The organism is Stenotrophomonas sp. LARHCG68, assembly GCF_052871705.1.
Map to the genome: position 1 here is coordinate 681105 of NZ_JBIXJV010000001.1, position 57071 is coordinate 738175.

At 66.0% G+C, this 57071-nt stretch carries 50 protein-coding genes and 1 tRNA gene (1 of these 51 only partly in view); 28 read left to right on the top strand and 23 right to left on the bottom strand.

Features of this window, described 5'->3' with window-relative positions:
• Window positions 1–1179: the 5' portion of a siroheme synthase CysG gene (gene cysG / locus ACIPR8_RS02935; protein ID WP_446540105.1), read on the bottom strand. The gene continues 285 nt to the left of window position 1, outside the view; only the first 1179 of its 1464 coding nucleotides appear in the window; it begins with the start codon at window positions 1177–1179; its stop codon lies beyond the left edge, outside the window.
• A gap of 165 nt (window positions 1180–1344) precedes the next feature.
• Here cysG and ACIPR8_RS02940 point away from each other — a divergent pair, with 165 nt between their 5' ends.
• The 6 genes from ACIPR8_RS02940 (at window position 1345) to ACIPR8_RS02965 (ending at window position 6764) form a co-directional block, all read left to right on the top strand.
• Window positions 1345–2328, top strand: coding sequence for a LysR family transcriptional regulator (locus ACIPR8_RS02940; RefSeq protein ID WP_446540106.1), 984 nt, complete (start codon window positions 1345–1347; stop codon window positions 2326–2328).
• Window positions 2329–2551: 223 nt separating this feature from the next.
• The gene (locus tag ACIPR8_RS02945; RefSeq protein ID WP_132865421.1) at window positions 2552–2833 is read left to right on the top strand and encodes a hypothetical protein; all 282 of its coding nucleotides are present in this window, start codon (window positions 2552–2554) and stop codon (window positions 2831–2833) included.
• A gap of 20 nt (window positions 2834–2853) precedes the next feature.
• Window positions 2854–3594 carry an alpha/beta fold hydrolase gene (locus tag ACIPR8_RS02950; RefSeq protein WP_446540107.1) on the top strand — a complete coding sequence of 247 codons (741 nt, stop codon included), beginning with the start codon at window positions 2854–2856 and terminating at the stop codon, window positions 3592–3594.
• An 87-nt stretch (window positions 3595–3681) separates the two neighbouring features.
• The gene (locus tag ACIPR8_RS02955) at window positions 3682–4107 is read left to right on the top strand and encodes a DUF2946 family protein (RefSeq protein WP_446540108.1); all 426 of its coding nucleotides are present in this window, start codon (window positions 3682–3684) and stop codon (window positions 4105–4107) included.
• Window positions 4108–4179: 72 nt separating this feature from the next.
• Window positions 4180–6240: a TonB-dependent copper receptor gene (locus ACIPR8_RS02960; protein ID WP_446540109.1), complete on the top strand. Its 2061-nt coding sequence runs from the start codon at window positions 4180–4182 to the stop codon at window positions 6238–6240.
• An 83-nt stretch (window positions 6241–6323) separates the two neighbouring features.
• Entirely contained in the window at window positions 6324–6764 is a 441-nt protein-coding gene (locus ACIPR8_RS02965) for a BLUF domain-containing protein (RefSeq protein ID WP_165931199.1), read from the top strand.
• A 144-nt stretch (window positions 6765–6908) separates the two neighbouring features.
• Here the strand turns inward: ACIPR8_RS02965 and ACIPR8_RS02970 are convergent, their stop codons facing one another.
• The 3 genes from ACIPR8_RS02970 to ACIPR8_RS02980 all read right to left on the bottom strand — a co-directional run bounded on the left by ACIPR8_RS02970 (window position 6909) and on the right by ACIPR8_RS02980 (window position 11267).
• A complete protein-coding gene (locus ACIPR8_RS02970) occupies window positions 6909–7646 on the bottom strand; it encodes a phosphoadenylyl-sulfate reductase (RefSeq protein ID WP_446540110.1) in 738 nt (245 codons plus the stop codon).
• Window positions 7643–9349, bottom strand: coding sequence for an assimilatory sulfite reductase (NADPH) hemoprotein subunit (gene cysI / locus ACIPR8_RS02975; protein ID WP_446540111.1), 1707 nt, complete (start codon window positions 9347–9349; stop codon window positions 7643–7645). The genes ACIPR8_RS02970 and cysI overlap by 4 nt, the downstream gene beginning before the upstream one ends.
• 79 nt (window positions 9350–9428) lie before the next feature.
• Window positions 9429–11267 (bottom strand): assimilatory sulfite reductase (NADPH) flavoprotein subunit, encoded by a 1839-nt coding sequence (locus ACIPR8_RS02980; protein ID WP_446540112.1) that lies wholly within the window; start codon window positions 11265–11267, stop codon window positions 9429–9431.
• 197 nt (window positions 11268–11464) lie between these two features.
• On the opposite strand from ACIPR8_RS02980, the gene cysD reads away from it, so the two are divergent.
• Window positions 11465–12376, top strand: a complete 912-nt coding sequence (gene cysD / locus ACIPR8_RS02985) for a sulfate adenylyltransferase subunit CysD (RefSeq protein ID WP_446540113.1) — start codon at window positions 11465–11467, stop codon at window positions 12374–12376.
• Window positions 12376–14259 (top strand): sulfate adenylyltransferase subunit CysN, encoded by a 1884-nt coding sequence (cysN, locus tag ACIPR8_RS02990; RefSeq protein ID WP_446540114.1) that lies wholly within the window; start codon window positions 12376–12378, stop codon window positions 14257–14259. Before cysD ends, cysN begins: the two co-directional genes overlap by 1 nt.
• Before the next feature lie 136 nt (window positions 14260–14395).
• On the opposite strand, the gene ACIPR8_RS02995 is transcribed toward cysN, so the two are convergent.
• Entirely contained in the window at window positions 14396–14641 is a 246-nt protein-coding gene (locus ACIPR8_RS02995; protein WP_446540115.1) for a hypothetical protein, read from the bottom strand.
• An 84-nt stretch (window positions 14642–14725) separates the two neighbouring features.
• Here ACIPR8_RS02995 and ACIPR8_RS03000 point away from each other — a divergent pair, with 84 nt between their 5' ends.
• From ACIPR8_RS03000 to ACIPR8_RS03015, 4 genes are all read left to right on the top strand, one after another.
• Complete coding sequence (locus tag ACIPR8_RS03000; RefSeq protein ID WP_192287478.1) at window positions 14726–15814, top strand: efflux RND transporter periplasmic adaptor subunit; 1089 nt, start codon at window positions 14726–14728, stop codon at window positions 15812–15814.
• Window positions 15811–18936, top strand: a complete 3126-nt coding sequence (locus tag ACIPR8_RS03005) for an efflux RND transporter permease subunit (protein ID WP_132865409.1) — start codon at window positions 15811–15813, stop codon at window positions 18934–18936. The genes ACIPR8_RS03000 and ACIPR8_RS03005 overlap by 4 nt, the downstream gene beginning before the upstream one ends.
• A gap of 354 nt (window positions 18937–19290) precedes the next feature.
• On the top strand, window positions 19291–20736 hold the full coding sequence (locus ACIPR8_RS03010; RefSeq protein WP_425603738.1) for an alanine/glycine:cation symporter family protein: 1446 nt from the start codon (window positions 19291–19293) through the stop codon (window positions 20734–20736).
• Between the two features lie 15 nt (window positions 20737–20751).
• On the top strand, window positions 20752–21597 hold the full coding sequence (locus ACIPR8_RS03015; RefSeq protein WP_192287475.1) for a TrmH family RNA methyltransferase: 846 nt from the start codon (window positions 20752–20754) through the stop codon (window positions 21595–21597).
• A gap of 173 nt (window positions 21598–21770) precedes the next feature.
• Here the strand turns inward: ACIPR8_RS03015 and ACIPR8_RS03020 are convergent, their stop codons facing one another.
• Window positions 21771–23198 carry a M28 family peptidase gene (locus ACIPR8_RS03020; RefSeq protein ID WP_132865406.1) on the bottom strand — a complete coding sequence of 476 codons (1428 nt, stop codon included), beginning with the start codon at window positions 23196–23198 and terminating at the stop codon, window positions 21771–21773.
• A gap of 250 nt (window positions 23199–23448) precedes the next feature.
• Between ACIPR8_RS03020 and ACIPR8_RS03025 the strand changes: the two genes are divergently transcribed.
• Window positions 23449–24441 (top strand): hypothetical protein, encoded by a 993-nt coding sequence (locus ACIPR8_RS03025; protein ID WP_446540116.1) that lies wholly within the window; start codon window positions 23449–23451, stop codon window positions 24439–24441.
• A gap of 65 nt (window positions 24442–24506) precedes the next feature.
• On the opposite strand, the gene mscL is transcribed toward ACIPR8_RS03025, so the two are convergent.
• The 3 genes from mscL to ACIPR8_RS03040 form a co-directional block, all read right to left on the bottom strand.
• Window positions 24507–24923 carry a large-conductance mechanosensitive channel protein MscL gene (gene mscL / locus ACIPR8_RS03030; protein ID WP_132865404.1) on the bottom strand — a complete coding sequence of 139 codons (417 nt, stop codon included), beginning with the start codon at window positions 24921–24923 and terminating at the stop codon, window positions 24507–24509.
• Window positions 24924–24981: 58 nt separating this feature from the next.
• Window positions 24982–25683, bottom strand: coding sequence for a fumarylacetoacetate hydrolase family protein (locus ACIPR8_RS03035; RefSeq protein ID WP_446540117.1), 702 nt, complete (start codon window positions 25681–25683; stop codon window positions 24982–24984).
• 77 nt (window positions 25684–25760) lie between these two features.
• A complete protein-coding gene (locus tag ACIPR8_RS03040) occupies window positions 25761–26048 on the bottom strand; it encodes a hypothetical protein (protein ID WP_132865402.1) in 288 nt (95 codons plus the stop codon).
• 176 nt (window positions 26049–26224) lie between these two features.
• Here ACIPR8_RS03040 and ACIPR8_RS03045 point away from each other — a divergent pair, with 176 nt between their 5' ends.
• Window positions 26225–26578 carry a Rieske (2Fe-2S) protein gene (locus tag ACIPR8_RS03045; protein ID WP_192287471.1) on the top strand — a complete coding sequence of 118 codons (354 nt, stop codon included), beginning with the start codon at window positions 26225–26227 and terminating at the stop codon, window positions 26576–26578.
• 184 nt (window positions 26579–26762) lie between these two features.
• On the opposite strand, the gene ACIPR8_RS03050 is transcribed toward ACIPR8_RS03045, so the two are convergent.
• The 4 genes from ACIPR8_RS03050 to thiS form a co-directional block, all read right to left on the bottom strand.
• A complete protein-coding gene (locus ACIPR8_RS03050) occupies window positions 26763–28613 on the bottom strand; it encodes an SLC13 family permease (RefSeq protein ID WP_313251922.1) in 1851 nt (616 codons plus the stop codon).
• A 28-nt stretch (window positions 28614–28641) separates the two neighbouring features.
• Complete coding sequence (gene trmB, locus ACIPR8_RS03055; RefSeq protein ID WP_132865399.1) at window positions 28642–29376, bottom strand: tRNA (guanosine(46)-N7)-methyltransferase TrmB; 735 nt, start codon at window positions 29374–29376, stop codon at window positions 28642–28644.
• Window positions 29376–30170, bottom strand: coding sequence for a thiazole synthase (locus tag ACIPR8_RS03060; RefSeq protein ID WP_132865398.1), 795 nt, complete (start codon window positions 30168–30170; stop codon window positions 29376–29378). The genes trmB and ACIPR8_RS03060 overlap by 1 nt, the downstream gene beginning before the upstream one ends.
• A 160-nt stretch (window positions 30171–30330) precedes the next feature.
• Window positions 30331–30531 (bottom strand): sulfur carrier protein ThiS, encoded by a 201-nt coding sequence (gene thiS / locus ACIPR8_RS03065; RefSeq protein ID WP_192287470.1) that lies wholly within the window; start codon window positions 30529–30531, stop codon window positions 30331–30333.
• Window positions 30532–30698: 167 nt separating this feature from the next.
• On the opposite strand from thiS, the gene ACIPR8_RS03070 reads away from it, so the two are divergent.
• From ACIPR8_RS03070 to ACIPR8_RS03095, 6 genes are all read left to right on the top strand, one after another.
• On the top strand, window positions 30699–32504 hold the full coding sequence (locus ACIPR8_RS03070; protein ID WP_446540622.1) for an autotransporter outer membrane beta-barrel domain-containing protein: 1806 nt from the start codon (window positions 30699–30701) through the stop codon (window positions 32502–32504).
• Between the two features lie 128 nt (window positions 32505–32632).
• Window positions 32633–32706: transfer RNA gene (locus tag ACIPR8_RS03075), tRNA-Gly, on the top strand.
• A 79-nt stretch (window positions 32707–32785) separates the two neighbouring features.
• Window positions 32786–33661, top strand: coding sequence for a 30S ribosomal protein S6--L-glutamate ligase (gene rimK / locus ACIPR8_RS03080; protein WP_132865395.1), 876 nt, complete (start codon window positions 32786–32788; stop codon window positions 33659–33661).
• A 218-nt stretch (window positions 33662–33879) separates the two neighbouring features.
• Window positions 33880–34344, top strand: coding sequence for a hypothetical protein (locus ACIPR8_RS03085; RefSeq protein ID WP_192287469.1), 465 nt, complete (start codon window positions 33880–33882; stop codon window positions 34342–34344).
• A 131-nt stretch (window positions 34345–34475) separates the two neighbouring features.
• Window positions 34476–35153 (top strand): response regulator transcription factor, encoded by a 678-nt coding sequence (locus tag ACIPR8_RS03090; protein ID WP_132865393.1) that lies wholly within the window; start codon window positions 34476–34478, stop codon window positions 35151–35153.
• Window positions 35116–36480, top strand: a complete 1365-nt coding sequence (locus ACIPR8_RS03095) for a sensor histidine kinase (protein ID WP_446540118.1) — start codon at window positions 35116–35118, stop codon at window positions 36478–36480. Before ACIPR8_RS03090 ends, ACIPR8_RS03095 begins: the two co-directional genes overlap by 38 nt.
• A gap of 18 nt (window positions 36481–36498) precedes the next feature.
• Here ACIPR8_RS03095 and coaE read toward each other — a convergent pair whose 3' ends face one another.
• The 3 genes from coaE to ACIPR8_RS03110 form a co-directional block, all read right to left on the bottom strand.
• Window positions 36499–37113: a dephospho-CoA kinase gene (coaE, locus tag ACIPR8_RS03100; RefSeq protein ID WP_446540119.1), complete on the bottom strand. Its 615-nt coding sequence runs from the start codon at window positions 37111–37113 to the stop codon at window positions 36499–36501.
• A 67-nt stretch (window positions 37114–37180) separates the two neighbouring features.
• Window positions 37181–38047 (bottom strand): prepilin peptidase, encoded by an 867-nt coding sequence (locus tag ACIPR8_RS03105; protein ID WP_132865390.1) that lies wholly within the window; start codon window positions 38045–38047, stop codon window positions 37181–37183.
• 3 nt (window positions 38048–38050) lie between these two features.
• Entirely contained in the window at window positions 38051–39307 is a 1257-nt protein-coding gene (locus ACIPR8_RS03110) for a type II secretion system F family protein (protein WP_446540120.1), read from the bottom strand.
• Between the two features lie 341 nt (window positions 39308–39648).
• On the opposite strand from ACIPR8_RS03110, the gene ACIPR8_RS03115 reads away from it, so the two are divergent.
• The 3 genes from ACIPR8_RS03115 (at window position 39649) to ACIPR8_RS03125 (ending at window position 42457) form a co-directional block, all read left to right on the top strand.
• Complete coding sequence (locus ACIPR8_RS03115) at window positions 39649–40068, top strand: pilin (protein WP_446540121.1); 420 nt, start codon at window positions 39649–39651, stop codon at window positions 40066–40068.
• A gap of 75 nt (window positions 40069–40143) precedes the next feature.
• Window positions 40144–40548, top strand: coding sequence for a pilin (locus tag ACIPR8_RS03120; protein WP_446540122.1), 405 nt, complete (start codon window positions 40144–40146; stop codon window positions 40546–40548).
• Window positions 40549–40714: 166 nt separating this feature from the next.
• Entirely contained in the window at window positions 40715–42457 is a 1743-nt protein-coding gene (locus tag ACIPR8_RS03125; RefSeq protein ID WP_446540123.1) for a hypothetical protein, read from the top strand.
• Window positions 42458–42461: 4 nt separating this feature from the next.
• Here ACIPR8_RS03125 and ACIPR8_RS03130 read toward each other — a convergent pair whose 3' ends face one another.
• Genes ACIPR8_RS03130 through ACIPR8_RS03150 form a run of 5 tightly spaced genes read right to left on the bottom strand, consistent with a single transcriptional unit; the run spans window position 42462 to window position 47076 of the window.
• A complete protein-coding gene (locus tag ACIPR8_RS03130; protein WP_446540124.1) occupies window positions 42462–43622 on the bottom strand; it encodes a glycosyltransferase in 1161 nt (386 codons plus the stop codon).
• Window positions 43603–44439 (bottom strand): class I SAM-dependent methyltransferase, encoded by an 837-nt coding sequence (locus ACIPR8_RS03135; protein ID WP_446540125.1) that lies wholly within the window; start codon window positions 44437–44439, stop codon window positions 43603–43605. The genes ACIPR8_RS03130 and ACIPR8_RS03135 overlap by 20 nt, the downstream gene beginning before the upstream one ends.
• The gene (locus ACIPR8_RS03140) at window positions 44436–45341 is read right to left on the bottom strand and encodes a lysylphosphatidylglycerol synthase domain-containing protein (protein ID WP_446540126.1); all 906 of its coding nucleotides are present in this window, start codon (window positions 45339–45341) and stop codon (window positions 44436–44438) included. Before ACIPR8_RS03140 ends, ACIPR8_RS03135 begins: the two co-directional genes overlap by 4 nt.
• A 35-nt stretch (window positions 45342–45376) precedes the next feature.
• Window positions 45377–46192 carry a class I SAM-dependent methyltransferase gene (locus tag ACIPR8_RS03145; protein WP_446540127.1) on the bottom strand — a complete coding sequence of 272 codons (816 nt, stop codon included), beginning with the start codon at window positions 46190–46192 and terminating at the stop codon, window positions 45377–45379.
• Window positions 46193–46218: 26 nt separating this feature from the next.
• Entirely contained in the window at window positions 46219–47076 is an 858-nt protein-coding gene (locus tag ACIPR8_RS03150; protein WP_446540128.1) for a glycosyltransferase family 2 protein, read from the bottom strand.
• A gap of 167 nt (window positions 47077–47243) precedes the next feature.
• Here ACIPR8_RS03150 and pilB point away from each other — a divergent pair, with 167 nt between their 5' ends.
• A complete protein-coding gene (pilB, locus tag ACIPR8_RS03155; protein ID WP_446540129.1) occupies window positions 47244–48977 on the top strand; it encodes a type IV-A pilus assembly ATPase PilB in 1734 nt (577 codons plus the stop codon).
• A 97-nt stretch (window positions 48978–49074) separates the two neighbouring features.
• Here the strand turns inward: pilB and ACIPR8_RS03160 are convergent, their stop codons facing one another.
• Complete coding sequence (locus ACIPR8_RS03160) at window positions 49075–50472, bottom strand: sigma-54-dependent transcriptional regulator (RefSeq protein WP_323439216.1); 1398 nt, start codon at window positions 50470–50472, stop codon at window positions 49075–49077.
• A gap of 63 nt (window positions 50473–50535) precedes the next feature.
• Window positions 50536–52158, bottom strand: a complete 1623-nt coding sequence (locus ACIPR8_RS03165) for a sensor histidine kinase (protein ID WP_323439217.1) — start codon at window positions 52156–52158, stop codon at window positions 50536–50538.
• A 261-nt stretch (window positions 52159–52419) separates the two neighbouring features.
• Here ACIPR8_RS03165 and sucC point away from each other — a divergent pair, with 261 nt between their 5' ends.
• The 4 genes from sucC to ACIPR8_RS03185 all read left to right on the top strand — a co-directional run bounded on the left by sucC (window position 52420) and on the right by ACIPR8_RS03185 (window position 56915).
• A complete protein-coding gene (gene sucC / locus ACIPR8_RS03170; protein WP_132865375.1) occupies window positions 52420–53589 on the top strand; it encodes an ADP-forming succinate--CoA ligase subunit beta in 1170 nt (389 codons plus the stop codon).
• Between the two features lie 21 nt (window positions 53590–53610).
• Window positions 53611–54486: a succinate--CoA ligase subunit alpha gene (gene sucD / locus ACIPR8_RS03175; RefSeq protein WP_132865374.1), complete on the top strand. Its 876-nt coding sequence runs from the start codon at window positions 53611–53613 to the stop codon at window positions 54484–54486.
• Window positions 54487–54895: 409 nt separating this feature from the next.
• Window positions 54896–55276, top strand: a complete 381-nt coding sequence (locus tag ACIPR8_RS03180) for an endonuclease domain-containing protein (protein ID WP_446540130.1) — start codon at window positions 54896–54898, stop codon at window positions 55274–55276.
• Between the two features lies 1 nt (window position 55277).
• Window positions 55278–56915, top strand: coding sequence for an NAD+ synthase (locus tag ACIPR8_RS03185; protein WP_446540131.1), 1638 nt, complete (start codon window positions 55278–55280; stop codon window positions 56913–56915).
• The last annotated feature ends 156 nt before the right edge of the window (window positions 56916–57071 follow it).

A 57071-nucleotide genomic window follows, 5' to 3' on the forward strand; every position in this document is an offset into this window, starting at 1 on the left:
CTGTTCCAGCGCCCCGACGCCCATGTAGAACACCAGGGTCTGCCGGGCCTTGGCCAGTTCCGGCCAATCCAGCGTGTCCATCGAGTCCTTGCAGTGCGCGGTGACCAGGCGCAGCTGCTGGGCGTGGTCGCGGTGGGTCAACGGAATGCCGGCGTACGCGGCGCAGGCCAGGGCGGCGGTGATGCCGGGCACGACCTCATAAGGCACGCCATGCGCACGCAGGAACTGCAGTTCCTCGCCGCCGCGGCCGAACACGAAGGCGTCCCCGCCCTTGAGGCGCACCACGCGGCGGCCGGCGCGGGTGTGCTCCAACATCAGCGCATGGATGTCCTGCTGCGCGGTGCTGTGGCCCTTGGCCGACTTGCCGACCTCGATGTACTCGGCATCGCGACGTGCCAACTGCAGTACTTCGATGCTGACCAGGCGGTCGTAGAGGATCACGTCGGCCTGGTTGAGCGCGCGCAGTGCCCCCAGCGTGAGCAGCCCGGGGTCGCCCGAGCCCGCGCCGACCAGCACTACCGAGCCCTGGGCCGGAGCGACCGTGCCGGCGATGGCCTCGGACAGCAGGGCATCGGCCGCGCCGTCCTGGCGACGCCGCAGCAGGCCGAGCAGGGGGCTCTCGATCAGCCGGTCGAAGAACTGGCGGCGTGCGCCCAGCTCCGGGAAACGGCTGCGGATGCTGCGCCGGTGGCGGCCAACCAGCTCCACCAGCTGGCCCCAGGCACCGTCGAACAACTGCTCCAGCTGGCGGCGCACGTGGCGGGCCACCATCGGTGCGGCACCGCCGCTGGAAATGGCGATCTGCAGTGGCCCGCGCTCGACCACCGCCGGCACGTGGAAACTGGACAGGCGGGCATCGTCGACCACGTTCACGAACAGTCGCTGTGCCCCTGCGGCGGCGGCGACGGCGCGGTTGGTCGGGATATCGTCGGTGGCCGCCACGACCAGCCAGATGTCCTTGCCCAGCCAGGCGTCCTCGAAGCTGCCCTGCAGCCACTGCAGGCGGCCGGCATCGGCCAGCTCCCGCAGGCGCGGCGTCAGTTCCGGGGCACCCACCCGCGGGCGGGCACCGGCATGCAGCAGCGCCAACACCTTGCGTTCGGCCACCGCGCCGCCGCCCACCACCAACACGGCGCGACCGGAGAGGTCGGCAAACAGCGGGAACAGGGGGGCGTCCAAGGCAGTGGCGCGGTATCGTAGGGAGAGGCCGCTGACCGTAGCGTTGCCCTCGATGGGCCGGAAATGACTTGCGTCGCCTTGCTTATCTCTTTTGGTTATAAAGCTGTTCGTGGGATTTAACCTACAGTCGGTTGCCTCACCTTCGCCTCTCCCTGTCCTGCTGCGATGACCCTGACCCAACTGCGCTACCTCGTCGCCATTGCCGACGCCGAGCTCAACATCACGCTCGCGGCCACGCGCGTGCATGCCACGCAGCCGGGCTTGTCCAAGCAGCTCAAGCAGCTGGAGGACGAGCTGGGTTTCCTGTTGTTCGTGCGCAAGGGGCGCAGCCTGGAATCGGTGACCCCGGCCGGCGAGGAAGTGATCAGCCGTTCGCGTGCGGTGCTGGCCGAGGCCAACAACATCCGCACCTACGCGGCCAACCAGCGTCGCGAGAGCCATGGCCAGTTGATCCTGACCACCACCCACACGCAGGCGCGCTTCGTGTTGCCGCCGGCGGTGGCGCGCATCAAGCAGGCCTACCCGCAGGTCAGCGTGCACCTGCAGCAGGCGGCCGAAAGCGATGCGCTGGACCTGCTCAGCCAGGGCGATGCCGACATCGCGGTAATCAGCACCGCCGGCAGCGAGCCCACCACCGGCATCGCGGTGCCGCTGTACCGCTGGCGTCGCCTGGTGCTGGTGCCCAAGGGCCATCCGCTGGACCGGGCCGGCACGGTGCCGGACCTGACGGCATTGGCCGACTACCCGTTGATCAGCTATGAATCCTCCAAACGGCCGAGTTCGTCGTTGCGACGCGCCTTTGCCTCGCGCGAGCTGGAGCCGGACCTGGCGCTGACTGCGCTGGATGCGGACCTGATCAAGACTTACGTACGTGCAGGCCTGGGCGTTGGCCTGCTGGCGGAAATGGCGGTCAGCGGCAACGACACTGACCTGCGCGCCTGGCCGGCACCGGCCGCGATCCCCGAGTGCATTGCCTGGGCAGTGTTGCCGCGCGACCGCGTGCTGCGCGACTACGCACTGGAACTGATGCACGTGCTCGCCCCGCAGATCGACAAGCGCGACCTGCGTCGCGTGCTGGACGGCAACCAGGAGGCCAACTGGCCCAAGCCGCCGACCTGGGAATCGTTGACCCAGACGATCACCAGCTGAGCTGGCGGCAGGCGCGGCTTCCGCCGCGAAGGCGGGACGGTGCCTGTTCCGGATCTTCTCCCTGTTTGCGCCAAAGCAAGGGGCGCAAACGGGCTGCGGTCCGTCCACGCCGTTGGCCTACCTTCATGAAGGGCGTCCTTCCGGTCCCTGTCGTTGGCTTATCTGGAACCATTGCCGGAGAAGTGATGCAGTGCTTCCCCTTTCAGCAAGGAGCCGAACCCACATGGACGAGAACGAACCCCTCATGGTGAACTGCGGCCCGCATGGGCAGCGGGTGTCGGCGGTGGTCTGCCAGCACATGCTGCGGGCCGAAGGGGCACCCACCGGTTTCATCGAGAACAGCAGCGACCCCAACAACCTGCAGGCCTGGTGCCATCGCTGCGAGGAAAAGTTCCAGCAGGAACGCGGCCTGACCGAGGCCTTCGCCGCATTCAACGACATGGCCATCGTCTGCGACCTCTGCTACGGCGCCCTCAAGGTGCGGCATGCGATCGCGGTGAACTGATCGGCGTCCCCGGCACCTGCATGCAGCGTATCCTCCTCGAAACTCCCATCGAGGTGCGCGTGACCCGGCTTGTGATCCTTCCCGGCCTGGACGGTACGGGAACAATGCACGAGGACTTCATCGCAGCGCTGGGCACCACCTTTGCCACGGTGCAGGTGATGGCCTATCCCGCCGACGCCGTGTTGGATTACCCATCACTGGAACGGTGGGTCCGTGCGGCTCTGCCCGACCAAGCGCCGTTCGTGTTGCTGGGGGAATCCTTCTCCGGCCCGTTGGCGATCGCCATCGCCGCCGATCCGCCCGCCAACCTGCGCGGGCTGGTCCTGTCGACCACGTTCGCGCGTGCGCCGGTGCCGTTGTCGCGGCTGTTGGCCCCGATCACCCGTGTTGCACCGGTGCACGGCGTGCCATTGGCGGTACTGCGCTGGTGGTTGCTGGGACGCTGGAGTTCGCCTGCGCTGGACCGTGCGTTGCGGCGGGCATTGCGGCAGGTCAGCCCGCAGGTCCTGCGCCATCGTGCCGGGCTGGCGATGCGGGTGGATGTGGTCGGGCTGCTGCAACGCATCCCGGTGCCGGTGGTCTACCTGCGGGCGAGCGGTGACCGCCTGCTCGCCGCGGGCGCAGGGCGGTTGATCACACGCAACGTGGCGGATTGCACCTGCCTGGACATGCAGGGCCCGCACCTGCTGCTGCAGGCGGCGGCACCGGCTTGTGCGGCGGCGGTGAAAGCACAAGCCATGCGGCTGGGATGGGTGCGGTGAGGCCGGCGCAGGTGGCGCTCGTGCGGCAAACGGTCGCACCTGCGCTGAACCGGTAATCCTGGCCTGCGCCGATAGAATGCCCGGGTCATGCGCACGGCCCGTTTTCAAACCCTGCTGCTGTATCTGGCCCTGGCCGCCACGCTGTTGATGGCGTTGGCGCCGGTGGTCAGTCGCTGGGTGCAGGCCGGACACGCCCAGCACACCCGTGCGATGACCCTGCCGGGGGCGCAGGCTGGCCATGCGGCGATGACCGATGCAGCGCATGCGCATCACCTGGCCGGGCATGCGCCGGCCGCAACGCCGGCCAAGGCGCCGCCCGATCCGCATGCCGCGCACGGCGAGGCATGCGACTACTGCACCATGGCCTCGCGGTTGCTGCCATGGTTGGCGGTGCTGCTGGTACTGGCCCCGTTGTTGTACCGGCTTGCGCCGGCCTCACCACGCAGCATCCAACTGCCGCCCAGCCTGCGCTGGCCCGCGCACCCGGTGCGTGGCCCGCCGCTGTTCTCCTGAACGACATCCCCTCTTTCCTTCGTCGCGCGCTGCCATCGGGCAGGGCGCGGCTGTGTCGTATTGGAGAACTGCATGATTTCCCTTTCCCGTATGCCGGGTGCACCGGCGTGCCTGTCTGCCTGCATCTGCATGGCGCTGTTTTCACCGCCGGGATACGCCCAGGCGCGTGACCCGGACAAGACCCTGGATACGCTGGTGGTCACCGCCGCCGCGCCGTCCTCGCCGCTGCAATGGGTGACCGACCCGCGCCGGCCGCGGCAACCGGTGCCGGCCAGTGACGGTGCCGACTACCTCAAGACCGTTCCGGGCTTTTCGGCGATCCGCAACGGCGGCACCAATGGCGACCCGGTGCTGCGCGGCATGGGCGGCTCGCGGCTGAACATCCTCAGCAACGACGGCAACCTGATCGGCGCGTGTCCCTCGCGCATGGACAACCCGCTGTCCTACATCGCCCCGGAAACCTACGACCTGCTGACCGTGATCAAGGGCCCACAGAGCGTGCGCTGGGGGGCCGGGGCTTCGGCCGGCACGGTGCGCTTCGAGCGTGAAACCCCGCGCTTCGATGCGCCGGGCATGGCGTTGAAGGCCAGCGCGCTGGGCGGCTCCAACAACCGCAATGACCAGATGCTCGACGCCACCTTTGGCAGCACGCCGGGCTATGTGCGCATCAACGGCAACCGCTCCGAATCGGACGACTACCGCGACGGCAACGGCGCGTTGGTGCCGTCGCGCTGGCGCAAGTGGAATGCCGATGCCGCCATCGGCTGGACGCCCGATGCCGACACCGTGGTCGAACTCAGTGCCGGCACCGGCGATGCGGTCGCCCGCTATGCCGGCCGCGGCATGGATGGCGCCGGCTTCAGGCGCGACAGTTACGGGCTACGCTTCGAGAAGGACAACCTGCCCGGCGCCTGGGACAAGCTGCAGGCCAACCTGTACTACAACAACGCCGACCACCTGATGGACAACTACACGCTGCGCACGCCGAACCCGCACAGCAGCATGCCGATGCCGATGGCCTCCAACGTCGAACGGCGCACCACCGGTGGCCGGGTCAGCAGCGAATGGCGTTGGCAGGACGTGGCCATCGTTGCCGGCGTGGACGCGCAGGACAGCCGCCATCGCAGCCGCAACGGCATGGGCCGCGGCACCTGGCGGCAGGCGGCGTGGACGCGCGATGCGGACTTCAGCAACCAGGGCGTGTTCACCGAGCTGACCTTTGGCGAAGGTACCGCGCAGCGTTGGGTCAGCGGGCTGCGCGTGGACACGGCGCAGGTCAAGGACCGCCGGGCCACGACCGGCATGATGAACATGCCCAACCCGACCGCCGGCCAACGCCGTGACGAAACCCTGGGCAGCGGCTTCCTGCGCTACGAGCGCGACCATGGCCAGGCCTGGACCTGGTATGCCGGCGTGGGCCGCAGCGAACGCATGCCCGACTACTGGGAGCTGTTCTCCGCCAACAGCGGGCCGACGGACAGCCCCAATGCCTTCAGCGGCGTGCGGCCGGAGAAGACCACCCAGCTGGATCTGGGCTTGCAGTTCCGCAGCGAACGCCTGGATGCCTGGGTATCGGCCTATGCCGGGCGCCTGCTGGACTACATCCTGTTCGCCTACCGCAGCGGCGGCATGATGGGCAGCACCACGCAGGCCTCCAATGTCGAGGCGCGGATCGCCGGCGGTGAAGCGGGGCTGGAGTGGCGGCCCGCGCCGGGCTGGAAACTGGGCGGCACGCTGGCCTACGCCTGGGGCGAGAACCGCAGCGAAGACCGGCCGTTGCCGCAGATCCCGCCGCTGGAGGCACGCCTGAACGCCTCCTACGAGCATGACCGCTGGTCGGTCGGTGGCCTGCTGCGGGGCGTGCACCGGCAGAACCGGGTGGCTACCGACGAAGGCAACGTGATCGCGCGTGACCTTGGGCCGACGGCCGGGTTTGCCACGCTTTCGCTCAACGCTGCGTACCGCATCAGCGACCACCTGCGCGCCAGCGTCGGCGTGGACAACGTGTTCGACCGCGCCTACGCCGAGCACCTGAACCTGGCCGGCAGTGCCGACTTCGGCTTCCCGGCCGACCCGGTGCGGATCAACGAGCCGGGCCGTGCCGCGTGGCTGAAGCTGGACTACCGGTACTGAGGACAGTGCCCCCCACCACCGCTCGCGGTGGTGGGGGCGCTATGGCATGCTCGGCGGGCATTGGCTCGGAGCTTTCCACGGACATGACGTATCGCGCGGTGGCATATGCAAGTACCGCTGTTGCCGGGCTGACGCCGGCCGACATCGATCATCTGCTGGTGGATGCGCGGGCGCACAACCAACTGGCCGGTGTGACCGGCGTGCTGCTGTACGACGGGCAGCAGTTCTTCCAGTACTTCGAAGGCAGCCAGGAGGGCGTGGCCCGGGTCTACGAGCGCATCATGGCCTCGACCATGCACGTGAACGTGCGCGTGCTGCACGATGGGCACGTCGACCAGTTGTACTTCAGCCAGTGGCACATGGGCAGCAGCCATGCCGAGGGCAGCGTGCTGCAGAAATTGAGCAACCAGCAGTGGCTGCGTGAAGCGGAGCTGCTGCAGGAGGACGTCGCCGAAGCCGGGCAGGGTACTCCCGCGTTGCGTGAGCTGCTCTCGTTCTGGGAACAGGTGCAGGCCGAGGGCTGAAGCCCCCGCCCTGGCCTTTCCCTCTGCCGCGCGGAAGGGAGGGGGCAACGCAGGCAGCAGCGGCCTCGGCCGCCAAGCCCGTGCCGCGTTGACCATCACCGCCTTGACGGGTGTCGCGCCACGCAGGGCGCATCGCGACGCGGATCAGATTTCCTCGTGCAATCCGCACTCACGCTTCAAGCCGAAGAAACGGGTGTCCTCCTCGCGCATGCCCGGCTCCCAGCGGCGGGTGGTGTGGAAGTCGCCGATCGACACGTACCCCTGTTCCCACAGCGGGTGGTAGGGCAGGTCGTGCTGCTTGAGGTACTTCCACACGTCGCGGTCGCTCCAGTCGGCGATCGGGTTGACCTTGTAGCGCTCGCCCCGCCGCTGCAGCACCGGGGTGCCGGCGCGGCTGGCCGACTGGCTGCGGCGCAGGCCGGTGAACCAGGTGCCGACCTGCAGGTCGTCGAGCGCGCGCTTCATCGGCTCGACCTTGCGCAGGTTGTTGTACTGCTCGATGCCGACCACGCCCTGTTCCCACAGGCGGCCATGGCGGGCTTCCATCCAGGCGCGGCTGACCAGCGGGCGGTAGACCTTGAGGTTGAGGTTGAGCCGGTCGGTCAGCTCGTCGGCGAAGCGGTAGGTTTCCGGGAACAGGTAGCCGGTGTCGATCAGGATCACCGGCACGTCCGGATGCTGGCTGCTGAGCAGGTGCAGCGTCACCGCCGACTGCGCGCCGAAGCTGGACGACAGCACGTGCGTGCCGGGGGCATGCTGCAGCGCCCAGCGCACGCGCGAGACGGCGTCCAGGGCCTCCAGTTCGGCGTTGAGCGGGCCCAGGTCAGCCGGCAACGGCGGGGTGACGATGGCATCGTTCGAGGATCGGGGCAGGGCGCTCATGCGTGCAGTTCCACGGGAATCTGGCGGTGGGTGGGGTAGGTCGGCAGGTCGACGATGCCGGCGCGGTGCAGGAAGTCGCCGAAGCCCTCGTCCGCCGTGCGCTCGCCGGCGTAGCGGGCGAACAACGGCTCCAGCGCGGACAGGATGTCCGGCTCGGTGATGTTCTCGCGGTACAGGGTGTTCAGCCGTTGGCCGCGATGGTCGGCGCCGAGCATCAGGTTGTAGCGGCCCGGTGCCTTGCCGACCAGGGCGATCTCGCCCAGGTACGGGCGCGAGCAGCCATTCGGGCAGCCGGAGATGCGCAGCAGGATCGGCGCTTCGGCCAGGCCGTGCTGTTCCAGCAGCGGCTGCAGCTTGGCGCTGAAGTCGGGCAGGTAGCGCTCGGCCTCGGCCATGGCCAGCCCGCAGGTGGGCAGGGCGACGCAGGCCATGGCGGCGCGTGCCAGCGCGGTGGGGGCCTGGTTGCCGGCATCCAGCCCGGCGCTGCGCACCAGCGCATCGATCTGCGCGCGCTGTGCGGCGGGGACGCCGGCGATGACCAGGTTCTGGTTGCCGGTCATGCGGAACTCGCCGGCGTGGAGGCGCGCGATCTCACGCAGCGCGGTCAGATGCGGCGCGCCGGGCAGGTCGGTGATGCGGCCGGCCGGCAGCGACAGGGTCAGGTGCCAGCGGCCATCCTCGCCCTCGTTCCAGCCATAGCGGTCGCCGTTGTGCGCGAACGGCAGCGAGCGGCGCGGCTGGAAGGTGATGCCGGCGCGGCGCTGGATCTCGGCGATCACGGTGTCCAGGCCGTGGTCGTCGATGGTGTACTTGAAGCGGGCGCGCTTGCGCAGGTCGCGGTTGCCGAGGTCGCGCTGGGTGGTGACCACCGCAGTGGCGACATCGAGCAGGGCGTCGCGCGGGATGAAGCCTGCGATGTTGGCCAGGCGCGGGTAGGTCTCGGCATCGCCGTGGGTCGCCCCCATGCCGCCGCCGATGCTGACGTCGTAGCCGAGCAGCGTGCCGGCATCGTCGAGCACGCCGATGAACCCCAGGTCGTTGGCGAACACGTCCACGTCGTTGACCGGTGGCAGGGCGAAGCCGATCTTGAACTTGCGCGGCAGGTACCGCTCGCCGTAGATCGGCTCCTCCTCGCTGCCGCTGCCCGCCACGCGTTCCTCGTCCAGCCAGATCTCGTAGTACGCGCGGGTGTTGGGCAGCAGGTGTTCGGAGGTGCGCGCGGCGTCGGCGTACAGGGTGGCGTGCGCGCTGGACAGCAGCGGGTTGGCGGCGACCAGCACGTTGCGGTTGACGTCACCGCAGGCGGCCAGGGTGTCGATCAACGCCGCGTTGATGGCCTGCATGGTGGCCTTGAGCTCGCGCTTGATCACGCCATGGAACTGGAACGCCTGGCGGGTGGTGATGCGCAGCGAGTGATTGCCGAAGCGGGTGGCGATGGCGTCGAGCTTGAGCCATTGCGCCGGGGTGATCACCCCGCCCGGGGTGCGGGTGCGGATCATGAACTGGTAGGCCGGCTCCAGCTTCTGCCGGCGGCGCTCGTCGCGCACGTCACGGTCGTCCTGCTGGTAGCTGCCGTGGTACTTGATCAGGGTCTGGTCGTCCTCGCGCAAGGCGCCGGTGACCGGGTCGGCCAGGCTTTCCAGCAGGGAGCCGCGCAGGCGGTTGCTTTCGGCCTTGATCGATTCGACGGAATGGGTGCTCATCTTCTTTCGCTATGCCAGAACAGGGGGTGGGGCGCCTTCCGGCGCGAAATCCGCATCGCCGCGCATCGCGGCTCAACCGTCAGTACACATCCCGGCCATAGCGTCCTTCCGTGTGCAGTCGCGTGAGGTACTCGCGCGCGCCGTCTTCATCCAGCCCGCCGTGTTCGCGGACCACGTCCAGCAGCGCGGCGTGCACGTCCTTGCCCATGCCGATCGCACCGCACACGTACAGGTGCGCGCCGTTCTGCAGCCAGTCGTACAGGTCGCGGCCGCGGGTGCGCAGGCGCTGCTGCACGTAGACCTTGTCGGCCTGGTCACGCGAGAAGGCCAGGTCCAGGCGATGCAGTTCCTTGCGGCGCAGCGCGTCCTGCCACTCGGCCTGGTAGAGGAAGTCGGTGTTGAAGTGGCGGGCGCCGAAGAACAGCCAGTTGCGGCCGCCGGCGCCGACCTCGGCGCGCTCCTGCACGAAGGCACGGAATGGCGCCACGCCGGTACCCGGGCCGATCATGATGATGTCGCGGCTGCCGTCGGCCGGAACGCGGAAGCGTTCATTGGCCTCGACGAAGACCGGCACCTGCGCGCCTTCCTCCAGTGCGGCCAGGAAGCTGCTGGCCGCGCCCACGTGCGCCGCGCCGTGGGCGTCGTAGCGCAGTTCGTCGACAGTGAGATGCACTTCCTCGCCCACCCGCTTGCGGCTGGAGGCGATCGAGTACAGGCGATGCGCGGCCGGGCGCAGGGTGCCGACCAGCGCCTCGGCGCTCCAGTCCGCCGGCCAGCGGCGCAGCACGTCGACCAGTTGGTGGTCGTCGAACACGCGCGCCAGTTCGGCCTTGTGCTCGGGTTCGAGCAGCCGCCCCAGCTCCGGGTGCGCATTGCGCTCGGCCACGGTGGCCAGCAGCGGACGCGAGATGCGGGTCAGCTCACGGTGTTCGGCCAGCCACTGCGACAGCGGACGGGCCTGGCCGTCAAGGGCCACGGCCGTGTCGCCGTCCAGGCCGGTGGCGGCCAGCACGTCCTGGACCAGCGCCTGCGGATTGCGGTGGACGATGCCCAGCGCGTCGCCGGGCTCGTAGTGCAGGCCGCTGCCTTCCAGCGACAGTTCGACGTGATGCACGCGCTTGTCGGCACTGCCGTAGCGGGCATAGGCCGGTCCCTTGAAATCACGGCCGCTGATGACCTGGCGCGCCAGCAGCTCGGCGCTGAACGGGTGTTGTGCGTTGTAGGCGCTGGCATGGCGCAGCGGGGTGACGTTGCTCGGTGCCGGGCTGGCGGCTTCACCGAGGGTGGTGCGGGCATCGGCCAGGGCCTGGACACGCCAGGGCGTGGCCACCGCGTCGATGTCCAGGTCGGCTTCACCGGCCGGCTGCAGGCGTTGGGCGCCGAGTTCGGCCAGGCGGTTGTCCAGCTTGCGGGCGATGCCGCAGAACTCGGCGTAGCTGGAGTCGCCCAGGCCCAGGACCGCGTACTTGAGTTCGGGCAGCCTGGGTGCGCGCTTGCCGACGATGAATTCGACCAGGCCGATCGCATCGTCCGGCGGGTCGCCTTCGCCCTGCGTGCTGATGACGACGTAGAGCAGGCGCTCGTTGGCCAGTTCGCGGGCGGGATAGGCGTCGGCGCGCAGCAGGCGCACCGGCAGGCCGGCGGCCTCGACCTCGGCCGCCAGTTGCTCGGCGGCGCGGCGCGCATTGCCGGTCTGGCTGCCATAGACCACCGTCAGGCGTGCTGCTGCCGGTTGGGCGGCGGGCTGTCCGCCGGGGATCACCGCCAGCGACGGCGGCGGGTGGCCCTGGGCCAGCCCCGCGGCGAAGCCGGACAGCCACCACAGGCTGTTGCCATCCAGCCCCTCCACCAGTCGCGTCAGCAGGACCCTGCGGTCTTCGGGCAAGGGGCTGGGAGGCACGATGGCGGCGGCGGTCATGTCCAGTCCGGTCTGATATGGGATGACCGATGCTAGGTAAATGTTTCGTTTGCCAGAAAGGATGAGCGGTTATCGCTTCATGCCCTGCGTTTATTTCAGTCGTATGTGAGTCGGGCCCCACACTCGCCATCCAGCCCGGGCCCTGTCCGGGTACTGTGTAGCCCAGACCGGGCGTTGCCTCTGCCGACCACCTCGTGATGACCGCCAACAGATCCCTGTCCCACCTCGATCGGCTGGAAGCCGAGAGCATCCACATCCTGCGGGAAGTCGCCGCGGCCTTCGACAACCCGGTGCTGCTGTACTCGGTGGGCAAGGACAGCTCGGTGCTGCTGCACCTGCTGATGAAGGCGTTCGCGCCCGGCGTGCCGCCGATCCCGCTGCTGCACGTGGACACCCGCTGGAAGTTCCGCGAGATGATCGCCTTCCGCGACCGGCGCGTGGCCGAGACCGGCACCGAGCTGCGGGTGCATATCAACCCCGACGGCATCGCCCAGGACATCGGACCGGTGACGCACGGGCCCAGCGTGCATACCGACGTGATGAAGACCCAGGGCCTGAAGCAGGCGCTGGACAAGTGGAAGTTCGACGCGGCCATCGGCGGCGCCCGCCGCGACGAGGAGAAGTCGCGTGCCAAGGAGCGCGTGTTCTCCTTCCGCAACGACCGCCACCGCTGGGACCCGAAGAACCAGCGCCCGGAGCTGTGGAACCTGTACAACGCCCGCATCCACCCGGGCGAGAGCGTGCGCGTGTTCCCGCTGTCGAACTGGACCGAGCTGGACATCTGGCTCTACATCTACCGCGAGAACATCCCGGTGGTGCCGTTGTACTTCGCCGCCGAACGACCGGTGGTCGAGCGCGACGGCAGCCTGATCATGGTCGACGACGACCGCCTGCCATTGCAGCCGGGTGAAGTGCCGCAGCTGCGCAAGGTGCGTTTCCGCACGCTGGGTTGCTATCCGCTGACCGGTGCGATCGAGTCGGAAGCGGACACGCTGGAAAAGATCATCGCCGAGATGCTGGTGTCCACCAGCTCCGAACGACAGGGGCGCCTGATCGACCACGACCAGTCTGCCTCGATGGAGAAGAAGAAGCTGGAGGGCTATTTCTGATGAGCGCGGTCACCACTTCTTCCGATATCTCCACGTACCTGCAACAGCACGAATCCAAGCCGCTGCTGCGCTTCATCACCTGCGGCAGCGTCGACGACGGCAAGAGCACGCTGATCGGTCGCCTGCTGTACGAAAGCAAGCGCCTGTTCGATGACCAGCTGGCCGCGCTGGAAGCCGACAGCCGGCGCCATGGCACGCAGGGCGAGCGCATCGACTACGCGCTGCTGCTCGATGGCCTGGCTGCCGAGCGCGAGCAGGGCATCACCATCGACGTGGCCTACCGCTACTTCGATACCGACGCCCGGAAGTACATCGTCGCCGACTGCCCGGGGCATGAGCAGTACACCCGCAACATGGCCACCGGTGCGTCCACCGCCGACGTGGCGGTGGTGCTGGTGGATGCGCGCAAGGGCCTGCTGGCGCAGACCCGCCGGCACAGCTACATCATCTCGCTGCTCGGCATCGCCCATGTGGTGCTGGCGGTCAACAAGATGGACCTGGTGGACTACGACGCCGACGTGTTCGCACGCATCGTGCAGGACTACCAGGCGCTGGCCACGCAGTTGGGCATTGCCCAGGTGCAGGCCATCCCGCTGTCGGCGCTGGAAGGGCAGAACCTGTCCGTGCGTTCGGCGCTGACGCCGTGGTACGACGGCCCGAGCCTGCTGGAGCACCTGGACACGCTCGTGCTGGAAGACCGTGATGCCGCCAGTGGGCTGCGCCTGCCGGTGCAATGGGTCAACCGGCCCAACCAGGATTTCCGCGGCTTTGCCGGCACCGTGGCCGCCGGGCAGGTACGTGCGGGCGATGCGGTGGTGGTGTTGCCGTCGGCACGCCGCTCCACGGTCCGGCAGGTGCTTGGCCCGGACGGCCCGCTCGACGTCGCCACCGCCGGGCAGGCGGTGACGCTGACGTTGACCGACGAGGTGGATGTCAGCCGTGGCGACGTGATCGCCGCCGCCGACGATCCGCCGGAGGTGGCCGACCAGTTCGCCGCCCACGTGCTGTGGATGGATGATGCCGCGTTGCTGCCGGGGCGCCCGTACTGGCTGCAGATCGGCAGCCGCACCGTGGCCGCCAGCATCAGCGAGATCAAGCACCGCGTGGACGTGAACACGCAGGAGCACCTGGCTGCCAAGCGGCTGGAGCTCAACGAGGTGGGCTTCTGCAACCTGTCGCTGGATGAGCCGGTGGCTTTCGCGGCCTACGCGCAGAACCGCGCGCTGGGCGGCTTCATCCTGATCGACCGGCAGAGCAATGCGACCGTGGCCGCCGGTACGCTGGACTTCGCGCTGCGCCGCGCCGGCAACGTGCATTGGCAGCACCTGGACGTGGACAAGGCCGCGCGGGCCCGCATCAAGGGCCAGCAGCCCAGGGTGCTGTGGTTCACCGGCCTGTCCGGGGCCGGCAAGTCCACCGTCGCCAACCAGGTGGAGAAACGCCTGCACGCGCAGGGCCGGCATACCTTCCTGCTCGATGGCGACAATGTCCGCCACGGGCTCAACCGCGACCTGGGCTTCACCGACGAGGACCGCGTGGAGAACATCCGCCGGGTGGCCGAGGTGGCGCGGCTGATGGCCGATGCCGGGCTGGTGGTGCTGGTCAGCTTCATCTCCCCGTTCCGGGCCGAGCGGCAGATGGCGCGCGAGCGTTTCGAGCCGGGCGAGTTCATCGAGGTGTTCGTCGACGTACCGCTGGAAGTGGCCGAAGCACGTGACGTGAAGGGCCTGTACCGCAAGGCGCGTGCCGGGCAGATCCCCAACTTCACCGGCATCGATTCGCCCTATGAAGCGCCGGTGGCGCCGGAGCTGCATCTGCGGGCGGACCGTGAGAGCGTGCCGGCCATGGTCGAGCAGGTGTTGAAGGCGCTGGAGCAGGGATGAGGCGGCGGCTCAACAGGGCGCGGGCAGGCAGGTAGGGCTGCCTGCCGTGCCTTCTCCCATTCATGGGGGAAACCGGCCGAAGGGCGGAGGAGGGCGGGTGCCCGTTGGCCTTTCGGGGGAAGGTGAAAGGCAGCCCTCATCCGGTGCTGCGCACCACCTTCTCCCGTGGACGGGAGAAGGGAACAGCAACAGCAACAGCAACAGCAACAGCAACAGCAACAGCAACAGCAACAGTAACAGTAACAGCAACAGCAACAGCAACAGCAACAGCAACAGCAACAGTAACAGCAACAGTAACAGCAACAGTAACAGCAACAGCAACAGTAACAGCAACAGCAACAGCCAAAGCCAAAGCCAAAGCCAAAGCCAAAGCCAAAGCCAAAGCCCCCGTTCCCCCCCTAACGGCACATATCACCGTAACCGGCGGCCGCTAGACTGCTGGATCGTGTAAATGACGGGATTGTGTATGTTGCGGCGTTCTGCCTTCACCGTGGCTGGGGCCACTGTCCTGGCACTGGCCCTGGCCGGTTGTAACCGCAAGGGCGCTGAAACGCCACGCCAGGCCGGCGATGCCGTGCCGGTCACCCTCCAGGTGGTGCAGCCTTCGGCCTGGAATGACACGCTGCAGGCCATCGGCACCGCCAAGGCGCGCGAGTCGATCATCGTCACCGCCAAGGTCAGCGAGATCATCGACAAGGTGCATTTCGAAAGCGGCCAGCAGGTGACGACCGGTACCCCGCTGGTCACCCTGCGCGGCGATGCCCAGCAGGCAGCGCTGGCCCAGGCCCAGGCGACCTTCGCCGAAGCCGACCGGCTGTACCTGCGCCAGCGTGAGCTGGCCGCCCAGCAGCTGGTCGCGCATTCCACCCTGGACACCCAGAAGTCCATCCGTGACGCCGCCGAGGCGCGCGTGCGGCAGATGCGCGCGGACATCACCGACCGCCAGGTACGGGCGCCATTCGCCGGGGTACTGGGCATCCGCCAGGTCAGCCCGGGCTCGCTGGTCACCCCGACCACCGCCATCGCCACGCTGGATGACATCTCGCGCGTGCACGTCGATTTCCAGGTGCCGGAGGCCGAACTGGCGTCGCTCCAGCCGGGCGACAAGGTCACCGGCAGCAGCGTCGCCTACCCGGGGCGCAGCTTCGATGGCGAGGTGAGTACCGTCGATGCGCGCGTGGACCCGGGCAGCCGCGCGGTCACCGTGCGTGCCGATTTCGTCAACGCCGACCACGCGCTGCGGCCGGGCATGCTGCTGGACGTGCGGGTGTTCCGCCCCGAGCGGCAGGCGCTGGTCATTCCCGAGATCGCGGTGGTGCAGGTCGGACGGGATTCGTTCGTGTACCGGGTCAAGGACGATGCCAGCGTCGAGCGGGTTGACGTGCGGACCGGCACCCGCCGCGCCGGCGTGGTCGAGATCACCGAGGGCCTGAAGGCCGGCGAGCGCATCGTCGTCGATGGCACCGGCAAGCTGCGCCCGGGCATCCGAGTTGAGGATGCCCGGCGGCCGGCCAAGGCGGCGCCGGCCGCGGCCACCGGGGCGAAGGCCGGATGAAGCTTTCCGATCTTTCGATCAAGCGGCCGGTGCTGGCCGTGGTGATGAGCCTGCTGCTGGTGGTGCTGGGCGTGATGTCATTCAACCGCCTGACCCTGCGCGAGTTGCCGGCCATCGACCCGCCCATCGTGTCGGTGTCGGTGGACTACACCGGCGCCTCGGCGGCCGTGATCGAAAGCCGTGTCACCCAGGTGCTGGAAGACGCGCTGGCCGGCATCGAAGGCATCGATACGATCAATGCACGCAGCACCAACGGGCGTGCCTCGGTCAGCATCGAGTTCACCGCCAACCGCGACATCGAGGCTGCCGCCAACGACGTGCGCGACGCGGTCAGCCGGGTCGCCGACCGCATGCCCGAGGAAGCGCGCCCGCCGGAGATCGCCAAGGTCGAGAGCGACGCCGACCCCATCATCTGGTTCAACATGGCCTCCTCGGCGATGGATACGCTGGAGCTCAGCGACTACGCCGAGCGCTACGTGGTGGACCGCTTCTCCAGCATCGACGGCGTGGCACAGGTGCGCATCGGTGGCCGCCAGCGCTATGCGATGCGGATCTGGCTGGACCGCGACCAGTTGGCCGCGCGCGGGCTGACCGTCAACGAGGTGGAAACCGCGCTGCGCAACGAGAACGTCGAACTGCCGGCCGGCCGCATCGAGTCGGCCGACCGCGACTTCACCCTGCGCGTGGAGCGCAGCTATGTCGCGCCGGCCGACTTCGCCAGCATCCCGCTGGGCAAGGGCAACGATGGCTACGTGGTGCGCCTGGGCGACGTGGCCAAGGTCGAGCTGGCCTCGTCCGAGCGCCGCGCGTACTACCGCAGCAATGGCGAGCCGGGCATCGGCCTGGGCATCGTCAAGACCTCCACCGCCAACGCGCTGGACGTGGCCCGCGCCACCCGCGCCGAGGCCGAGCGCATCGCCCAGACCCTGCCCAAGGGCACCCAGATCTTCGTCGCCTTCGACAACACCACCTTCATCGAGGCGGCGGTCGAGCGCGTGTACTGGACGCTGGTCGAGGCGATGCTGCTGGTGCTGGCGGTGATCTGGCTGTTCCTGGGCAGCCTGCGCGCGGCCCTGATTCCCGCGGTGACCGTGCCGGTCTGCCTGGTGGCGGCGTTCATCGCGTTGTTCGCATTCGGCTTCTCGATCAACCTGTTCACCCTGCTGGCGCTGGTGCTGTGCATCGGCCTGGTGGTGGATGACGCCATCGTGGTGGTGGAGAACGTGCAGCGCCGCATCGACCTGGGCGAGCCGCCGCTGGTGGCCGCGCGGCGTGGCACCGCGCAGGTGGCGTTCGCGGTGATCGCCACCACCGCGGTGCTGGTGGCGGTGTTCCTGCCGGTGGGCTTCCTGGAAGGCAACACCGGCCGCCTGTTCCGCGAACTGGCGGTGGCGCTGGCCGCGGCGGTGGCGTTGTCGGCCTTCGTCGCGCTGACGCTGACGCCGATGATGGCCTCCAAGCTGCTCAAGCCGCACAGCGAGCAGAAGCCCGGCCGCATCAACCGCTTCGTCAACCGCGAGCTGGAGCGCGTCTCGGCCGCGTATGGCCGGGTGCTGGATCGCCACGTGCAGCGCACCTGGATCTTCGGCGTGGTGATGCTGGCCGCGCTGGGTGCCAGCTGGGGCCTGTTCAAGCTGTTGCCCTCGGAGCTGGCGCCGGCCGAGGACCGCGGCTCGTTCCAGATCATGATCGACGGCCCGGAAGGCGCCGGCTACGACTACACCGTCGGCCAGGTGCAGCAGGTGGAGCAGATCGTCTCGCGCTTTGTCGGCCCGGAAGAGCCCATCGTGCGCGCCAACCCGCGCGTGCCCGGCGGCTGGGGCAACAGCGAGGAAATGCACACCGGCCGCATCAGCGTGTTCCTGCAGCCGTGGCGCGACCGCCACGAGGCCACCAGCGACGTGGCCAATGACCTGCAGAAGGAACTCAACGGCTTGAGCGGCGTGCGCGTGCGCACGATGGTCGGCGGCGGCCTGGTGCGCAGCATGGGCCAGCCGTTCCAGATCGTGCTTGGCGGCCCGGAGTACGCGGAGATCGCGCAGTGGCGTGACCGCCTGCTGGCGCGCATGGCCGATTACCCCGGGCTGGTCGGTGCCGACTCCGACTACAAGGAAACCCGCCCGCAGATGCGCGTGAACATCGACCGCCAGCGCGCGGCCGACCTGGGCATCTCGGTCACCGCCATCGGCCGCGCGCTGGAAACCATGATGGGCTCGCGCCGCGTCACCACGTTCGTGGACAACGGCGAGGAGTACGACGTGCTGGTGCAGGCCGGCCGCGAGGGACGTACCTCGCCGGCGGACCTGTCGGCCATCCAGGTGCGGGCACGCTCCGGCGAACTGGTACCGCTGTCCAACCTGGTCACGCTCAGCGAAGTGGCCGAGGCCGGCAGCCTCAACCGCTTCAACCGCCTGCGCGCGATCACCATCAGCGCCAACGTCGCCCCGGGCCACACGCTGGGCGAGACCATTGCCTGGGTACAGGACGTGGCGCGCGAGGAACTGCCGGAGTACGCGCAGATCGACTGGAAGGGCGAGTCGCGCGAGTACCAGAGCACCGGCAGTGCGGTGTTGCTGACCTTCGGCATGGCCTTGCTGGTGGTGTACCTGGTGCTGGCCGCGCAGTTCGAGAGCTTCATCCACCCGCTGGTGATCATGCTGACGGTGCCGCTGGGCGTGCTCGGCGCGTTCCTTGGCCTGTACATCAGCGGCGGCACGCTCAACCTGTTCAGCCAGATCGGCATCGTGATGCTGGTGGGCCTGGCGGCCAAGAACGGCATCCTGATCGTGGAGTTCGCCAACCAGCTGCGCGACGAGGGACGCAACGTGCACCAGGCCATCGTCGAATCGTCGGTGGTGCGCCTGCGCCCGATCCTGATGACCTCCATCGCCACCGTGGTCGGTGCCATCCCGCTGGTGCTCGCCGGCGGGCCGGGTTCGGCCAGCCGCGCCACCATCGGCATCGTGGTCATCTTCGGTGTCACCGTGTCCACGTTCCTGTCGCTGTTCGTGGTGCCGGCGTTCTACGCGCTGCTGGCCCCGTACACGCAGTCGCCGGAGACCGTGGCCAACGAGCTGGAACGGCAGGAGCGCCAGACCCCGCCGGTGGGCGGGCATGCCTGAGCCGAGCGGCGTCAGGCATGAATGGGGCGGTGTCCGCACCGCCCGGTGATGATCCGGGCCGCGGCGGCAAGGGGGCTGCCGCAGCCTGGGGGATGTTCAAGCAGGGATGCGCCGAGTAAGGCACCGACCGTCGATCGGTGTCCAGGGATGGCCAGCGGTATGACATGCGTTGCGGCTCCCGGCTTGGGAGTTTGCCGCAATTGGCCCGATAGGCGTGCACAGCACGGCTCAATCGTGGAAGAATCGGTCGGTCCCGGGGCCCGGGGCTTGATCACTTTCAGCTTTCCGGGGAACTACGTGGAATCCATCGTCGAATACATCAACGGCATCATCTGGAGCAACGCCCTGATCTTCATGTGTCTGGGCGCAGGTCTGTGGTTCACCCTCCGTACCCGTTTCATGCAGATCCGTGGCTTCGCGGAAATGTGCCGGCTGACCGTACGCGGCCAGAAGTCCGAAGCCGGCGTGTCCTCCTTCCAGGCGCTGGCCATGTCGATGGCCGGGCGCATGGGCATCGGCAACATCGCCGGCGTGGCCACCGCCATCGCCTACGGCGGTCCCGGCGCGATCTTCTGGATGTGGGTGATGGGCTTCCTGGGCGCCTCCACCTCCTACGTCGAGTCGACGCTGGCCCAGATCTACAAGGTCAAGGACGGCGAAGGCCGCTACCGTGGCGGCCCGGCGTACTACATCGAGAAGGCCATGGGCCTGAAGTGGTATGCGGCCGCCTTCGCGCTGGCTACGGTCGTGGCCGCAGGCTTCCTGCTGCCGGGCGTGCAGGCCAATGCCATCGCCGACAGCGCGGTGGCGGTGATGTGCTCAGGGGCCGATGCCTGTGCCTCGATGGGCGGCGCCAGCAGCATGAAGCTGTGGATCGGCATCGCCGTGGCGGTGCTGCTGGGCGTGATCATCTTCGGTGGCGTCAAGCGCATCGCCAGCTTCGCCGAGGTGGTGGTGCCGTTCATGGCGCTGGGCTTCATCCTGATGGCCATCGTGGTGATGATGCTCAACGCCAGCAAGGTGCCGACGATGTTCGCCGACATCTTCTCCAGCGCCTTCGGTGCGCACGCGGCGTTCGGCGGCATCATCGGCCAGGCTATCGCCTGGGGCGTCAAGCGCGGCATCTACGCCAATGAGGCCGGCCAGGGCACCGGCCCGCACGCCGCCGCCGCCGCCGAGGTCTCGCACCCGGCCAAGCAGGGTTACGTGCAGGCCTTCGCCATCTATTTCGACACCATGCTGGTGTGCACCTCGACCGCGTTCCTGGTGCTGTCCACCGGCATGTACAACGTGTTCCGCGAAGTCACCGTCGACGGGGTGCAGAAGCTGGAGGCCATCGTCACCGGCGTGCCCGGCGTGGCCCCGTCCGAAGGTGCCTTGTTCACCCAGGCCGCAGTGGAGTCGGTGATGCCGGGCTGGGGCGCGGGTTTCGTGGCGCTGGCGCTGTTCTTCTTCGCCTTCACCACCATCATGGCCTACTACTACATGGCCGAAACCAACCTGACCTACCTGGCCGGCAGCAACCGCACACATCCGGCGGCCACGCTGGTGCTGCGCCTGGGCATCATGGGCATGGTGGTGTTCGGCGCCTTCCACAACGCCAAGATGGCGTGGGCGCTGGGCGACATCGGCGTCGGCCTGATGGCCTGGTTGAACGTGATCGCGATCCTGATCCTGCAGAAGCCGGCGATGCTGGCGCTGACCGACTACGAGCGGCAGAAGAAGCAGGGCCTGGACCCGGTCTTCAACCCGGATGCACTGGGCATCAAGAACGCCGACTTCTGGCGCACCAACAAGTAAGCGAGTACTCAAGCAGTGAGCAACCCCTGGAACAACCGACGCCCGTCCTCCCGCCCGCCGCGCGCGACCCCGTTGCCGGCCAGCCCGCGCGATGGCGCAGGGGCCGGTGGCCCGCCGGTGCGTGGCAGCGACGAGCTGCGCCTGTATGGCTTCAACGCCGTGCAGGCCATGTTCGCCCGCCGTCCGCAGGCGTTGCGCAAGCTGTACCTGGCCGAGGACATGATCCCGCGGCTGCAGCCGGTGCTGAAATGGTGTGTGGCCAACCGCGTCGGCTACCGCGTGGTGGGCGATGGTGACCTGAACAAGCTCGCCGCCACCACCCACCACGAAGGCGTCGTCGCCGACGTGGTGCGGCAGGAGCCGCTTGCGCTGGCGGCGTGGCTGGGCACGTTGGCCGACGGCCCGGCACTGGCCCTGTGGTTGGATGGCGTGGGCAACCCGCACAACTTTGGCGCGATCCTGCGTTCGGCGGCGCATTTCGGTGTGTCGGCGATCCTGCTGCCGGCCGAATCCACGCTGGCGTTGTCCGGTGCGGCGGCACGCGTTGCCGAAGGCGGCGCCGAGGCGGTGCAGCTGGTCCGCCTGCCGGCCCTGCCGCAGGCGCTGGCGCAGCTGCGTGGCGCCGGTTTCGGGTTGGCGGCCACGCTGGTCGAGGGGGGCGAGAACCTGTTCACCACGGCGCTGCCGGCGCGCATGGTCTACGTGATGGGTGCCGAAGGCGAAGGCATGGACCGCGATTTCGCGCAGGGCTGTGACCTGCGCCTGTCCATCCCCGGCACCGGCGCGGTGGAAAGCCTCAACGTGGCCTCGGCTACCGCAGTGTTCCTGTCCAGCTGGTGCAGCCGTCACGCCAAGGCGTGATCGGTTCGATGCGTGTTGAACGACAAAGGCGCCGTCGGCGCCTTTGTCGTTCACGGTAGAGCGGAATCACGCTCCACTGAGGCCATGCGGGAATTAGCCCCACCGGGCGCGGCTCGGCACCACGTGCAACGGAAAGGCGCCTTGCGGCGCCTTTCCGGTCACGGCCCGGGCGATCACTCGCGCGGCGGCACCACGTCCTTGGCCTCGCTGCCGAAGCTGCCTTCCGATTCGGCGGCCAGGTAGGCGAACACGGTGTATGCGGCCACGTTCTGCGCCAGCGCCTTCGGGTCGATCTTGTCCAGGGTGTCGTCCGGGGTGTGGTGCAGGTCGAAATAGTCGGTCCCGTCCTGCGCCAGCCATGCCCAGGCGCCGCCCTTGGCCGCCAGCGGGCCGACATCCGGGCCCGGACCGCCCTTGCCCGGCTGGTACTCGATGCCCAGCGGTGCCAGCGCTTCGGCGATCTGGCGGGTCGCCTCGCGCGAGCCCTCGGCATTGCCCGAGCCGGTGTTGAACGCATAGATGCGGCCCGCGCCGAAGTCGCTTTCGGCCGCGATGTGCTGCTGCACGATCTCGCCGGCCTGCACGCGCGCGGCAGCGTAGGCCTTGCCGCCGTGCAGCCCCTGTTCCTCGTTGGCGAAGGCGATGACGCGGATGGTGCGCTTGGGCGCCTGCTTGAGCTGGCCGATCAGGTGGCCCGCCGCCATGGTGATGCCGACGCCTGCGCCGTCATCGATCGCGCCGGTGCCCAGGTCCCACGAATCCAGGTGACCGCCGATCACCACCACTTCCTTGGGCAGGCTGCGGCCGGTGATCTCGCCGATCACGTTCTGCGAGGTGTAGCTGCCATCCCAGCCGCAATCCAGCGCGATGCGGATGCGGGTGGCGCCGCGCGCGACCAGCCGGTTGAGCTGGTCTGCATCCGGGCCGGACAGCGCGGCCGACGGTACCGGCGTCAGGCCTTCATCGAAGCGGGTGATACCGGTATGCGGCATGCGGTGCGAATCGGTGCCGGCCGAACGCATGATGTAGCCGATCGCGCCCTTGCGGATGGCCTCGGACGGGCCACGGCTGCGCACGGTGCCGCCGATGCCGTAGTCCTCGCCACTGCGGCTGCGGTTCATGGTGAAGTCGACGTAGGCGATCTTGCCCGCCAGCGAACCTTCCGGTGCGGCCTTCAGGGCATCCAGGCCTTCGAAGCGCACTACTTCGGCTTCGACCGTTCCGGCCGGGCTGCCGCCCAGGGCAGTGATGGTCAGCGGCTGCGGATGGGCGCCCAGCACCGATGCGTGCTCGCTGCGGCGTTCCCACTTCGGGAAGGTCACCGGCTCGGTCCACACCTTGTCGAAACCCAGCGCCTTGAACTTGGCCTTGGCCCATTCCACGGCACGCGCATCGGCTTCGCTGCCGGCCATGCGCGGCCCGACTTCGGTGGTCAACGACTCCACCACCTGCCAGCCGGTGGTGTCGGCCAGCGCCTGTTCGCGCAGCTGCGCGGCGGTGCTGATCGCCGCATCGGGGATGCGGGTCGGGGCGGGTGCGTTCGTCGCGCCGGCCGTGGCGCACAACAGCAAGGTGGCAAGGGCGAGGGCAGTGCGACGCATGGGTTCCGCTCCGAAGTAAAGAATCACTGACTTTAGCAGCGTGCTCCGGCCACCGAATGTGCCGGTTGGGGGGGATGGCGGCACTGCCTGGCGCAGTTGGAGCGTCACGATGTGAACCGCTGCCCAGAACGTTCGCTACGCAGATGCGGATGAGCCAGACTTCAGGAGTTTTCCCGCTGCGCCGCGCCATGTCCGCGGGCGAGCCTACGCGACCACCGATGGGGTGGATGAGCACGTAGCTGGAGCAAGCATGAAGTGGCAGCACAGGATGGCAGCCCCGTTGTTCTCGATGGCCCTGATACCGGCGATGGCGCTGGCCGAGGAGTCACGGCAGGAGGTCCACCCGGCCCGTTTCACCGGGCCACTGATCACCTCCAACCCGGCGGCCTACACGCCCGGGCATTTCTATCTGCAGCCCTATCTGATCAACACGCGCCAGCGCGGGTACTACGACAGTCAGGGCAATCGCTTCGGGATGGGCGAGCACGGCAGCGACCTGCAGCTGAGCCTGCTGGCCGGTTATGGCATCAATGAGCGGCTCACCGGGCAGCTCTCGCTCAGTGCCGGACGGGCACGCATCGGCCAGCAGCGCGCCGATGGGCTGCGCTTCGGCGACAGCACGCTCAAGCTCAACTACGTGCTGCGCCCACGGGCGGCTTCGACGGGTGACATGGTCATCAGTACCCAGGTGAGCCAGACGCTGGCCACGGGCAGTTACGACGAGCTTGGCGGCAATGCGCTCAATGGGCGTGGCAACGGCGCAAGGCGCACCGCCCTTTCCCTGGTGGGCCAGCAATGGTTGCCGATGTCCAGCGGCCACACGCTGCGTTGGCGCTGGCAGGTGGGCTGGAGTCCGTCGCCTGGCCGCGTCGATGTGGAGGGAACCAGCGTGTTTGGTACCGGGCATGCCTTCCGCGGCGCGATGCACCACGGCAGCAACACCAGCGCCGCGGTGGGGTTCGAATACAGCCTCAGCCCGGATTGGGCACTGGCATTGGATGTCACCGCCTCGCGCGACGGGCGCGCGGTGTTGCAGGGGTGCCATGCCCCTGCGCAGGGGCGCTGCGTCCAGGGGCAGCGTCGCGCCGACCCGCGCAGCCGCAGTTTCAGCGCGGCACCGGCCATCGAGTACATCCACAGCGATCGGGTGGGCTTCCTGCTCGGAGCCGAGCTGTCGCTGCCGGGCGGACGCAACAGCGCGTCGTTCGTCAGCCCCCAGTTCTCGGCGATGCTGACCTTCTGATCGGCGCAGACGAAAACGGCCGGAAGGAAGTCCTTCCGGCCGTTGCATCAACGCCCCGGGGCGCCTCAGCGCTTGTTGAGGCTGTCGCGGATCTCGCGCAGCAACAGCACTTCCTCGGACGGCTCGGCCGGTGCCGCCGGGGCCTCTTCCTTCTTGCGCGAGAGCCGGTTGACCACCTTGACCAGCATGAAGATGGCGAAGGCGACGATGATGAACTGGATCAGGGTGTTGATGAAATCACCGTAGCCGATCACCACCGCCGGGATCTCCTTGCCGTCGGCACCGATCTTGGCGGGGGCCAGGGTCCAGGCCAGCGCCGAGAAGTCGACGTTGCCGATCAGCCAGCCGATCGGCGGCATGATCACCTTGTCCACCAGCGAGGTGACGATCTTGCCGAACGCGCCGCCGATCACGACACCGACCGCCAGGTCGATGACGTTGCCGCGCATGGCGAATTCCTTGAACTCGCTAATCATTCCCATGAAGTTCTCCTGTTCGTACGGATGGGGGAGCTGGCGCAGCCTACTCCATCGGATGTCGTCAGGCGATCACGCCCTGGCAGCGGGCGATGTCGCCCAGCCGTGCATCGAAGCGGTCGCCCTTGTGCAGTGCCGCCACGCCGGCCGGCGTACCCATGAACACCAGGTCGCCTGCACGCAGTGCGTACAGCTTGGACAGCTCGTGCAGGATCTCAGGAACGTTCCAGATCATCTGGTCCAGGGTGGATTGCTGGCGCACCTGGCCGTTGATCTCCAGCGACAGGCGCACCGCTTCCAGCGGGCCCACCTGGTCGGCCGGCACCAGCGTGCTGACCGGCGCCGAATGATCGAACCCCTTGGCGATGTCCCAGGGCCCGCCCTTGGCCTTGGCCGCGGCCTGCAGGTCACGACGGGTCAGGTCCAGGCCCACGCCATAGGCGGCCACCAGCGCCAGCGCGGCGTCGACCGGCAGCACGCCGGCCGGTGCATCCCTGCCCAGCGCCACGACCAGCTCCACCTCGTGGTGCAGGTCGGCGGTGGCGGGCGGATAGGGCACTTCGGCATCGCCGGTGACGATGGCATCGGCCGGCTTCATGAAGAACATCGGCTGCCCGCGGTCGCTCGGTGCGGCGGGCGTGGCCCCCATCTCGCGCGCATGGTCGGCGAAGTTGCGGCCCACGCAATAGATGCGGTGCACCGGGAACGTACTGCCGCCGGCCACCGGTACACGGGGCAGGGTCGGGGTGGGGATCAGATCAGTCATGGTTCGCGTCCAGGTGAAACGACGCGAAAGTCTAGCGGAGTTGTGCCCGGCCAAGCGCTGCAGCGGGGGCCGGGAACTCAGGCGCCGGTGCTGTGCGGCAGTGCGGCCTTGCGCACCACGCGGTATTCGGCGTCGACCACCGACGGGTCAGCCTTGCCGGCGTTGCGGCGCTTGCGTGCTGCCAACAGCTTCCAGGCGATTCCGCCGAGGATCATCGCGGCACCGACAAACACGCCGGCCACGACCAGCACCGCCAGGATGGCCAGGCCCAGCAGGCCGAGTGCAATCCGTACGAGCGGGTTGCGCGGCTTGCGCGGCTCGAACAGGTTGCGGAGCTTGGAGAACTGGACGTAACGGATGCGCATGAAAGGGGTGTGACCGTTTGGCTGCCGGCGAGTATCGGCGGCGATGCGGGGCAATGCGTGAAGTTGTCGTTAATTCTTGCCTGAATATGTCATCAGGACAATGGTTCCGGTCAGCTTGGTCATGGTCCGGATGGCTGCGTGCGACAATCGCGGTTCGAATCGCGCCGGTGTTCCAGATGTCTTCCGTATCCTCGCCCGAAACTGAATTGGCAAAACTCGATGACCTGCCCGATGGCGGCTTCCACGCGGTGACCGCCACCCTGCAAGAGGATGCCGAAACCCTGGTGCTGTACCGCGATGGCGCGCAGGTGCGTGCCTGGTTGAACGTCTGTCCGCATGCCGGTCGCGCGCTGGACTGGGCGCCGGGGCAGTTCCTCAAGAGCCGCGAGGGACACCTGGTGTGCGCCGTGCACGGGGCTTCGTTCGAACTGGAGGGCGGCCTCTGCGTGGCCGGCCCGTGCAAGGGCGATTCGCTGCGCGCGGTACCCGTTGAAGTGCGTGACGGACGGGTGCTGTTGGCCGGTGCGTAGAAGTGGTGTAAGTGGCCAAGTCCGTCGGCGCTTGTCACACACGTATTGAATTGCTGGCCTGCAGGCAGGAATGCCAGTTCCGCATCGTGATTGACGATGGCACGTGCTGCGCCAGCCGTGCTCCTACGGACGGAGCCATTCGGTTGCTTCCCCGCCAGGAGCGCCTGGACGGTCGCACGTCGCTTCAGAACATAAGGTTGATCATCACCACCACGATGATCGTGTAGAGCAACGACAGCGGCCCGCCGACGCGCCACATCTCACGCGGGGTGTACTTGGCCGGGCCCATCGCCATCGAGATCACCGGGTTGGAGGCGGTCATCAGGTTGTTGGACGCCGACAACGCCACGATCAGCGCGAACGCGGTGGGGTTGCCGCCGGCCGCCAGCGCCAGGTTCACCGCGATGGGCACCATGACGATGGTGGCGCCGACATGGCTGATCACCAGCGAGAATGCGGTGGTCAGCAGGGCCAGCGCCAGTTCCAGCGCCCAGACCGGGATGCCGGTAGGCAGCTTGTCGATGGTGTGGCCGGCGATCCAGGCCGCCGCGCCGCTGCTGTCCATCGCCCAGCCCAGCGGGATCAGCCCGGCCATCATGAAGATGGTCTTCCAGTTGATCGCCGCGTAGGCCTCGTCCATGCGCAGCACGCCGGTCAGCAGCATGCCGGCCACGCCCATGAGCAGGGTCAACGCCACCGGCAGGTGCGAGGTCAACGCGATGATGATGGTGATGGCGAAGATCGCCATGGCGATCTTGAACTTGTGCGGACGCTGCTCGCCCTTGGGGTAGTCGGTGACCACCACGAAGTCACGGCTGCCCGCGGCGGTGGCGAGGTCCTGCCAGATGCTGTGGAAGACCAGCATGTCACCGGCGCGCAACGGCGTGTTGCGCACGTCCTCGCGGATGACCTGCTTGTCGCGGTTGATCGCCAGCAGGCTGATGCCACGCTCCTTGCGCAGGCGCAGCTCGCCGGCGGTCTTGCCGATCACCCGCGAGGTCGGTGGTACCACGGCCTCGGAGATGCCGGCGCGCGCCGGGTTGAACAGGTCGCCCAGCTGCTTCAGGCGCGAGGACATGCGCAGGAACTGGTTCTGCGCGAAATCCGATACCTGCTGCCGCGGCCCCATCGCGCCGATCACGCTGCCCACCCAGATGCGCATGTCCGCCGGTGGTGCCAGGCGGGTGTCGTCGCCGGTCTTAAGGGCCAGCAGCAACGGTGCATCGAACAGGTTCTCGGCATCGCTGACGGTCATGCCGACCAGCGGGCTCTCGGCGGTGACCAGCAACTCGAACACGTCGCCCTCGATGCCGTAGGCCTTGGCGAAGTAGCTCTCGGTGCGTGCCGGCGCCTGCGCATCGTCGCCTTCGCTGCCTTCCTCCTCCCGGAGCTTGCGGCTGCCATAGAAGTGGAAATAGGCCAGCGAGGCGATCACCAGCGCCACGCCGATCGGCAGCGGCGCGAACATCCGCAAGGGCTCGATCGTCGCGGTGCCGGAGGGCAGGTTGTTGTTGGCCGACATCAACAGGTCGTTGAGCAGGATCAGCGGCGAGTTGCCGACCATGGTCAGCGCGCCGCCCATCACGATGGCGGCGGATATCGGCAACAGCAGGCGCTTGAGGGTCAGCGTCGTGCGCGATGCAAGCCGCGAGGCCACCGGCAGGTACAACGCCATCACCGAGGGGTTCTGCATGAACGAGGAGTTCAGGCCAGCGGTGGCGGTGGTCAGCAGCAGCAGGCGTTTCTCGACGCCGTGCGAGCGCCGCAGCAGCCAGCCGGCCAGCCGGTTCAACGCGCCGGTGCGGTCCAGCCCGGCGCCGAGGATGGTGGTGGCGATGATGCTCATCACCGCGTTACCGGAGAAACCGCCGAAGATTTCTTCCGGTGCGATCAACCCGGTCACGCCGAGCACCACCATCACCACCAGCGCGACCACGTCGGCGCGGATGCGCTCGAACAGGAACATCGCCATCGTGAAGCCGACCAGCCCGAGCACGAGCTTCATGTCGGTCGTCAGCGTCAGCGCGGTATCCATGCGGCGGCGGTTCCTTCAGCAGTCCCGGTCAGGCGCGGTCGTAGAGCAGATCCCAGACGCCATGGCCGAGCTTCTGGCCACGGGTCTCGAAGTGGGTCTGCGGGCGCCAGTCCGGGCGCGGCACGCTGCCGCGTGGGCCGGCGCGGTTGGCCAGGCCTTCGGTGGCGTCGAGCACGTCCCACATCTGCTCGGCGTAGTCGGCCCAGTCGGTGGCACAGTGCAGCAGGCCACCCGGGCGCAGCTTGCGCACCAGCAGCGCGGCGAAGGCCGGCTGCACGAGGCGGCGCTTGTTGTGGCGCTTCTTGTGCCACGGGTCCGGGAAGTAGATGCGGATTTCGTCCAGCGCGCCGTCGGCGATTTCCTTCTCCAGCACTTCCACCGCGTCGTGGTGGTAGAGCTTGACGTGGTCGGCGCCGTCGTCGGCCAGTGCGTTGAGCAGGCGCCCCACGCCGGGGGCGTGCACCTCGATGCCTATGTAGTCCTTGGACGGGTCGAACTGCGCGGCGTAACGCAGCGCGGCACCGTTGCCGAAGCCGATTTCCAGCACCTTGGGCGCGACGCGGCCGAAAGTGGCGTCCAGATCACGCGGTTCGCCGTTGAAGTCGATGCCGAAACGCGGCCAGCGCTCGTCGAACGCGCGCTGCTGGGCCGGGGTGAAGCGGCCCTGGCGCAGCACGAAGCTGCGTACTTCGCGGCGGCCTTCGGTCACGGTGAAGGGCTTGGGCGGTGCCTTGGAGCCCGCGCTGTCAAAGGGGTTGGTCATCAGGCGATCAACCCTTCCACCGGCGAGGAGGCGCTGGCATAACGCTTGCGCGGAATACGGCCGGCCAGGAACGCTTCGCGCCCGGCTTCCACGGCCTTGCGCATGGCGCTGGCCATCAGCACCGGGTTGCGGGCGCCGGCGATGGCGGTGTTCATCAGCACGCCGTCGCAGCCCAGTTCCATCGCGATGGCCGCATCGGACGCGGTGCCGACGCCGGCATCAACGATGATCGGCACCTTGGCGTTCTCGATGATCTCGATCAGGTTGTACTTGTTCTGGATGCCCAGTCCCGAGCCGATCGGCGCGGCCAGCGGCATCACCGCGGCGCAGCCGATCTCCTCCAGGCGCTTGGCCAGGATCGGGTCATCGGAGGTGTAGACCATCACGTCGAAGCCGTCCTTGACCAGTTGCTCGGCCGCCTTGAGGGTGGCCATCACGTCCGGGTACAGGGTCTTCTGGTCGCCCAGCACTTCCAGCTTGGTCAGGTTGTGGCCGTCGAGCAGCTCACGCGCCAGGCGGCAGGTACGCACGGCATCTTCGGCGGTGTAGCAGCCGGCGGTGTTGGGCAGGATGGCGTAGCGGTCCGGCGGCAGCACGTCGAGCAGGTTGGGCTCGCCGGGGTTCTGGCCAATGTTGGTGCGGCGGATGGCCACGGTGACGATCTGGGCGCCAGCGGCCTCGGTGGCCAGGCGGGTTTCTTCCAGATCCTTGAACTTTCCGGTGCCGGTCAGCAGCCGGGAGGAATACGTCTTGCCGGCGATGACCAGCGAATCGGAGGGAGCATTTGCGTTCATTGCCGAATTATCACCCATCAGCCCCGGCAGGAGCGGCCTTGGCCGCGAAACCGCTGATGGCCGGGCCTCGCGGAGTGCTGCATGCGGAACCGCCCGAAGGCGGCGGCCCCGCGGTCGTCGGCTTCGCGGCCGAGGCCGCTCCTGACCGTGGGCGGCTGGCTCAACCACCACCCAGTGCGTGAACGATCTCGACCAGGTCGCCGTCCTGCACGAGGTGCTCGCCATGCCGGCTGCGCGGCACGATCTGGCCGTTGACCTCGACGGCGACCCGGCGCTCGGCCAGGCCTTCATCGGCCAGCAGTTCGAGCACGGTGAGGGGGTGGGAAAGGGGGCGGGCCTGGCCATTGAGCTGGATGTTCATGCGGCCATTTTCGCCAGAGCCGTCGCAAAAGCCCAGCCGCATGCGGCAGCGCAGCGTGAGACTGTTACGAGGGAATGAAAAACTAACAACGTGCGGCAGCGTATGCGCCGCTTACCCCCAGTACGGAGCATTCCATGAACCTCTTCTCCCGCCCGCTGCGCTCGGCCATCGCCGTCGCCATTGCCTTGGCCGCTGCACCGGCCATGGCGCAGTCCCCGTTCTCCAAGACGGTGTTCTTCGGTGACAGCCTGACCGACACCGGCAATTTCCGGCCGGTGCTGGTGCAACTGGATCCGAGTGCGGCGGTCGTCGGCCGCTTCACCACCAACCCGGGCTGGGTCTGGTCGGATTACGTGGCAGACCACTTCGGCACCGATGCCAGCCCCAACGGCAATGGCCAGACCGGCGACAACTACGCCATCGGTGGCGCGCGCGTCGGCGTGGACAGCAGCGTCACCCTGGCCCCGGGTACGCCGGCGCTGCCGGTGGCCTCGCTCAAGAGCCAGATGACCCGTTACCTGGCCGCCAACGGTGGCAAGGCCGATCCGAACGCCCTGTACAGCGTGTGGGGCGGTGCCAATGACCTGTTCGCCGTCCAGGATGCCCCGGCCCAGGCGCAGGCCATCATCGGAGCCGCCGTCGCTGACGAAGTCGGCATCGTCGGCACGCTCAAGGCCGCCGGCGCACAGTACGTGATGGTGATGAACCTGCCGGACATCGGCCTCACCCCGGCCTCCCGAGCGGGCGGTCCGGTCGGCATGGCACAGGGCACCGCGCTGGCCAAGGCCTACAACGATGCCCTGTTCGGTGGGCTCAAGCAGGCCGGCCTGCAGGTGATCCCGGTGGATACCTTCAGCATCCTGCAGGAAATCGTCGCCGACCCGGGCACCTACGGGTTCACCAACGTCTCGGGCATGGCCTGCACGTCCGTCTCGTCGCTGACCTGCAGCCCGCTGACCACGGTCGCCCCGAACGCGGCCAACACCTACGTGTTCGCCGACGGCGTGCATCCGAGCACCGCCGCCCACCAGATCATGGGCCAGTACGCCATCTCGGTGATCGAAGCCCCGCGCCTGCAGCAGGTGCTGACCCACTCGGCGCAGACCACCGGTCGTGCCCGTGCCGACCAGGTCGGCGCGCACCTGGCCGGTCGCCCGGCCGATGGCCTGAGCTGGTGGGGCAACCTGCGTGGCGACATGCAGCGGTATGCACACGCCGACCTGTATGACGGCATGGCACCGGCCGGCCTGTTCGGCGTCGACTGGGCCCGCGACGGCATCGTCCTCGGCGGCTTCGCCGGCTTTGGCCGGATGGACGCCGATTTCGGCAACAGCAAGGGCGACTTCACCCAGGACGACACCACGCTGGGCCTGTTCGCCGGCTGGTACGGCGACAAGGTCTGGGTGAACGGCCAGCTCAGCTACAGCTGGTTGGGCTACGACGTGACCCGCAAGGTCCAGCTCGGCCCGGCCACCCGTGAGCACAAGGGCTCGCCGGACGGCAGCAACCTGACGGCAGCGGTCAACACCGGCTATGACTTCGGCCAGGAAGGCGGCTTCCGTCATGGCCCGGTCGCGGCGGTGATCTGGCAGAAGGTCAAGCTCGACGGTTACACCGAAAGCAACGCCAGCGCCACCGCGCTGGGCTATGGCGATCAGGACGCCGACTCGACCGTCGGCCGCATCGGTTGGCAGGCGCGCTACGACGGCGGCAACTTCCGCCCGTACGTGCAGGCTACCTACGACCACGAGTTCGAGAAGGGCAAGCAGGCCAGCGCGTGGCTGCAGACGATGGCCGACGTGGGCACCTACAAGGTGCCGGGCCTGGCGTTTGATCGTGATTACGCCACCGTCGTGCTGGGTGCCCGGGTCAACCTGTGGGGCCTGAACAGCAACATCGGCATGAGCACCACCACGCTGCAGAAGTCGGCACGTGACATGACCGTGTTCGCCAGCTTCAGCGGCAGCTTCTGATCCACGGATGCCGTGAATGGAAGGCGGTGCCGCCCCGGCGGCACCGCCTTTGTTTTGCCAGCCGGCCTGCCCGTGTCGCATTGACCGTTGCGCTGCGAGGGCAGGGGCGCATAGACTTGCCACGCCGCGCGGGTGTAGCTCAATGGTAGAGCAGAAGCTTCCCAAGCTTACGACGAGGGTTCGATTCCCTTCACCCGCTCCATTTTCCAGGCGCCGCAATGGGCCTGAGGCATCACGCAAGGGCGGGTGGGAAGTGCCACGCCTTCCATGCAGGCCCTGCGATGAAACTGGCCATCCTCTCCCGCAACACCAAACTCTATTCGACCCGTCGACTGGTCGAGGCTGCGCGTGCGCGTGGGCACACCGTCCGCATCCTTGACCCGCTGCGCTGCTACATGCGCATCACCGCCGGCGGCTTCGACATGCATTACAAGGGCAAGCCGCTGTCAGGCTTCGATGCGGTGATCCCGCGCATCGGTGCCTCCATCACCCGCTATGGCACGGCGGTGCTGCGCCAGTTCGAGATGATGGGGGCACGCACCCCGAACCCGTCCGACGCCATCCTGCGCGCGCGTGACAAGCTGCGCGCGCATCAGCTGCTGGCGGCCAAGGGCATCGACATGCCGGTGACGGTGTTCGGCGACAACCCGGACGATACCGACGACCTGCTGTCGATGCTGGGGCCGCCGCCGCACGTGGTGAAGCTCAGCGAGGGCACCCAGGGCCGCGGCGTGATCCTCACCGAGAAGCTCAGCGCCTCCAAGGGCACGGTCGAGGCCCTGCGCGGGCTGTATGCCAACTTCCTGATGCAGGAGTTCATCGCCGAAGCGCAGGGCGCGGACCTGCGCTGCCTGGTGGTCGGCGACCAGGTCGTGGCGACCATGCGCCGCCAGGCCCAGGAGGGCGACTTCCGCTCCAACCTGCACGCCGGTGGCACCGCCGAGCCGGTGCAGGCCAGCAAGGCCGAGCAGCAGGTGGCGGTGCGCTCGGCCAGGGCGCTGGGGCTCGGCATCGCGGGCGTGGACCTGATCCGTTCCAGGCGCGGGCCGCTGGTGCTGGAGGTCAATTCGACCCCCGGGCTGGAGGGCATCGAGTCGGTTTCCGGCGGTGATGTCGCCGGGCGGATGATCGATTACGTCGCAAATCTCAAGCGCTGACGGGCACCTGCAATTTGTTTGCATGGTTTTAACAACCCTTTAATCCGCTTGGTTCTAGCCTGCTTCCACTGTACCCAGCCCTCCTCAGTGGGTCCGGTGATCGGGAATTTTTCAGGCCCTGGCGGTTTTCGCCAGGGCCTTGTTTTTATTGGGTATTTTCTCCTGTTGTTGTGAGGTTGCTACGGCGATAGAGTGTTGCGACCAAGGAGAGGATGAACATGCTGAAGAACGTGATCTTGATGGTGCTGTTTGCGTTGCCCGCCGTTGCATCCGCGGCCAAGCAGGAGCCTGCCCTGCAATCGGCGCAGCCCTTCCAGGTGCAGCAGGCGAAGGTGCGGCAGGAGCTGCAGGCGGGGGAGGTATACAGCGAGATTTCAGCCCCGGATCGGGAACGGGTACTGGCCGCACTGGATCGCATCGCTGCGGTCGTGGGTGAGGGAAGTCTCGACCTGCTGCCTTCCGATGCCCGCGCCCAGGTGCTGGGCGACCACGAGCTCGTCAACACCGTCCTGGCCAAGGCGCGCGAGGACAGCCGTCAGATCTGCCGGCGTGAAAAGACGCTGGGCTCCACGATGGCGACCACCCAGTGCGTTACCGTCGCGCAGCGCGAGCGCATCAGGAATGATTCACGGCGCGCGGTGGAATCCCTGCAGGGCGGAAAGGACGTCAAGGTAGGCAACTGAAGCCGGCATGTCTGGAGGGGGCTGTTACCGGCAGCAAGCCATCATTGTGAGAAGTTAATACTTGCTGTGATGTAATCCATTTCCTGCCGGGGAAAGCTCCCTGTGCTTTCAAGACAAAGGTACCCGCACACGTGCGCATTCTCGTAATCGAAGATAACAGCGACATCGCGGCGAATCTGGGTGACTACCTGGAAGATCGCGGTCATACGGTGGATTTCGCGGCCGATGGCGTCACCGGCCTGCATCTGGCCGTGGTGCATGATTTCGACGCGATCGTGCTCGATCTCAACCTGCCGGGCATGGACGGCATCGAGGTCTGCCGCAAGCTGCGCAACGACGCGCGCAAGCAGACGCCGGTGCTGATGCTGACCGCACGCGACTCGCTGGACAACAAGCTGGCCGGGTTCGACTCCGGTGCCGATGACTACCTGATCAAGCCGTTCGCGCTGCAGGAAGTCGAGGTCCGTCTCAACGCCTTGTCGCGGCGTGGCAAGGGCGCGCACACGCGCGTGCTGGAAGTGGGCGATCTGGAATACAACCTGGACACGCTGGAAGTGCGCCGTCAGGGCAAGCTGTTGCAGCTCAATCCCACCGCGTTGAAGATCCTGCAGGCATTGATGGAAGCCTCGCCGGCCGTGGTCACCCGCCAGGAACTGGAAACCCGGGTATGGGGCGAGGAGTTGCCGGATTCGGATTCCCTGCGCGTGCATATCCACGGGCTGCGCGCGGTGGTGGACAAGCCGTTCGCCGCACCGATGATCCAGACCCGCCATGGCATTGGATACCGCATCGCCGTTGCCGATGTCTGAGGACGTTGCGCCTGGGCCGACACGCAAGCGGGGGCGTTATCGCCGCCGCCTGCGTAGCCGCATCATCCTTTCATTCGTGCTGTTGGGCTTCTGCCTGACCGCGCTGTTCGCGGCTGCGGCTTGGAACCTGCGTTCCAGGGTAGAGAATCAGCTGATCGAGCGAACACTCCAGCGCGAGGTCAACAATCTGGTCTCCCAGGTTGAAACCAATCCAGGAGAAGCGGTGTTCTTCCTGATGTTCGATGCGCGGACATGGAGCCCGAGCAACGCGTACAAGGTTGATCCGCTCTACCGTGACCTGGCTGACGGTGTTCATGACATCCGGCAGCAAGCGCCCGACGGTAGCTGGCACGTGTACAAGGTCGCGATCCGTAAAGGCGTGGATCCGAAAGGGACGCCGTTCACCAGTCTGATCCGCTATGACGTTACGGACGCAGCGGAGGCAGCGAGCAAACTGTTGCGGCTGTTGATCGTCACTGTCGTGCTGTTCACCGTGCTCAGCCTGGTGCTTGGGTGGTGGTCTGCCTCGCGCGTCATGCGCCCGGTGTCGGATCTGGCGGCCCGCCTGCGCGCCTACCGGGGTGACAACAAGCATCCCGAGCCGTTGGCGCCGCGCTTCCCGGACGACGAAGTCGGCCAGTTGGCCGAGGCCCTGGATGATTACTCGACGCGATTGACCGAGGTGGTCCAGCGCGACCGTGAGTTCAACGCCGACGTCAGCCATGAGTTGCGTACCCCGTTGGCGGTCATCCGCGGTGCAACCGAGTTGCTGCTCGCGCGCCCGGGGCTCGATGAAAAGGTGCTGCAACGCCTGCAGCGCATCCAGCGTGCCGAACAACAATGCACCGACCTGATCGGTTCGCTGTTGCTGCTGTCACGCAACGAGCGTGGCCATGGCAACAGCAATGTGGCCAAGGTGGCCGAGCAGTTGCTGGATGCGCATCGCGCGCAGCTGGGTGGCAAACCGCTGGTGCTGGCACTGGAAGGGGAGCGTGGGCTGGTGGTTGATGCGCCGGAATCGGCACTTTCTGTCGCGCTGGGCAACCTGATCGGTAACGCCGTGAAGTACACCCAGGAGGGGCAGGTGCTGGTACGGGTGGTGCTTGATGCGGTGGAGGTGATCGACTCCGGACCGGGGCTGAGCGAGGAGGACGCCGCGAGCCTGTTCCAGCGCGGTTATCGTGGCACCCATGCCGGTCATTCGCAGGGCGGGGGCATTGGCTTGTCGATCGTCAGTCGCCTGTGCGCGTTGTACGGTTGGCGGGTGGATATCCGCCCGGGTAGCGAACGCGGCGTGATCGCCACGTTGCGTTTCTCCGCGGCCTGATCAGGCGCGGGTTGGCCGTTACCGTTTGCTGGCCAGCTCGCGGTAGCGCTGGTCCAGTGCCTCGACCTGCGCCTGCAGCGCATCGGGATGCCCATCATTGAGGATGACGTCATCGGCCAGCGCCAGGCGCTGTTCGCGCGTGGCCTGTGCCTGGATCATGCGATCCGCCAGTTCGGCGTTGATGTTGTCACGTCGCAACAGCCGCGCATGCTGGAGCGCGACGGGGGTGTCCACGACGAGGATGCGGTCCAGCCACGGATAGGCGGCACGGCCTCCGACCTCCGTCAGCAACGGGATGGCAGCAATCACATAGGGCCCCGGTGCGGCGGCGCAGATGTCCATCATGCGCCGGCGGATGGCGGGGTGGGTGATGGCTTCGAGCGCACGCCGCTCATCGTCGTTGGCAAATACACGCTGGCGCAGCAGGGCGCGGTCCAGGGTGCCGTCGGCCTGGACGATATCGACGCCGAAACGTTCGACGATCCGTGCCAGGGCGGGGCTGCCGGGGGCCACGACGTCGCGCGCGGCCACGTCGGCATCGGCGACGACGATGCCCAGTGCTTCGAAGCGCCGGCTGACCTCGCTCTTGCCCGAGGCAATCCCGCCGGTGAGGCCAATGGTGAAATCGCTCATTGCAGACGGGCTCGGTTGAGCGGGGTGGCCACGCGGCCTCGTCCCCGCATCCGCATGGACAGTGGTCTTACTGCTGCAGGCCGGACAGTCGCAGGTAACCGCCAATCAACTGGTCGCCCCACATGAAGACCAGCCAGCCGGCGATGGCCAGGTAGGGGCCAAACGGAATCGGCGTGGCCTTGTCACGGCCCTTGGAGTACAGCCAGATCGAACCGATGATGGCGCCCACCAGCGAGGACAGCAGGATGATCGGCAGGATGCCCTTCACGCCGCACCAGGCGCCCAGCGCCGCCAACAGCTTGAAGTCGCCGTGGCCCATGCCTTCCTTGCCGGTGAGCTGCTTGAACAGCCACCACACCGTCCAGAGCGACAGGTAGCCCACCGCGGCACCGATCAGCGCGGGTTTGGCGGGCATGTACAGGTTGTCCATGCTGCCGATCAGGCCGAGCCACATCAGGGGCAGGGTGAGCTGGTCCGGAAGCAGTTGCGTGCGCAGGTCGATGCCGGACAGTGCCACCAGGAAGCAGCTCAGCACGATCGCGCCGAAGCCCTGCCAGCCGAAGCCGAACTGCCAGACGCTGGCCAGCACCAGCAGCGCCGTGACCAGCTCCACCAGCGGATACTGCAGCGAAATGGGGGCCTGGCAATGGCGGCACTTGCCGCGCTGGACCAGCCAGCTGAACAGCGGGATGTTCTCGTACCAGCTTAGCTTGTGCTTGCAATGCGGGCAGTGCGACGGCTCGACCACGATTCCCGGCGGCGGCGGCTCGTAGATGTCCGGCTGCTCGAGGATCTCGCGCGCGTCGCGCCGCCACTGCCACTCCAGCCGCTTGGGCAGGCGCAGGATCACCACATTGAGGAAGCTGCCGATCAGCAGTCCCAGGCCGACCGCGGCGGGGTAGCCGAGGCCGGGATGCTGGTCGAGAAATGCCATCGCTTAAACCACGGACGCCAGTTTGAAGATAGGAAGGTACATGCCGATGACCATGCCGCCGACGATGGTGCCGATGAAGACCATGATCATCGGTTCGATCAAGCTGCTGAGGGCATCGACGGCATTGTTCACTTCCTGCTCGTAGTACTCGGCGACCTTGAACAGCATGGCATCCAGGGCACCGGCTTCCTCGCCGATGGCGGTCATCTGCACCACCATGTGCGGGAATAGGTTCACCTGCTTCATGGCCATGTTGACCGGATAGCCCACGGCGACGTCATCGCGCATGCGCAGCACGGCCTTTTCATAGACCGAATTGCCGGTCGCGCCGGCGACGATGCCCAGTGCCTCCACCAGCGGCACGCCTGCCTTGAAGGTCACGCCGGTCGTGCGGGCGAAGCGGGCGATCGAGCTGTTGTGCATGATCTGGCCAATGACCGGCACCTTGAGTGTCAGCCTGTCCATTGCGTGCTGCATGCCCAGCGAGCGCTTGTAGGCAAAGATGAAGCCGATGATGGAGCCTGCGGCGACGAGCAGCATCAACCACCACCACGCCACCATGAACCGCGACAGCCCGACGATCATCTGGGTGAAGGCGGGGAGTTCGGCGCCGAAGCCCTTGAACACATCCTCGAACTGCGGGACCACCCACACCAGCAGGATGGAGCTCACCAGCAGGGCGACGGCCACGACCATGGCGGGATAGAACAGGGCCTTCTTGATCTTGCCCTTGAGTGCTTCGATGTTCTCTTTGTAGTTGGCGATGGTGTCCAGCACGGTTTCCAGTACGCCGGCACCTTCGCCCGCCTTGACCAGGTTGCGGTACAGCTCGTCAAACTGAACGGGGTGCTTGCTGATGGCTTCATACAGCGAGGAGCCGCCCTCGATGTCGGCACGGACCTGGCCGACCATGTTCTTCATGCGCGGGTTCTTCTGCCCCTCGCCGATGATCTCCAGGGCGCTGACGATGGGAACGCCGGACTTCATCATGGTCGCCATCTGGCGGCTGAAGAACGCGATGTCCTTGGCGGTGATCTTGGAGCCTGCCGCACCGAACAAGGGCTTCGGCTTGGGCTTGACCACGGTGGGCGTGATGCCCTGGCGGCGCAGCTCGGCACGCAGGATGTTGACGTTCTTGGCCGTCTGCTCGCCCTTCATCTTGACGCCGCGCTTGTCGGTACCCTCCCAGACGAAGGGTTGCAATTGCGAGGTGTTGCGGGCGATCGGCTCGTTCTTTAACGCGCTTCGAGTAGCGGACATCGGTATGGGCTCCCCGCCCGGACCATCCCCAGGCCGGGCTAACAGTCGCATGGTAGCGGCTTCTTGGCGCGCTGGCATCCTATGGGAATCGATGTTGTGACGGCTGGTCGTTGATGGCGGGTCTGGAAGTGACAAATTTTGTCACTTTGGGCATTGATTGGCAGATGTGGCAGGGAGGGGCTTCCATTCCTGGAATCAAATGCCATCATTGCCGGCGGGGAGTTGGGGAGTGCCGTGGAGTTGGCACGCAACCTGCTTTGTATTACCCCGCAGGGGGTGGGGTCGCCTGTGCGGCGTTCACTCTTGTTCAACACAATCACAAACCTCTAGGGGATGTATCCATGAAGAAGCAGCAGGGTTTCACGCTGATCGAACTGATGATTGTTGTCGCGATCATCGCCATCCTGGCCGCCATCGCGCTGCCGGCTTACCAGAACTACGTCGCCAAGTCGCAGGTCACTGCGGGCCTGGCCGACATCCGCGGTGGTATCACCGCGTTTGAAGAGGGCATCCAGTCGGGTACCAAGACCGGTGATGCCACGAATGATGATCTGGGTCTTGCCGCCAGCACGGCGCGTTGCACTATCACCCCGGGTGGTGCTTGGGAAGACGAGCAGGGTCAGTCCATCACGTGCGCGCTGAAGGGCAATCCGAAGGTTGCTGGTCAGGATGTTGTTCTGACCCGCACGGCTTCCGGCGCTTGGGACTGCACTTCGGGTGTCGATGCAAAGTACCTGCCGGCTGGTTGCGCTGCCCCGTAATTTGCGTTGTAGGAATTTGAATGAAAGGGGCGGAAACGCCCCTTTCTTTTTGTACCGCCTGTTGGGGAAGGTGGAATGAAAAAACAACACGGTTTTACTTTAATTGAGTTGATGATCGTCGTTGCGATCATCGCCATCTTGGCTGCGATCGCGCTGCCCGCATATCAGAACTATGTTGCCAAGTCTCAACTTACAGCCGGACTGGCGGAAATTCGATCGGGGCAAACAGGCTTCGAGGCATTTGTCCTGGTGGAAAGCGTGGATACCTTCTCCTTGGCTGACATCGGTCTGAATGCCAGTACGGCACGTTGTGCGATGACTATGGCGCCGGGTGACTCTGGATTTATCCGCTGCACGCTGAAAGGGAATCCTCAGATCGCGGGGAAAAGTATTGAGTTGGCGCGTAGCGCGTCCGGTGAATGGGTATGCAAGGTCGATGCATCTATTCCTTCAGGTCTCTGGCCTTCTGGATGTCAGTGATCTTGTTGGCATGGATAGAGCAACGCTGTAAGTAGTGGAGGGGGGCCTTTCGATGATGCGGGCTTGGCCTTTGGAGGGTGCAGGACTCGGAGGGCGTCGGGCGGCATACCTGCTGCTGGTGTTTCTTGCTGGCTTGGTGTACTGGCCTGGTTTGTCGGGTCCATTTTTGTTTGACGACTTTCCTGCGTTGGTGGACAACACGCGTATCCATGTTGCCGCAGGGGATTGGTCCGCCCTTTGGCGTGCCGCCACAAGTTTTGACCCCGGCGGCACCGGTCGGCAACTGGCAATGGCGAGCTTTGGCTTGAACCATATGCTGGGCGGACTGAGTCCTTGGGGGTGGAAGTTCGGTAGCCTATTGGTGCATCTCGTCAATGCGATGCTGGTGTACCTGTTGTGCGCGCGCTTGCTGAAACTTGCGGGCGTCCGTTCGTGGCTGCGTCCCTCTGCGTGGGTAATTGCCCTGCTATGGGCTACGCATCCGCTGCAGGTGTCCACTGTCCTATACGTCGTGCAGCGGATGGAGATGCTGTCGTTGACCTTCGTGCTGATGGCCTTGCTGGCTTATCTGCGGGGGCGGGCGATGCAGATCGAAGGGCGGTGTGGCTGGCCTTGGTTGCTGGCTTGCGTTCCACTGCTGCTGCTCGCGCTGGGCAGCAAGGAGACGGCCTTGCTGTTGCCTGCCTATACGCTGGCGCTTGAGCTGACTCTGCTGCAGTTTGGGGGCGCGACGCTGGGCCAGCGTCGATTCTGGCGCTGGGGGTATGGGGCCGGCGTTGCCGTGGCGGCAATCCTGTTTGCATGTGTGGTCGTGCCGCACTATGCCGCCGCAGAGGCCTATGCGATTCGCGACTTCGGCGCACTGGAGCGGGTGTTGACCCAGTTGCGGGTGCTGCCGTTGTACCTGGGGCAGATGGTGCTGCCACTGCCGGGCACGATGACGTTCTATTACGACGATATGCAGGCGTCCCAGGCGTTGCTGTCGCCGTTGTCGACGCTCTGGGGCGGACTGTTGCTGCTGGGCTTGTTGCTGTTGGCGTTCCTGCTGCGGCGTCGGGCGCCGTTGTTCGCGTTGGGCGTGCTGTGGTTTTTTGCGGCCCACCTGATCACCAGCAATGTCATTGCGCTTGAGTTGGTGTTCGAACACCGCAACTACTTCGCCCTGCTGGGTGTTCTGCTGGCTCTTGCAGACCTGGTTCGTCGCTTGCCTGTAAAGGATGGGCCTGCCATCAAGGTGGCCGCCATTGTGGCTGTGGTTGCCGGGGTCGGTTTCCTGGGGGCTGTGCGCTCGGCGGTATGGGGGGAAGGATTGCTGTTGTCCACCGAATTGGCAGCCATCAATCCGCAGTCGCCTCGCGCGGCGCACGAGCTTGGAGTGCGCTACTACGAAATGGCAGATGGCTCGGCGGATTCGCCATTTTTCAGTTTCGCGGTTCGCGAGTTCGAGCGTGAATCCCAATTGCCCAATGCCAGTATCCTGGCAGAGCAGTCACTGATTCTCATGCATGCCGGCCGTGGCCTGCCGGTGAACCCGCAGTGGTGGTCCCGCTTGCATGAGCGTCTGCGCAATCGACCGATTACTCCGGAAACAACGGGGGCGCTGTTCGGGCTATTGAATAATCGTTTGAAGGGTGTGGCGTTGGATGATGCGGCCTTGGGGGACGCATTCTTGCTGATGTTCGACAAGGTGGTGATGCCTCCCTACAGCTATGTGCAGGTCGCAGCACATGCGCGCGACTATCGGCATGATCCTGACCTGGAAATGCGATTGCTGGCCATTGCCGTGGAACAGTCCAAGGGGCACCCGGGATACGTGACGCGAATGGCGGAAGGCTTGCGTAAGGACGGGCATGTCGTGCAGGCGGATTTCGTGTTGGCAAGAGCGAAAGCCGAGAACATTGCGCCCTGATCGATCAGGGCGCTGAAGAACGGGTCAGAAGTGTCTGCCAGTGTTCTGCAAGACGGGGGCTGGATAGATGCGCTTCATAATATGCGCGGGCTTTTGATTGCAGCTCACGGCGGAGTGGCTCGTCCTCGGATAGATTCACGATCGCCTCTGCAAGCCCTTCTGGAGTCGGCGTGCATGTCAGTGCAGGTATGGCGGGGGTGCCGCAGGGCGTTCCATAGGTGTCCTGGGTGATGATGGCCTTTCCGCCGGCCAATGCCATATACAGTTTGAAAGGAAGTACGCGCGAAGCCTTGCCGTCGCCACCGAAAATTCCAAGGCAGATATCGGCGGTGGCCATGTGATGTTCTAGCACTTCCTCTGGCTGCCAGTCGCGTATCCATGTGGCCGAGGGGCATTTCTCAAGCCATTTGCTGGTCGCTTCTGCATCCTGGCCATTGCCGATGATTGTGAACCCAATATGCGTTTTGTTGCGTAGGGCATGTATGGCTTCGGCAATGACTGTGGTGCCCTGCAGTGGGACGAAAGTGCCAATGAAAAGGACTTTCAGGTGCTTCGTATCAGATGGGTTGGACGGTTTGGAAGAATGGGTGAATGGCGCAGGAATCGCCAGAGGGAATGCAAACAGTCGTGTACGAGGTGCCTTGAAAAGATCGGCAATGTGGGCGGCATTCGAGCAGGTGTCGGTGACTATGCGGTGTGCCGTACGCAGGGCTCGTGCTTCAATGCAGAGCAGTGCGCGCGATAATTTGCTCTCCTTGTGCCCAAGGTTCCGATCCTGATAGATCGTATCCCAAAGCGTGATGTAGGCGTCGCATATGCACAGTGGCCTCCACCTTTCGGGAATCCATGATGAGAGCCAGAGAAAGATGATTCCAGGGTAGGGTACATACGTGAGGGAGCGAGCGGGCGAGCGAAACACGAGTCTTAATAGTGAAAATGCATTTCGGAAAAGGAGTCCCGCAAGGAACAGTCCAGCCCTGGTGGTTCCTTTCTCCGTGATCTTCCAAAGCTGGGTGCCCTCTGGGAGCCACTGGCTGTAATCGATGACCTCGGCGAGGTTCTGTTGGCGGATCAATTCGATCGTATTCCAGGCATTGGGATACCCGGTGCCACGCAGACCGGCACCTGCAACAAATAGCTGTCTCTTACAGTGCTTGGCTGGCATCTTCGGCCTGGGCGACGATGATGAGATTCATTGGATTCGGGGGCTTGTCGGAAATAATGAATGCCGATTCGTCAAAGCCGTACTCCTTGTGGAGGGCGCTTGAGGGGGATTTCAGCATGCCCGTGATCCTGTGAATTAGATCAAGTGAGAACCTGCGGACGCTTTCAGGGATGAACGGGAGCGTGACCGGCAAGCAGAGCCATTTTGTCTTCCTGTACCTGACCATCTCAGTCGCCGCGACGTTCCACTCTGCACCCATCTTCAAGTTGCGACGGATAGCAAAATGTCGGGATATCAATGTGACAAGCATCTCCTGACTGTACTCGCGCAGATGCCATCGGTTCCATGGCTTCTGTCCGGCTAAAAGCCGATGTTGCCTGTCCGGGGTGATGGTGACGAGGATTCCACCTTGCCCTAATAGGCGTCGGGCTTCGCGCAGGTAGCTGTCGTCGTCACTCACATGTTCGATTACCTGAAAGGAAAGGATGACATCGAAATGCCCGTCAGGAAACGGAAGTTGTGAGCCAGGATCGATCTGGTGGAAGGATAGATTATCGTTGCGATAATTATCGCCCGCGTATTGAATTGCTTCGGGTGATACGTCTACACCTACCACTTCATCTGCAATTTTGGAGATGAGCTTCGATCCATAGCCTGAGCCGCAGCCGTAATCCAGGACTCTTCTTCCTGTGCATATCTTTTCGACGAAGCGGTAGCTTGCAATATGCATCATATAAATGGTGTAGGCGCCGAGCGAGCGCTTGTACATGTTTTCCATGACGCGCTCGCCACTGGGTTCGAGTTCAATTTTCATCATGGGTTTTTGCTGCTTTCAAGGCTGTAGATGATGCTGGAAAAAAGAAAGGTTGCCAGGTCGCCCGCAATGGTTGTGGCCCGACTCAGCAGGACAAAAAGGGCCAGCTGACCGCTGTCGCCGTCACTTCCCAGTAGCATTACCATGATTCCTTCCCGTGCTCCCATGCCGGCCGGCGTTCCCGGTGCCAGAAATCCGAGGATCCATGACAGGGCAAAGGCAGAGGTTGCCTGGCGATAGTCAATGGCGTCGGACAAGCCCAGTGTTCGAGCAAGCAGCCACAGTCCCAGCCCTATGCTCAGATAGTTGAAGCAGTAGGCGGTCAATGTCATGAGCGTGATGGTGGGGCCAGGGAGGCTCCCGGTTGTTTTCAGTAGACGTTGAAGCCTTGTTGATGGCGCTGCATTGCTGTCGAGAAAATTGGGTTTGAAGCAGAATATGGCGATTGCGGCACAACTGCCGGCGCAGGCAATGGTCAACAGCCAGCCGTAGCCGGTTAACCTGCCTTGCCGTATTTCGGGGAGGAATAGGGTCGCTCCGACCAGGATGCTAGCCGCAGCGGCGAGTATCGTCTCGTGGAGAACGCTCAGGGTATAGGGTCGTAGCGGGACGCCATGCTTCAGTGCCAGTGTTGCGCGATAGGCATGCTGCATGACATTGCCTGGGACGTATTTGGCCAACTGCGCGATGCCGAGCAGCAATGTCAGTCGATGGGTTGGCTGTTCTACGCCTTGGGCAAGCAGAAGCCGCCGCCAAGCCAGCCCTGTCACGGGATATATGGCCATATAGCAGAAAACGGCGGCAGCAAGTGCAAGCAGCGTTCTGGGGTTTTCGAGGGCCGAGGCGAGTGTGCTGAGATCGAGGTTGTGCCAGCAAAACCAGACGAAGTAGCCGAACAGCGCCATGGCCACTATCAAGCCCACCGCTTTTAGATGAGCTTTCACGCGCGCCTCGCCATGACCAGGTACCCACTTCCCCAGTCGAGGTTCCTCGAAATGGTTTGCATGGCTGAACCGGTGGCGATCATGAACTGGCCAGGCAAAGAAGTGATCCAATCACTGAGCTGGACGTAGTCGCTTCTGTCCACGCCGCTGGCCGCGGAAGCCTGCGCTTTGGATTGCGTATCCCTTTGCTTCAGCTTCTTGCTGTAGACGAGATTGCCGACCAACTCCGTCATGTTTGCCAGTGGAAAGCCATAGCATTCGAAATGCTCAATGGCATAGCCGTTCGAACTGAGGAGTTCCTTCAGGTCTTTGCGGTCATATCGGCGCCAATGCCCAGCCCATACATCTCCCGCGCCAAAGCGGGAGCGATGCGCAGGGACAGACAAGATCAACTTTCCACTTGGTGCGAGCCATCGGGACCATTCCTGTAGGGCTCGAGCATCATCCTCGATGTGTTCCAGTACATCAAAAGCACAGATGGTGTTGAAATGACCAGCCCACTCGCGTAGCGGTTCTGGCGAGATTGAGTAAGTGGTCTTGCAGAGTTCGGCAAGACGTATTGCCATATGACGGGCTTGGAAAGATGTCTCCAAGCCTTGGGCAGAGTGGCCTTGTCGGCTCAGGTCGCACAGGAGGGCGCCAGAACCACAGCCGATTTCCAGAAGGCTGCCGGGGGGTATGTCGCGTATCAGTTGGAGGATGCGCGCGCGTCGAAGGAGGTAGCGTATCGGAGGACTCCAGCCATCGGCTGGTGCGACGATCCCCGTTCGCTCGGAATACCTTGTGGCAGCAGGTGCTTTGCTACTTTGCATGGATTCGATGGTAGATCGCGGTTTGGTCAGGAATCGCGTCTGTATGTCAGATTGGTGATCTGCTCTGAAATCAGCCCGATCAGGAAAATGATGACAGCAGCGCTGAACAGCAACGTGCTCATATTGGTCAGGCGATGCGTGGTGGCAAACGTGTAGCCGTAATAGCCAAGCCCGATAGCGAAGAAGCCAACGGCGATCGGTGCAAACAACTTCATCGGCGAGTACAGCGTCGCGATCTTGAAAATGATCAGCAGAAAACGTATGCCGTCCTTGAGTGGGCGGATATGACTGCCATTGCCGACCCGCTTGGCGACCGGGATCGGCACGTAGGCCACCGGGTAGGCGCTACGAAAAAAGGCCATCGTGCTGGTGGTCGGGTAGCTGAAGCCATTGGGTAGCAGGTGCAGGAACTCGCGGAAGCGTTCGGCGCGGACCGCGCGGAAGCCGGAGGTCAGGTCATCGATCCGATGGCCAGTCATATGGCTGGCCAGCGTGTTGTAGAACGCGTTGGCCAGACCGCGGTGGAAGTTGGCCTGGCCGTCGCTGTCGCGGGCGCCCACGACCATGTCATAGCCTTCGTCCAGCTTGGCCAACAGTCGCGCGATGTGTTCGGCGCTGTGTTGGCCGTCGGCATCCATGAACACCAGGATCCCCCCGGTGGCGGCGCGCGCGCCGCGCTTGATCGCGGCACCGTTGCCCATCGAGTAGGGGCTGGTCAGCACTTTTGCACCGAGTTGGGTGCCGATGATCGCGGTCTCGTCGGTGGAACCATCGTTGACCACGATGATCTCTGCCGTTGGATACGCTGCCTGCAGCGCGGGCAGGGTGCGCCGCAGCCCCTCGGCCTCGTTCTTGGCGGGCAGGATGATGCTCAGTTCTGACACGTGCGTTTACCGGTAGTTCTCCCCGCGGCAATAGTAGCCGGGTTGGTGAGGAAGGGGGGAGGTCGGCAACGCCGGAGGGCGAGCGGGATGTGCCCGACGCGGGCGCTAGCCTGGGGGGCTGGCATGCGTACAATTGCCTAGGTTGGGGTCCGGCCCAGGGGAAGATCATGAACGCTGCAATCACTGCCAATCTCGTCGGAATCACGGGCATTGCCCGGCGCCTGGTCCAGGACGGGGCGTTGGAGGAGGCGGTTGCCCGAACGGCCATGGCCCAGGCGGCCGATGCCAAGGTGCCGCTGAGTCAATGGCTCTCGGAGAAGAAGCTGGTCAGTGCGGCGAACATGGCGGCGGCCAACGCCATGGAGTTCGGCATGCCGCTCATGGACGTGTCGATCTTCGACGCCAGCCAGAACGCGATGAAGCTGGTCAGCGAGGAGTTGCTGCGCAAACACCAGGTGCTGCCGCTGTTCAGGCGCGGCGGCAAGTTGTTCGTGGGTACCAGCAACCCGACCCAGCCGCTGGACGAGATCAAGTTCCACACCAATCTGGTGGTGGAGCCCATCCTTGTCGATGAGGACCAGATCCGCCGGACGCTGGACCTGTGGCTGGCCAGCAATGACGCCTTGGGGGACAGCCTGGGCAGTGGCGATGAGGAGGGCATGGGTGACCTGGAGGTTGCCGGCGGCGAGGAGGATCTGGGGGGGGGCGGTGATTCGGGCATCGACGCCAAGGGTGACGACACGCCTGTGGTCAAGTTCGTCAACAAGGTGCTGGTGGATGCGATCCGCAAGGGTGCCTCGGACATCCACTTCGAGCCCTATGAAGACGATTACCGCGTGCGCTTCCGCATCGATGGCCTGCTCAAGACCGTGGCCAAGGCGCCGGTGAAGTTGAACCAGCGCATCGCGGCACGCCTGAAGGTGATGTCGCAGCTGGACATCGCCGAAAAGCGGGTGCCGCAGGACGGCCGTATCAAGCTCAACCTGTCCAAGACCAAGCAGATCGACTTCCGTGTCAGCACGCTGCCGACCCTGTTCGGCGAAAAGATCGTGCTGCGTATCCTGGACGGCAGCGCCGCCAAGCTGGGCATCGACAAACTGGGCTACGAGCCGGTCCAGCAACAGTTGTTCATGGAGGCCATCCACAAGCCGTATGGCATGGTGCTGGTCACCGGCCCGACCGGCTCGGGCAAGACGGTGTCGTTGTACACCGCGCTGGGCATCCTCAATGACGATACCCGCAACATCTCCACCGCCGAGGATCCGGTGGAAATCCGCCTGCCGGGCGTGAACCAGGTGCAGCAGAACAACAAGCGCGGCATGACCTTCGCCGCGGCGCTGCGCTCGTTCCTGCGACAGGACCCGGACATCATCATGGTCGGCGAAATCCGTGACCTTGAAACCGCGGAGATTGCCATCAAGGCCGCGCAGACCGGCCACATGGTGCTGTCCACGCTGCATACCAACGATGCCCCGCAGACCATCGCGCGCCTGATGAACATGGGCATCGCGCCGTACAACATCACCTCGTCGGTGACGCTGGTCATCGCACAGCGCCTGGCCCGCCGGTTGTGCTCCAACTGCAAGCGTCCGGCGCACCTGCCGGAGAACGCGCTGTTGGCCGAAGGCTTCACCCAGAAGCAGTTGGACGAGGGCATCCAGCTGTTCGAGCCGGTGGGCTGCGATGAGTGCACGGAAGGTTACAAGGGCCGTACCGGCATCTACCAGGTGATGCCGATGACCGACGAGATCGCCGCGATCGTGCTGCAGGGTGGCAACGCCATGGACATCGCCGACGCTGCACAGAAGATCGGGGTCAACGACCTGCGCCAGTCGGCCTTGCTCAAGGCCGCGCAGGGCGTGACCAGCCTGGCCGAGATCAACCGCGTCACCAAGGATTGATCGGCGGCTGCTTGCTGCCTGTCGTACAGCAGAACGCCGGGCACTGCCCGGCGTTCTGCTGTCGGTGGTGCCGGGCGCTGCCCGGCACGGAGCGTGCTTACTCCATGCCCAGCTTCTTCAGCTTGTAACGCAGGGCACGGAAGGTGATGCCGAGCTGGGCGGCGGTCCTGGTCTTGTTCCAGCGGTTCTCTTCCAGTGCCTTCTGGATCGCCGCGCGCTCCATCTGCTCGATGTAGGAGGGCAGGGCGGCACCGGAGGGATCGATGTCGATGACCGCCTCTTCCGTGACCGCGGCGCCCGCGCCAGGGCCTTCGGGCTGCAGCACGCTGGCCGGCTTGGGCGCGGGCAGGCGCAGGTCGCTGGCGTCGATGGTGTCGCCGTCGGCCAGGGCCAGGGCGCGCTCGAGGATGTTTTCCAGCTCGCGTACGTTGCCGGGGAAGGAGTAGCCGGCCAGGGCATCCAGCGCCGAGGGCGACAGCACCGGTGGCTTCTGGTTCTGGGAACGGGCCAGCCGGTCGAGGATCGCACCGGCCAGCTGCGGCAGGTCACCGCGCCGCTCGCGCAGCGGTGGTACCCGCAGCTCGATCACGTTGATGCGGTAGTACAGGTCATGGCGGAAGCGGCCATCCTGCACCAGCGCCCCGAGGTCCTTGTGGGTGGCCGACAGGATGCGCACGTCCACCGGAACTTCGGTGGAGGCACCCACCGGGCGGACCGACTTCTCCTGGATGGCGCGCAGCAGCTTGACCTGCATCTGCAGCGGTAGTTCGGCCACTTCGTCCAGGAACAGGGTGCCGCCATTGGCCGCCTGGAACAGGCCGGGCTTGTCGGCATGGGCGCCGGTGAAGCTGCCCTTGCGATGGCCGAAGAACTCGCTCTCCATCAGCTCGCCGGGGATGGCGCCACAGTTGACGGGGATGAACGGGCCGGCTGCGCGCGCGCCCTGGTCGTGGATGGTGCGGGCCACCAGCTCCTTGCCGACGCCGGATTCACCGAGGATGTAGACCGGCGCCTGGCTGCGCGCGACCTTGGCGATGGTGGCGCGCAGCTCGTCCATGGCAGTGGAGCCACCGAGCAGGCGCGTGGCGTTCTCCGGCGGCGGCGGCGTGCTCGGCCGGGCGGCATTGTTCAGTTCGATCGCATGGCGGACCAGCCCGCGCAGCACGTTGATGTCCACCGGCTTGCTGACGAAGTCGAAGGCGCCGGCCTTCAGTGCTTCCACCGCCAGGTCCATGCTGCCGAAGGCGGTGATCATGGCGACCGGGGTGCGCGGGTAATCACGGGTGATCTCGGCGACCAGCTCGATGCCGTTGCCGTCGGGCAGGCGCATGTCGGTCAGGCACAGGTCGAACGGATTGCTGGCCAGCAGCTCCCGCGCTTCGGCCAGGTTGGCCGCGGTACTGATGCGCAGGCCCATCCGGCCCAGGGTCAGAACCAGCAGTTCGCGGATGTCGCGTTCGTCATCGACGATCAGGGCGCTATGTGTCGCATTCATGGGCGAAACGATAGCCGAGGCGAGGGGCCTGCGCCAAACATTCGACGCACGGTTTGCGCTTTTTCAACCCAGGTCGCGATTGAATGCGGCCTTGGGGACGGACAGGGTCAGGCGGAAGCAGGCCCCGCCCGCGGGGACGGAGACATAGTCCAGCTGGGCCTGGTTGGCCCGGCACAGCTCGCGCGCGATGTACAGGCCCAGGCCGGTGCCGTGCTCGGAGGTCGTATAGAAGGGGCGGAACAGCTGGGCGGCGATGGCGTCGGGAATCCCGGGGCCGCGGTCCATGACGTCGATCACCGCGTGTCGCTCGCCGGAGGCCACGCGGATGCGGACGCGGGCGGGCTCCTCGGCCATGCGACCATACTTGAGCGCATTGTGGACCAGCGCGGTCAGTACCTGGTGCAGGTGGCGCGAGTCCATCAGCGCCGGCACGCTGGGCTCGCGGATCACCGCCTCCAGGCTGTCGGTTTCCAGCGACAGGCTCTGCCGGTACTCCAGCACGAAGCGCCGGACAAAGGTGACCAGGTCCAGGTTCTCCGGGTTGGCCCGTTCGCGCCGGGCCAGGGCCAGCACGCTTTCCACGATGCCGTTGGTGCGCTGGCACTGCTGGTGGATGATCTGCAGCAGGCGGCGGTCGGCATCGCCCAGGTCGTTGGATTCCTCCAGCAGCTGGGTGGCGTAGTTGATGGCCGCCAACGGGTTGCGGATCTCGTGGGCCAGGCTGGCGGAGAACCGGCCCAGCGTGGACAGGGTGAGCGATTCGGCACGCTTGGAGACGACCGAGGTGTCGTCCAGGAACACCAGGGTCATGTCGCTGTCGGCCAGCAGCCGGGCGAAGCGGGGCAGGACTTCGGCCTGTTCCGGTGCCAGTTGCAGGGCCACCTCTTCTTCCTGCCAACCGCCGCGCCAGCGCTGCAGGCGCCGGGCCAGTTCCGGCGAGGCGCTGGCCAGGGTGACGCGCTCGGTGGCCAGGGTGCCTTCCAGGTCGCCAAGCAGGGCGGTGGCCGCCTCGTTGGCCAGAGTAATGCGACCATCGATGTCGACCACCAGCACGCCGGTGCGCATGCGCCGGATGATCAGCTCGTTGACCTCGAACAGGTTGGCTACCTCCGCGCCGCGCTGGTCGGCCAGTTGCTGGGTGCGCCGGGTGCGGTTGCCGATCTGGTAGCAGATGAAGGCCAGCGACAGGTAGCTGGTCACGAACATGGCCAGTTCGGCCAGGGTACGGCTGTTGTCGACGCCTTCCAGGTAGGTCCAGCCGAACTCCAGCACGCTGGCGCCGCTGGCCAGCAGTGCCACCAGCATCGCGCGTGACAGCGGCAGCAGCAGGCCGGCGGCGGCGATGTTGAACAGCAGCGACATCGAGATGCCGGCGCTGGAGCCGGGCAGCGCATGGCTGAGCAGCACCGCCGCGACGATGTCGGCCAGCACGCTCCAGAACACGATGGTCTGCAGCCAGCGCTCGTTGCGGCCCCAGAACAGCAGCCCGGCCGATACCAGCAGGTAAATCGCCGACACCCACTGCGCCAGCCCGACATGGTGGGCCTCCCCGACCATCATGCTCAGCGGGCTGAACACCAGGGCGCACAGCAGCGAGGCGACCAGCAGGCGGTACAGGGCGAAGAAGTACAGTTCGCGGCGCGGGATCGACTCGATGCGGTCGATCAGCGAAGGGCTGGGGGCCAAGCCGGAACTCCTATCTGCAGACGGGCTCGGGCAAGTATAGGTGCCGGCGGGCCGGTTCCGGGTGTTTTCACAGGCGCCGGACAGTTGCGGCAAGTGGCTGAAAATGCATGGGAAAGCGTGCCGGTCTTGGCGATTTGTACAGACTTCTTTGCGCCCCGGCGCTGGCTCGGCCACAATAGTGGGCCCGCCGCGGTCCATGCTGGCGCCCCTCCGTGGGGCCCGAGGAGATGCGTGCGGTCGTTCCTATTCCCACGGTGACGCATGAATTTCCACGAGTACCAGTCAAAACAGCTGCTTGCCGAATACGGTATCCCGGTTCCGGCCGGCAAAGTCGCGGCTACCCCGGACGAGGCGGTTGCCGTCGCCCAGTCGCTGGGCCAGGGCCCCTGGATGGTCAAGGCGCAGATCCACGCAGGCGGCCGCGGCAAGGCCGGCGGCGTCAAGTTCTGCAAGACCGTCGAAGACGTGAAGGCCGCTGCAGCCAAGATGCTCGGCACCAAGATGGCCACCTACCAGACCGCCGGCGTCGAGCTGCCGATCAACCTGGTGCTGGTGACCACCGCCGGTGAGATCGTCAAGGAACTGTACCTGTCGGTGCTGGTCGATCGTGGCACCCGCACCATCAGCTTCATTGCTTCCTCGGAAGGCGGCATGGAGATCGAGCAGGTTGCCGCCGAAACCCCGGACAAGATCCACACCCTGAACGTGGACTTCGTCGAGGGCGTGCAGGGTTACCACGGCCGTGACATCGGCTTCAAGATGGGCCTGACCGCCAAGCAGGCCGGCCAGTTCGCCAGCATCATGGTGAACCTGTACCGCATCTTCAACGAAAAGGACCTGGCGCTGGTTGAGATCAACCCGCTGGCCATCCTGGACGACGGCAACCTGTACGCGCTGGACGGCAAGTTCAACAGCGACGACAACGCCGCCTTCCGTCACAAGGAGCTGGTCGCCATGCGCGACAAGTCCCAGGAAGACGAAACCGAAGTGACCGCTTCGGAGCTGGACATCAACTACGTCACCATGGACGGCAACATCGGCTGCATGGTGAACGGCGCCGGCCTGGCCATGGCCACCATGGACGTCATCAAGCTCAACGGCGGCGAGCCGGCGAACTTCCTGGACGTGGGCGGCGGCGCCAACAAGCAGCGCGTGATCGAGGCGTTCAAGCTGATCCTGTCCTCGGACAAGGTCGAAGGCATCTTCGTCAACATCTTCGGTGGCATCGTCCGCTGCGACATGATCGCCGAGGGCATCATCGCCGCGGTCAAGGAAGTGGGCGTCAAGGTTCCGGTCGTGGTGCGCCTGGAAGGCACCAACGTGGAAGAAGGCAAGCAGCTGCTGCGTGACAGCGGCATGGCCATCATCCCGGCTGACAACATCAACGACGGCGCCAAGAAGGTCGTTGAAGCTGTCAAGAACGCCGCCTGATCCCGACACCAAGGAATTCCCATGTCTGTTTTGATTAACAAGAACACCAAGGTGATCGTGCAGGGCTTCACCGGCCAGCAGGGCACCTTCCACGCCACCCAGATGATCGAGTACGGCACCCAGGTCGTCGGCGGCGTCACCCCGGGCAAGGGCGGCACCACCCACATCGACCTGCCGGTGTTCAACACCGTGGCCGATGCCGTGCAGGCCACCGGCGCTGACGCGTCGGTCATCTACGTCCCGCCGCCGTTCGCTGCCGACGCCATCCTGGAAGCCGCTGCTGCCGGCATCAAGGTCATCGTCTGCATCACCGAGGGCATCCCGGTGCTGGACATGCTGCGCGTGGACAACGTGCTGAAGGGCTCGCACCCGGATACCGTGCTGATCGGGCCGAACTGCCCGGGCGTCATCACCCCGGGTGAGTGCAAGATCGGCATCATGCCGGGCCACATCCACAAGCCGGGCAAGATCGGCATCGTGTCGCGTTCGGGCACCCTGACCTATGAAGCGGTCAAGCAGACCACCGAAGTCGGCCTGGGCCAGTCCACCTGCATCGGCATCGGTGGTGACCCGATCAACGGCCTGAACTTCGTCGACTGCCTGAAGCTGTTCAACGAAGACCCGCAGACCGAAGGCATCATCATGGTTGGCGAAATCGGCGGCGACGCCGAAGAAGCCGGTGCGGAATACATCAAGGCCCACGTGAAGAAGCCGGTCGTCGGCTTCATCGCCGGCGCCTCGGCGCCGGCCGGCAAGCGCATGGGCCATGCCGGTGCGATCGCCTCGGGCGGCAAGGGCACTGCGGAAGGCAAGTTCGCCGCGATGGAAGCGGCTGGCGTCGTCACCGTGCGTTCGCCGGGCGACCTGGGCGCTGCCATCGCCAAGCTGGTCAAGTAAGCGCTGACCGCCGGTGATGTGTCGAGAAGGCCGCCCCGTGGGGCGGCCTTCTCTTTTGTGCCGAGCGTGAAGAGCTGCCCTCACCCCTACCCCTCTCCCGCGGGCGGGAGAGGGGAGAGCCAAGGCGAAGGCCGAAGCCGATGCCGAAGCCAGAGCCGAAGCCAGAGCCGAAGCCAGAGCCAGAGCCAGAGCCAAGGCCGGAGCCAAGGCCGGAGCCAAGGCCGGAGCCAAGGCCGGAGCCAAGGCCGGAGCCAAGGCCGTGCGCTCCTGCGGTTGCTTTCCCCTCTCCCGCCTGCGGGAGAGGGGTAGGGGTGAGGGCAGCTTTCCGAGCCTTATCCCTCCATATGCCTGATTTTCCCCGCCGTCCCCGCGCGGGACCTTCCTCCTTCCGATGGAAGGAGCGAAGGACATGCGAAAAGGCGCCAAGACCGGCTGCGCCAGGGCCTTGCGGCAACGGATGACCGACGCCGAGCAACGACTCTGGTACCACCTGCGTGCCGATCGCCTGGCCGGCTTCAAGTTCCGTCGCCAGCATCCCATCGGCCCCTACGTGGTCGACTTCGCCTGCCTGGCGCGGCGGCTGGTCATTGAACTGGATGGCGGACAGCATGCCGGTGATCCCAGCGATCCGGCACGTGAAGCCTTCCTGAGGGGGCACGGCTACCGCGTGCTGCGGTTCTGGAATAATGAAGCCCTGAGCAACACCGCCGCGGTCTGCGAGAGCATCCTGCAGGCGTTGTCGATCGAACCAAGCCCCCGCAGGGTGCGGGGCCAAGCAGAAGGTTGTTGATATGTCCCAATCGCTACGCATCGCCCTGGCCCAGTTCGACTTCCCGGTCGGCGACGTGGCCGGCAATACCGGCCGCATCATCGAGCTGATGCACGAGGCGCGTGACGAATACGGCGCGGACGTGGTGCTGTTCCCCGAGTTGGCGGTCAGCGGCTATCCGCCGGAAGACCTGCTGCTGCGCCCCGGCTTCCTGGATGACTGCGAGCAGGCCATCGCCCGCATCGCCACCGAGGCGACCGGCATCGTGGCGGTGGTCGGTTGGCCGCAGAGCGCCGGCGCAGTGGTCTACAACGCGGCCAGCGTGCTGCGCGATGGTGCCGTGGAGACCACCTACCGCAAGCGTGAGCTGCCCAACTACGCGGTGTTCGATGAGCGCCGCTACTTCGATGTCGATCCGGATGGCGGCAACTGCGTGGTGCAGGTCAACGGCGTGCAGGTCGGCCTGGTGATCTGCGAGGACCTGTGGTTCCCCGAGCCGCTGGCCGGCACGGTGGCCGCCGGTGCCCAGCTGGTGCTGGTGCCCAATGCCTCGCCGTACGAGCGCGGCAAGCATGCCCAGCGCGATGCGCTGCTGGCCGAGCGCTGCGCGGCATCGGGCGTGGGCATCGCCTACCTCAACACCATTGGTGGCCAGGACGCGGTGGTGTTCGACGGTGCTTCGGTGGTCGCCGACGGTGATGGCACGGTGCACCCGGCGGCGGTAGCGTTCGCCGAGGAAATGCTGGTGGTCGAGTACAACGTCCAGGCGCGCAGCTTCATGCCGTTGCGCTGGATCGACGACGGCGATGAAAGCATGGATGCGCTGGCGTGGCGGGCGGTGACGCGTGGCATCCAGGACTACTGCCGCAAGAATGGCTTCGGCAAGGTGTGGCTGGGCCTGTCCGGCGGCATCGACTCGGCGCTGGTGCTGGCGATGGCGGTGGACGCGCTGGGCGCGGACAACGTCACCGCGGTCAGCCTGCCGTCGCGCTACACGGCCGAGCTGTCCAATGACCTGGCGGTGGAGCAGTGCCGTGCGCTGGGCGTGAAGCTGGAGACGGTGCCGATCGAGCCGGCATTCCAGGGGTTGATGCAGTCGCTGTCGGCGATGTTCGAAGGGCAGGCAGCCGATGTCACCGAGGAGAACCTGCAGTCGCGCAGCCGTGGCGTGATCCTGATGGCGCTGTCCAACAAGTTTGGGGGCCTGCTGCTGACCACCGGCAACAAGAGCGAGTACGCGGTGGGCTACGCCACCATCTACGGCGACATGTGCGGCGGCTACGCGCCGCTGAAGGACCTGTACAAGACCGAGGTCTACGGCCTGTCCAAGTGGCGCAACACCGTCGGCGGTGCGCCGGTGATCCCCCCGGCGGTCATCGCCCGCGCGCCCTCGGCCGAACTGCGCGAGAACCAGACCGACCAGGATTCGTTGCCGGCCTATGACGTGCTGGACGGCATCCTGTACCGCTACATCGACCAGGAACAGTCGCGCCAGGACATCATCGCCGCCGGGTATGCGCCCGAGGTGGTGGAGCGGGTGCTCAGGCTGGTGCGCATCAGCGAATGGAAGCGGCACCAGGCCGCGCCGGGGCCGAAGGTGTCGCGACGTGCCTTTGGCCGTGAGCGGCGCTACCCGATCACCAACGGCTATCGCGGCTGAGGCAAGGTGTTGCGCGAACAGCAAAGGGGCCGAAAGGCCCCTTTGCTGTTTCCGTGGAGACGGAAATGCCGATGCGTGTCGATGTGTGTCGACTTCGTGGGCGTTGGATGTCGCCCGCCGTGGGGCGTGCCGGTCGGTGCGATCTCGCGTCAAACC

Bases quoted from the DNA above. Each gene is read 5' to 3' on its own strand.
- ACIPR8_RS03135 (WP_446540125.1), bottom strand. From the start codon at position 44,439: ATGATGAAAATTGAACTCGAACCCAGTGGCGAGCGCGTCATGGAAAAC.
- ACIPR8_RS03120 (WP_446540122.1), top strand. From the start codon at position 40,144: ATGAAAAAACAACACGGTTTTACTTTAATTGAGTTGATGATCGTCGTT.
- ACIPR8_RS03025 (WP_446540116.1), top strand. From the start codon at position 23,449: ATGAAGTGGCAGCACAGGATGGCAGCCCCGTTGTTCTCGATGGCCCTG.
- ACIPR8_RS02960 (WP_446540109.1), top strand. From the start codon at position 4,180: ATGATTTCCCTTTCCCGTATGCCGGGTGCACCGGCGTGCCTGTCTGCC.
- ACIPR8_RS03140 (WP_446540126.1), bottom strand. From the start codon at position 45,341: ATGGCGCTGTTCGGCTACTTCGTCTGGTTTTGCTGGCACAACCTCGAT.
- ACIPR8_RS03005 (WP_132865409.1), top strand. From the start codon at position 15,811: ATGAAGCTTTCCGATCTTTCGATCAAGCGGCCGGTGCTGGCCGTGGTG.
- ACIPR8_RS02955 (WP_446540108.1), top strand. From the start codon at position 3,682: ATGCGCACGGCCCGTTTTCAAACCCTGCTGCTGTATCTGGCCCTGGCC.
- ACIPR8_RS02945 (WP_132865421.1), top strand. From the start codon at position 2,552: ATGGACGAGAACGAACCCCTCATGGTGAACTGCGGCCCGCATGGGCAG.
- ACIPR8_RS03035 (WP_446540117.1), bottom strand. From the start codon at position 25,683: ATGACTGATCTGATCCCCACCCCGACCCTGCCCCGTGTACCGGTGGCC.
- ACIPR8_RS03160 (WP_323439216.1), bottom strand. From the start codon at position 50,472: ATGAATGCGACACATAGCGCCCTGATCGTCGATGACGAACGCGACATC.
- ACIPR8_RS02970 (WP_446540110.1), bottom strand. From the start codon at position 7,646: ATGAGCGCCCTGCCCCGATCCTCGAACGATGCCATCGTCACCCCGCCG.
- pilB (WP_446540129.1), top strand. From the start codon at position 47,244: ATGAACGCTGCAATCACTGCCAATCTCGTCGGAATCACGGGCATTGCC.
- ACIPR8_RS03000 (WP_192287478.1), top strand. From the start codon at position 14,726: ATGTTGCGGCGTTCTGCCTTCACCGTGGCTGGGGCCACTGTCCTGGCA.
- ACIPR8_RS03115 (WP_446540121.1), top strand. From the start codon at position 39,649: ATGAAGAAGCAGCAGGGTTTCACGCTGATCGAACTGATGATTGTTGTC.
- cysN (WP_446540114.1), top strand. From the start codon at position 12,376: ATGAGCGCGGTCACCACTTCTTCCGATATCTCCACGTACCTGCAACAG.
- ACIPR8_RS03040 (WP_132865402.1), bottom strand. From the start codon at position 26,048: ATGCGCATCCGTTACGTCCAGTTCTCCAAGCTCCGCAACCTGTTCGAG.
- cysI (WP_446540111.1), bottom strand. From the start codon at position 9,349: ATGAGCACCCATTCCGTCGAATCGATCAAGGCCGAAAGCAACCGCCTG.
- trmB (WP_132865399.1), bottom strand. From the start codon at position 29,376: ATGACCAACCCCTTTGACAGCGCGGGCTCCAAGGCACCGCCCAAGCCC.
- sucD (WP_132865374.1), top strand. From the start codon at position 53,611: ATGTCTGTTTTGATTAACAAGAACACCAAGGTGATCGTGCAGGGCTTC.
- ACIPR8_RS02980 (WP_446540112.1), bottom strand. From the start codon at position 11,267: ATGACCGCCGCCGCCATCGTGCCTCCCAGCCCCTTGCCCGAAGACCGC.
- ACIPR8_RS03185 (WP_446540131.1), top strand. From the start codon at position 55,278: ATGTCCCAATCGCTACGCATCGCCCTGGCCCAGTTCGACTTCCCGGTC.
- ACIPR8_RS03085 (WP_192287469.1), top strand. From the start codon at position 33,880: ATGCTGAAGAACGTGATCTTGATGGTGCTGTTTGCGTTGCCCGCCGTT.
- ACIPR8_RS03180 (WP_446540130.1), top strand. From the start codon at position 54,896: ATGCGAAAAGGCGCCAAGACCGGCTGCGCCAGGGCCTTGCGGCAACGG.
- thiS (WP_192287470.1), bottom strand. From the start codon at position 30,531: ATGAACATCCAGCTCAATGGCCAGGCCCGCCCCCTTTCCCACCCCCTC.
- ACIPR8_RS03045 (WP_192287471.1), top strand. From the start codon at position 26,225: ATGTCTTCCGTATCCTCGCCCGAAACTGAATTGGCAAAACTCGATGAC.
- ACIPR8_RS03095 (WP_446540118.1), top strand. From the start codon at position 35,116: ATGGCATTGGATACCGCATCGCCGTTGCCGATGTCTGAGGACGTTGCG.
- ACIPR8_RS03110 (WP_446540120.1), bottom strand. From the start codon at position 39,307: ATGTCCGCTACTCGAAGCGCGTTAAAGAACGAGCCGATCGCCCGCAAC.
- ACIPR8_RS03010 (WP_425603738.1), top strand. From the start codon at position 19,291: ATGTGTCTGGGCGCAGGTCTGTGGTTCACCCTCCGTACCCGTTTCATG.
- coaE (WP_446540119.1), bottom strand. From the start codon at position 37,113: ATGAGCGATTTCACCATTGGCCTCACCGGCGGGATTGCCTCGGGCAAG.
- sucC (WP_132865375.1), top strand. From the start codon at position 52,420: ATGAATTTCCACGAGTACCAGTCAAAACAGCTGCTTGCCGAATACGGT.
- rimK (WP_132865395.1), top strand. From the start codon at position 32,786: ATGAAACTGGCCATCCTCTCCCGCAACACCAAACTCTATTCGACCCGT.
- ACIPR8_RS03145 (WP_446540127.1), bottom strand. From the start codon at position 46,192: ATGCAAAGTAGCAAAGCACCTGCTGCCACAAGGTATTCCGAGCGAACG.
- ACIPR8_RS03130 (WP_446540124.1), bottom strand. From the start codon at position 43,622: ATGCCAGCCAAGCACTGTAAGAGACAGCTATTTGTTGCAGGTGCCGGT.
- mscL (WP_132865404.1), bottom strand. From the start codon at position 24,923: ATGGGAATGATTAGCGAGTTCAAGGAATTCGCCATGCGCGGCAACGTC.
- cysD (WP_446540113.1), top strand. From the start codon at position 11,465: ATGACCGCCAACAGATCCCTGTCCCACCTCGATCGGCTGGAAGCCGAG.
- ACIPR8_RS02950 (WP_446540107.1), top strand. From the start codon at position 2,854: ATGCAGCGTATCCTCCTCGAAACTCCCATCGAGGTGCGCGTGACCCGG.
- ACIPR8_RS03020 (WP_132865406.1), bottom strand. From the start codon at position 23,198: ATGCGTCGCACTGCCCTCGCCCTTGCCACCTTGCTGTTGTGCGCCACG.
- ACIPR8_RS03050 (WP_313251922.1), bottom strand. From the start codon at position 28,613: ATGGATACCGCGCTGACGCTGACGACCGACATGAAGCTCGTGCTCGGG.
- ACIPR8_RS02940 (WP_446540106.1), top strand. From the start codon at position 1,345: ATGACCCTGACCCAACTGCGCTACCTCGTCGCCATTGCCGACGCCGAG.
- ACIPR8_RS02965 (WP_165931199.1), top strand. From the start codon at position 6,324: ATGACGTATCGCGCGGTGGCATATGCAAGTACCGCTGTTGCCGGGCTG.
- ACIPR8_RS03105 (WP_132865390.1), bottom strand. From the start codon at position 38,047: ATGGCATTTCTCGACCAGCATCCCGGCCTCGGCTACCCCGCCGCGGTC.
- ACIPR8_RS03060 (WP_132865398.1), bottom strand. From the start codon at position 30,170: ATGAACGCAAATGCTCCCTCCGATTCGCTGGTCATCGCCGGCAAGACG.